41 protein-coding genes and 1 riboswitch are annotated in these 45,754 nt (G+C 71.4%); of the genes, 20 read left to right on the top strand and 21 right to left on the bottom strand.

What is annotated here, in order from left to right; translation table 11 throughout:
- Positions 1–604: 604 nt before the first annotated feature.
- The 4 genes from kdpF to I6A60_RS25810 are packed head-to-tail and all read left to right on the top strand — an operon-like array spanning position 605 to position 5,397.
- Positions 605–694 (top strand): K(+)-transporting ATPase subunit F, encoded by a 90-nt coding sequence (gene kdpF / locus I6A60_RS42950; RefSeq protein ID WP_203017159.1) that lies wholly within the window; start codon positions 605–607, stop codon positions 692–694.
- Positions 695–2,356 carry a potassium-transporting ATPase subunit KdpA gene (kdpA, locus tag I6A60_RS25820; RefSeq protein ID WP_203017158.1) on the top strand — a complete coding sequence of 554 codons (1,662 nt, stop codon included), beginning with the start codon at positions 695–697 and terminating at the stop codon, positions 2,354–2,356.
- Positions 2,357–4,498 (top strand): potassium-transporting ATPase subunit KdpB, encoded by a 2,142-nt coding sequence (gene kdpB / locus I6A60_RS25815; RefSeq protein WP_203055717.1) that lies wholly within the window; start codon positions 2,357–2,359, stop codon positions 4,496–4,498.
- Positions 4,499–4,500: 2 nt separating this feature from the next.
- Positions 4,501–5,397, top strand: a complete 897-nt coding sequence (locus tag I6A60_RS25810; RefSeq protein ID WP_203023392.1) for a potassium-transporting ATPase subunit C — start codon at positions 4,501–4,503, stop codon at positions 5,395–5,397.
- A gap of 85 nt (positions 5,398–5,482) precedes the next feature.
- Here I6A60_RS25810 and I6A60_RS25805 read toward each other — a convergent pair whose 3' ends face one another.
- The gene (locus tag I6A60_RS25805) at positions 5,483–5,680 is read right to left on the bottom strand and encodes a DUF397 domain-containing protein (protein WP_013424192.1); all 198 of its coding nucleotides are present in this window, start codon (positions 5,678–5,680) and stop codon (positions 5,483–5,485) included.
- 44 nt (positions 5,681–5,724) lie between these two features.
- Complete coding sequence (locus tag I6A60_RS25800; RefSeq protein WP_203023391.1) at positions 5,725–6,579, bottom strand: helix-turn-helix transcriptional regulator; 855 nt, start codon at positions 6,577–6,579, stop codon at positions 5,725–5,727.
- 168 nt (positions 6,580–6,747) lie between these two features.
- On the opposite strand from I6A60_RS25800, the gene I6A60_RS25795 reads away from it, so the two are divergent.
- Together I6A60_RS25795 and sigJ are read left to right on the top strand one after the other, a co-directional pair.
- Entirely contained in the window at positions 6,748–7,374 is a 627-nt protein-coding gene (locus I6A60_RS25795) for an ATP-binding protein (protein ID WP_203023390.1), read from the top strand.
- Between the two features lie 180 nt (positions 7,375–7,554).
- Complete coding sequence (gene sigJ, locus I6A60_RS25790) at positions 7,555–8,451, top strand: RNA polymerase sigma factor SigJ (RefSeq protein WP_203023389.1); 897 nt, start codon at positions 7,555–7,557, stop codon at positions 8,449–8,451.
- Between the two features lie 147 nt (positions 8,452–8,598).
- On the opposite strand, the gene I6A60_RS25785 is transcribed toward sigJ, so the two are convergent.
- Positions 8,599–9,561, bottom strand: coding sequence for a TauD/TfdA family dioxygenase (locus I6A60_RS25785; protein ID WP_203023388.1), 963 nt, complete (start codon positions 9,559–9,561; stop codon positions 8,599–8,601).
- Between the two features lie 531 nt (positions 9,562–10,092).
- Here I6A60_RS25785 and I6A60_RS25780 point away from each other — a divergent pair.
- Positions 10,093–10,581, top strand: a complete 489-nt coding sequence (locus I6A60_RS25780) for a carbonic anhydrase (protein WP_203023387.1) — start codon at positions 10,093–10,095, stop codon at positions 10,579–10,581.
- Positions 10,582–11,043: 462 nt separating this feature from the next.
- Here the strand turns inward: I6A60_RS25780 and I6A60_RS25775 are convergent, their stop codons facing one another.
- On the bottom strand, positions 11,044–11,622 hold the full coding sequence (locus tag I6A60_RS25775; RefSeq protein WP_374113439.1) for a cupin domain-containing protein: 579 nt from the start codon (positions 11,620–11,622) through the stop codon (positions 11,044–11,046).
- A gap of 388 nt (positions 11,623–12,010) precedes the next feature.
- Positions 12,011–12,865, bottom strand: coding sequence for a helix-turn-helix domain-containing protein (locus I6A60_RS25770; RefSeq protein ID WP_203023386.1), 855 nt, complete (start codon positions 12,863–12,865; stop codon positions 12,011–12,013).
- Positions 12,866–13,032: 167 nt separating this feature from the next.
- On the opposite strand from I6A60_RS25770, the gene I6A60_RS25765 reads away from it, so the two are divergent.
- Positions 13,033–14,130, top strand: a complete 1,098-nt coding sequence (locus tag I6A60_RS25765; protein WP_203023385.1) for an NAD(P)/FAD-dependent oxidoreductase — start codon at positions 13,033–13,035, stop codon at positions 14,128–14,130.
- Positions 14,131–14,248: 118 nt separating this feature from the next.
- Positions 14,249–15,151, top strand: a complete 903-nt coding sequence (locus I6A60_RS25760) for an LLM class flavin-dependent oxidoreductase (RefSeq protein WP_203023384.1) — start codon at positions 14,249–14,251, stop codon at positions 15,149–15,151.
- 445 nt (positions 15,152–15,596) lie between these two features.
- Here the strand turns inward: I6A60_RS25760 and I6A60_RS25755 are convergent, their stop codons facing one another.
- Positions 15,597–16,085: a hypothetical protein gene (locus I6A60_RS25755; RefSeq protein ID WP_203023383.1), complete on the bottom strand. Its 489-nt coding sequence runs from the start codon at positions 16,083–16,085 to the stop codon at positions 15,597–15,599.
- A gap of 200 nt (positions 16,086–16,285) precedes the next feature.
- Positions 16,286–17,191, bottom strand: a complete 906-nt coding sequence (locus tag I6A60_RS25750) for a DUF222 domain-containing protein (RefSeq protein WP_307873871.1) — start codon at positions 17,189–17,191, stop codon at positions 16,286–16,288.
- Between the two features lie 1,234 nt (positions 17,192–18,425).
- Here I6A60_RS25750 and I6A60_RS25745 point away from each other — a divergent pair.
- From I6A60_RS25745 to I6A60_RS25735, 3 genes are all read left to right on the top strand, one after another.
- Positions 18,426–19,364, top strand: coding sequence for a ribose-phosphate pyrophosphokinase (locus I6A60_RS25745; RefSeq protein WP_203023382.1), 939 nt, complete (start codon positions 18,426–18,428; stop codon positions 19,362–19,364).
- A 229-nt stretch (positions 19,365–19,593) separates the two neighbouring features.
- On the top strand, positions 19,594–20,094 hold the full coding sequence (locus tag I6A60_RS25740; protein WP_203023381.1) for an ATP-binding protein: 501 nt from the start codon (positions 19,594–19,596) through the stop codon (positions 20,092–20,094).
- Positions 20,095–20,175: 81 nt separating this feature from the next.
- On the top strand, positions 20,176–20,757 hold the full coding sequence (locus I6A60_RS25735) for a dihydrofolate reductase family protein (RefSeq protein ID WP_203023380.1): 582 nt from the start codon (positions 20,176–20,178) through the stop codon (positions 20,755–20,757).
- Between the two features lie 193 nt (positions 20,758–20,950).
- Here the strand turns inward: I6A60_RS25735 and I6A60_RS25730 are convergent, their stop codons facing one another.
- Complete coding sequence (locus I6A60_RS25730) at positions 20,951–21,808, bottom strand: helix-turn-helix transcriptional regulator (protein WP_203023379.1); 858 nt, start codon at positions 21,806–21,808, stop codon at positions 20,951–20,953.
- 149 nt (positions 21,809–21,957) lie between these two features.
- On the opposite strand from I6A60_RS25730, the gene I6A60_RS25725 reads away from it, so the two are divergent.
- On the top strand, positions 21,958–22,875 hold the full coding sequence (locus tag I6A60_RS25725) for an NADP-dependent oxidoreductase (RefSeq protein ID WP_203023378.1): 918 nt from the start codon (positions 21,958–21,960) through the stop codon (positions 22,873–22,875).
- Between the two features lie 294 nt (positions 22,876–23,169).
- Here the strand turns inward: I6A60_RS25725 and I6A60_RS25720 are convergent, their stop codons facing one another.
- Both I6A60_RS25720 and I6A60_RS25715 read right to left on the bottom strand, forming a co-directional pair.
- Positions 23,170–24,690: a sulfatase gene (locus tag I6A60_RS25720; protein WP_203023377.1), complete on the bottom strand. Its 1,521-nt coding sequence runs from the start codon at positions 24,688–24,690 to the stop codon at positions 23,170–23,172.
- Positions 24,691–24,720: 30 nt separating this feature from the next.
- The gene (locus I6A60_RS25715; protein WP_203023376.1) at positions 24,721–25,461 is read right to left on the bottom strand and encodes a TetR/AcrR family transcriptional regulator; all 741 of its coding nucleotides are present in this window, start codon (positions 25,459–25,461) and stop codon (positions 24,721–24,723) included.
- Positions 25,462–25,776: 315 nt separating this feature from the next.
- Positions 25,777–25,893: riboswitch (SAM riboswitch) on the top strand.
- Positions 25,894–25,926: 33 nt separating this feature from the next.
- Here I6A60_RS25715 and I6A60_RS25710 point away from each other — a divergent pair.
- Complete coding sequence (locus I6A60_RS25710; protein WP_203055716.1) at positions 25,927–27,696, top strand: aminotransferase class V-fold PLP-dependent enzyme; 1,770 nt, start codon at positions 25,927–25,929, stop codon at positions 27,694–27,696.
- Positions 27,697–27,747: 51 nt separating this feature from the next.
- Here I6A60_RS25710 and I6A60_RS25705 read toward each other — a convergent pair whose 3' ends face one another.
- The 9 genes from I6A60_RS25705 to I6A60_RS25665 form a co-directional block, all read right to left on the bottom strand.
- A complete protein-coding gene (locus tag I6A60_RS25705; RefSeq protein WP_307873870.1) occupies positions 27,748–28,506 on the bottom strand; it encodes an amino acid ABC transporter ATP-binding protein in 759 nt (252 codons plus the stop codon).
- Positions 28,499–29,347, bottom strand: coding sequence for an amino acid ABC transporter permease (locus I6A60_RS25700; RefSeq protein ID WP_307873869.1), 849 nt, complete (start codon positions 29,345–29,347; stop codon positions 28,499–28,501). The genes I6A60_RS25705 and I6A60_RS25700 overlap by 8 nt, the downstream gene beginning before the upstream one ends.
- A 129-nt stretch (positions 29,348–29,476) precedes the next feature.
- Positions 29,477–30,355 (bottom strand): ABC transporter substrate-binding protein, encoded by an 879-nt coding sequence (locus I6A60_RS25695; protein WP_203023373.1) that lies wholly within the window; start codon positions 30,353–30,355, stop codon positions 29,477–29,479.
- Positions 30,356–30,448: 93 nt separating this feature from the next.
- Positions 30,449–31,357 (bottom strand): TauD/TfdA family dioxygenase, encoded by a 909-nt coding sequence (locus I6A60_RS25690; RefSeq protein ID WP_203023372.1) that lies wholly within the window; start codon positions 31,355–31,357, stop codon positions 30,449–30,451.
- A gap of 65 nt (positions 31,358–31,422) precedes the next feature.
- Positions 31,423–32,238 carry an ABC transporter ATP-binding protein gene (locus tag I6A60_RS25685; protein WP_203023371.1) on the bottom strand — a complete coding sequence of 272 codons (816 nt, stop codon included), beginning with the start codon at positions 32,236–32,238 and terminating at the stop codon, positions 31,423–31,425.
- Positions 32,220–33,110: an ABC transporter permease gene (locus tag I6A60_RS25680; RefSeq protein ID WP_307873868.1), complete on the bottom strand. Its 891-nt coding sequence runs from the start codon at positions 33,108–33,110 to the stop codon at positions 32,220–32,222. The genes I6A60_RS25685 and I6A60_RS25680 overlap by 19 nt, the downstream gene beginning before the upstream one ends.
- A complete protein-coding gene (locus I6A60_RS25675) occupies positions 33,107–34,171 on the bottom strand; it encodes an ABC transporter substrate-binding protein (RefSeq protein ID WP_203023370.1) in 1,065 nt (354 codons plus the stop codon). The genes I6A60_RS25680 and I6A60_RS25675 overlap by 4 nt, the downstream gene beginning before the upstream one ends.
- Positions 34,172–34,480: 309 nt before the next feature.
- A complete protein-coding gene (locus I6A60_RS25670) occupies positions 34,481–35,080 on the bottom strand; it encodes a TetR/AcrR family transcriptional regulator (protein ID WP_203023369.1) in 600 nt (199 codons plus the stop codon).
- Positions 35,081–36,757, bottom strand: a complete 1,677-nt coding sequence (locus I6A60_RS25665) for an MFS transporter (protein ID WP_203023368.1) — start codon at positions 36,755–36,757, stop codon at positions 35,081–35,083.
- Between the two features lie 147 nt (positions 36,758–36,904).
- Here I6A60_RS25665 and I6A60_RS25660 point away from each other — a divergent pair, with 147 nt between their 5' ends.
- Both I6A60_RS25660 and I6A60_RS25655 read left to right on the top strand, forming a co-directional pair.
- A complete protein-coding gene (locus I6A60_RS25660; protein WP_238436237.1) occupies positions 36,905–37,330 on the top strand; it encodes a GNAT family N-acetyltransferase in 426 nt (141 codons plus the stop codon).
- A gap of 415 nt (positions 37,331–37,745) precedes the next feature.
- Entirely contained in the window at positions 37,746–37,976 is a 231-nt protein-coding gene (locus I6A60_RS25655) for a hypothetical protein (protein ID WP_203023367.1), read from the top strand.
- Positions 37,977–38,092: 116 nt separating this feature from the next.
- Here the strand turns inward: I6A60_RS25655 and I6A60_RS25650 are convergent, their stop codons facing one another.
- Positions 38,093–38,761, bottom strand: a complete 669-nt coding sequence (locus I6A60_RS25650; RefSeq protein ID WP_307873866.1) for a TetR/AcrR family transcriptional regulator — start codon at positions 38,759–38,761, stop codon at positions 38,093–38,095.
- Between the two features lie 123 nt (positions 38,762–38,884).
- Here I6A60_RS25650 and I6A60_RS25645 point away from each other — a divergent pair, with 123 nt between their 5' ends.
- The 3 genes from I6A60_RS25645 to I6A60_RS25635 all read left to right on the top strand — a co-directional run bounded on the left by I6A60_RS25645 (position 38,885) and on the right by I6A60_RS25635 (position 43,136).
- Complete coding sequence (locus I6A60_RS25645; RefSeq protein WP_203023366.1) at positions 38,885–39,808, top strand: zinc-binding dehydrogenase; 924 nt, start codon at positions 38,885–38,887, stop codon at positions 39,806–39,808.
- A 444-nt stretch (positions 39,809–40,252) separates the two neighbouring features.
- The gene (gene ccrA / locus I6A60_RS25640) at positions 40,253–41,602 is read left to right on the top strand and encodes a crotonyl-CoA carboxylase/reductase (protein ID WP_203042539.1); all 1,350 of its coding nucleotides are present in this window, start codon (positions 40,253–40,255) and stop codon (positions 41,600–41,602) included.
- Positions 41,603–41,669: 67 nt separating this feature from the next.
- Entirely contained in the window at positions 41,670–43,136 is a 1,467-nt protein-coding gene (locus I6A60_RS25635; protein WP_203042538.1) for an acyl-CoA carboxylase subunit beta, read from the top strand.
- 142 nt (positions 43,137–43,278) lie between these two features.
- Here I6A60_RS25635 and I6A60_RS25630 read toward each other — a convergent pair whose 3' ends face one another.
- A complete protein-coding gene (locus tag I6A60_RS25630) occupies positions 43,279–44,775 on the bottom strand; it encodes an MFS transporter (RefSeq protein WP_203017277.1) in 1,497 nt (498 codons plus the stop codon).
- An 88-nt stretch (positions 44,776–44,863) separates the two neighbouring features.
- Between I6A60_RS25630 and I6A60_RS25625 the strand changes: the two genes are divergently transcribed.
- Positions 44,864–45,754, top strand: an 891-nt coding sequence (locus I6A60_RS25625) for a TetR family transcriptional regulator (protein WP_203055715.1), incomplete at its 3' end; no start/stop codon positions are given.

Here is a 45,754-nt window from a genome sequence, read left to right as displayed (position 1 = left end):
GTTCGCGAGCGGAGTCGGGACGCGGCTCGACCGGTCTCTTCAGCGGACCGGGAGGCCTCGTCGACCGGCTGCGGGCCTCGCTGGCCGGGTTCGCGCTGTGCCTCGTTCGAGCGGCCACGTTGGATCTTTGCTTTGGCCCGGCTACGTCGGATCGCGACTCTGCCCGCGACCGGCGTGCCCGGGCGCGCCCGGACGGCAGGCGACAAGGAAGCCCGACGAGGCCGCCAGGTGTGTCCAAACCGACGCCCCGTCCTGCCCCGAAATGTGCTGGCGCAGCCGTTCCGTACGCGGCGCGTTGACGTTTGCCGGTGCGGCGTCAATACGGCGTCAACGACCCGGCCGATGCCGGACAACCACGCCGATACTGACCGTTGCCGCGCGGGGGCCGCGGCGGTGGACGTAAGACGGAGGTGGCGCGTGATTCAACCGGAAGGAGCGCCGCCGGTTCACGGCACCCACCCGCACGCGGCCTTGCGCGGACAAGTCGGTCGTGTCGAAAGATTGTGGAAAGGCAGGCGTTCGAGGTGCGAGACCTCGTTTTTGTGCTGCTCACCCTAGCGGTGTTCGCGGTGCTCGGGCTGGTTGTCAAGGCGGTCGAGAGGCTGTGAGCGCCGAGAACATCGTCGGCCTCGTCCTCGCGGTCGGCCTCACTCTCTTCCTCTTGGCCGCGATGCTTTTTCCGGAGCGTTTCTAGATGGGCGCGAACGGTGCGGGTGTCATATTCATCGGCATCCTGGTGGTGGCGCTCGTACTGACCTATCGGCCCTTCGGCGACTACATGGCGCGCGTCTACGCGAGTGACCGGCATCTGCGGGTCGAGCGGGGGATCTACCGACTGGTCGGTGTAGACCCCGACTCCGAACAACACTGGCCGGTCTACGCCCGCAGCGTCCTGGCGTTCTCGGCCGTCTCGGTGCTCTTCCTGTACCTGTTCCAGCGACTGCAGAACCACCTGTGGCTGGCACTGGGCTTCCCGGCCGTCAAGCCGGCGCTGGCGTGGAACACGTCGGTCAGCTTCGTCACCAACACGAACTGGCAGGCGTACTCCGGCGAGTCGACGATGGGCCACTCGGTCCAGATGGCCGGCCTGGCGGTGCAGAACTTCGCGTCGGCCGCAGTCGGGATCGCGGTGGCGGTCGCCCTCGTCCGCGGCCTCGCCCGCAAGAGGTCGGACACGCTCGGGAACTTCTGGGTCGACCTGGTCCGGACCGTCGTGCGGATCCTGCTGCCGATCAGCATCGTGGCGGCAGTCGTCCTGATCGCCGGCGGCGCGATCCAGAACCTCCATGGCACCCGGACCGTCGGGACGCTGGCCGGTGGCCAGCAGTCCATCACCGGTGGTCCGGTCGCCAGCCAGGAGGTCATCAAGGAGCTGGGGACGAACGGCGGTGGGTTCTACAACGTCAACTCGGCGCATCCGTTCGAGAACCCGACCGCGTGGACGAACTGGTTCGAGATCTACCTGATCCTCATGATCGGTATCTCGCTGCCGCGGACCTTCGGCAAGCTGGTCGGCAGTACCCGGCAGGGCCTGGCCATCGTCGCGGTGATGGCGGTGCTGGCACTCGGCAGCGTGACGCTCAACCTGGCGTTCCAGGGGATACACCACGGCACCGTGCCGATGGCCGTCGGCGCGGCCTCGGAGGGTACGGAGACACGGTTCGGCGTGCCCGATTCGGCGACATTCGCCAGTGCCACGACGCTGACGTCGACCGGCGCCGTCAACTCGTTCCACGACTCCTATACGAGCCTCGGCGGCGCCACCCTGCTGTTCAACATGATGCTCGGCGAGGTCGCGCCGGGCGGTACCGGCTCCGGGCTTTACGGCATGTTGGTACTCGCCGTGATCACGGTGTTCGTCGCCGGGTTGATGATCGGGCGAACACCGGAGTATCTGGGCAAGAAGATAGGCAGCCGGGAGATCAAGCTCGCGTCGCTGTACATCCTCACGACCCCGCTCGTCGTGCTGGTCGGGACCGCTGTGGCGATGGCCTTGCCCGGTGAACGCGCGGGGATGCTGAACACGGGCGCGCACGGCCTGTCCGAGGTGCTCTACGCGTTCACGTCCGCAGGCAACAACAACGGCTCGGCGTTCGCGGGTATCACGGTGAACACCGACTGGTACAACACCGCGCTCGGCCTCGCGATGGCGTTCGGTCGCTTCCTGCCGATGATTTTCGTCCTCGCGTTGGCCGGGTCGTTCGCCGCGCAGCAGCCGGTACCCGCGACCGCGGGCACGCTGCCGACGCATCGTCCGCAGTTCGTCGGGATGCTGGCCGCCGTCACCGTGATCGTCGTCGCGCTCACCTATTTCCCGGCGCTCGCGCTCGGGCCGCTCGCGGAGGGGCTGCACTAGATGTCCACCACCACGCTCGTGGAGACGCCGGCGCCGCCCACCGGCCCCCGGCGCATTCAGGGGGGCCTGCTCGACCCGGCGATGATGTGGCGCTCACTGCCCGGGGCGCTGCGCAAGCTCGACCCGCGCACCCTGTGGCGCAATCCGGTCATGTTCATCGTGGAGGTCGGCGCGGTCTACACGACCGTCCTCGCGGTCGCGCATCCCTCGGCGTTCAGCTGGCTGATCGTCGTCTGGCTGTGGTTGACGGTCCTGTTCGCCAACCTCGCCGAAGCCGTCGCCGAGGGCCGCGGCAAGGCCCAGGCCGACGCGCTGCGCCGCACGAAGACCGACACGATCGCCTACCGGCGGGGCGCCGGCGGCGCGATCGAGGAGGTGCCCGCGCCCCAGCTCCGTCAGGGTGACGTCGTCGTGGTCGAGGCCGGGCAGTTCATCCCCGGTGACGGCGACGTCATCGAGGGCATCGCCAGCGTCGACGAGTCCGCCATCACGGGCGAGTCGGCGCCGGTGATCCGCGAGTCCGGCGGTGACCGCAGCGCGGTCACCGGCGGTACCCGGGTGCTGTCCGACCGGATCGTCGTGCGGATCACCCAGAAGCCCGGCGAGAGCTTCATCGACCGGATGATCGCCCTGGTCGAGGGGGCGAACCGGCAGAAGACCCCGAACGAGATCGCGCTGAACATCCTGCTCGCGGCCCTCACGGTCATCTTCCTGCTGGCCGTGGCGACGCTGCAGCCACTGGCGATCTTCTCGAAGGCCCAGCTGCCAGGCGTCCCGAACACGAGCGCGCTGAACGGCCACGGCGTGACCGGCATCGTGCTGGCCTCGCTGGTGGTCTGCCTGATCCCGACGACGATCGGCGCCCTGCTGTCCGCCATCGGCATCGCCGGGATGGACCGGCTGGTCCAGCGCAACGTGCTGGCCATGTCCGGCCGGGCCGTCGAGGCCGCCGGCGACGTGAACACGCTGCTGCTGGACAAGACCGGCACGATCACGATCGGCAACCGGGAGGCGCGCGAGTTCCTCCCGGTCGGCGACACGGGCGCGGACGACCTCGCCAGCGCCGCGCAGCTGTCCTCACTCGCCGACGAGACGCCCGAGGGGCGCTCCATCGTCGTCCACGCGAAGACGGCCTACGGCCTGCGCGAGCGCGGCCCCGGTGAGCTGCTGCATGCCCGGTTCGTGCCATTCACCGCGCAGACCCGCATGTCGGGCGTCGACCTGGACGCCGTGGGGTCCGCGCCGGCCCGGCGGGTCCGCAAGGGCGCGGCCGCCGCCGTCATCACCTGGGTCCGCGAACAGGGCGGCACCGTCCCGGCGCAGACCGGGGAGATCGTGGACGGCATCTCCGCCGCCGGCGGGACCCCGCTGCTCGTGGCGGAAGCCGTCGACGGGACCGCCCGCGTCCTGGGTGTCGTCCAGCTCAAGGACGTCGTCAAGCAGGGCATGCGCGAGCGGTTCGACGAGATGCGCCGGATGGGCATCCGGACGGTCATGATCACCGGGGACAACCCGTTGACCGCGAAGGCCATCGCGGACGAGGCCGGTGTGGACGACTTCCTCGCCGAGGCCACGCCCGAGGACAAGATGGCCTTGATCAAACGGGAGCAGGCCGGCGGGAAGCTCGTCGCGATGACCGGCGACGGGACCAACGACGCCCCCGCGCTGGCCCAGGCCGACGTCGGCGTCGCGATGAACACCGGCACCTCGGCCGCCAAGGAGGCCGGGAACATGGTCGACCTCGACTCGAACCCGACGAAACTCATCGAGATCGTCGAAATCGGCAAACAGCTGCTCATCACCCGCGGAGCCCTGACCACGTTCTCGATCGCCAACGACGTCGCGAAGTACTTCGCGATCATCCCGGCGATGTTCGCGGCCATCTATCCGGGCCTCGACAAGCTCAACATCATGCGGCTGCACAGCCCGCAGTCCGCGATCCTGTCCGCCGTCATCTTCAACGCGCTGATCATCGTCGCGCTCATCCCGTTGGCGCTGCGCGGCGTGCGCTACACCCCCGGCGGCGCCTCGAAGATGCTCAGCCGCAACCTGTGCGTCTACGGCCTCGGCGGCCTGGTGGTCCCGTTCGTCGGAATCAAAATCATCGACCTCGTCATCCAGTTCATCCCAGGAGCGCGGTGACCATGGCCGCAAGCCGACTGCCCTCGTTCGTCCGACAGCACCTCGCCGCACTGCGCGTCCTGCTCGTCCTGACTGTCCTGACCGGCATCGCCTACCCGCTGGCCGTCATCGGGATCGCGCAGCTCCCGGGCCTGCGGGACAAGGCCGACGGCTCACTCGTGAAGAACGCCGCCGGCCAGGTGGTCGGCTCGGCCGAGCTCGGCCAGCTGTTCACCGACTCGGCCGGCAACCCGATCCCGAAGTACTTCCAGCCCCGACCCTCGGCGGCCGGCGCCGGCTACGACCCGACGTCGACGTCCGCGTCCAACCTCGGCCCCGAAAGCCTGGTCGACACCTTCGACGACCCGGCCACCAAGGACGTCGACGAGTCCAAGCAGAGCCTGCTCACCCAGGTCTGCTCCCGGAGCAAGGCGGTCGGTGACCTCGACGGTGTCGACGGGCGCCGCCCCTACTGCACCGCGGGCGGCGTCGGCGCTGTCCTGTCGGTGTTCCGAACCGCCGGGACGACGGGGACGATCACCAGGGTCGTGAGCATCAACGAGGAATGCCCCGCGGCCCCGTTCGTCGTGACCTACCAGGGGGTCAAGGTCGACTGCGCCACGTTCGGCGCGGACTACTCGGCCGGCATCCTCGTGCCGGTCAAGGGCCCAGGCAAGGGCACCGGCAACCCGGTCCCGCCGGACGCCGTGACCGCCTCGGGCAGTGGTCTCGACCCGGACATCTCACCCGCCTACGCCTACCTGCAGGTCAACAGGATCGCCAAGGCCCGCGGCCTCGACCCGGCCGCCGTCCGGCGGCTGGTGGCGGAACACGTCGACGGCCGCGCGCTGGGATTCATGGGGGAGCCCACGGTCAACGTGCTCGACCTGAACCTGGCCCTCGACAAGGCGGCTCGTTAGCCTCCGCGAGGCGTACTGAGAGACCACTGCGAGAATGTTCGGCCGGGCGGCCGACGAAGTCCGACGGGCGCCCGGCCGGAGACCACTATCTGTCGAACTCGCCGTCCCGGGCACCTGCCACAAACGCCGTCCACTCGGCCGGCGTGAATTGCAGGACCGGTCCGGCGGGATCCTTGGAATCGCGGACCGCGCGACCGCCGTCTGGGAGGGCGGCTACCTCGACACAGGCGCCATTACCGCTGCTGTGGCTGCTCTTGCGCCACACCAGATGCGGATGAGTCATTTCGTCCTTCCTTCCGGTGCCCCCCAACCTGTTCCGTCTACAGCCTATCGGCCCAGGTCAGTCAGCAGTTGTCGACTGTCGGCCGGGGCGAGAGCGATGGCGCGTAGACTATCGAAGATTGCGCGATATCGACGGATCTCGGCGTCCGCCTCAAGGAACAGGTCGCCGGCCATCGAGTCGATGTAGACCACTGCGGGATCCGCCGGGTCGGGAAAGTCGAGCAGGATGAACGACCCCGGCATGCCGGGGTGCGCGCCCGCGGAGAACGCGATGACCTGGACCGTGATGTTCGGTTTCGCCGCCGCCTCGGCCAGACGGGCCAGTTGGACGCTCATCACCTTGGCGCCGCCGACTGCGCGGCGCAGCGCGGCCTCGTCGACCACCGCCCAGAAGCGCGGCGGGTCCGCCGTGTTCAGCAGGGCCTGGCGGTCGATCCTGGCCCGCACCCGCTGTTCGACCTCCTCCGCGCTCGCTGTCGTCATCACGCCGGACACGACCGCGCGGGCGTAGTCCTCGGTCTGCAGGAGACCGGGGACGAACAGCGACTCGTACGTCGCGATCGACCGCGCCTCGCCCTCGAAGCCGATGTAGGTGGCGTACTCCTCGGGAAGCTCGTCGTGGTAGGGCAGGAGCATGCCCTGGCGGTCGGCCTCGCGAGACAGGGCCAGCAGCTCCTCCTGGGCCTGCTCGTCAACGCCGTAGGAGGCGAGGATCGCCAGCAGGGTCCGCTTCTGGGGCCGGCGCGCACGAGCGGTCTCGATCCGGTAGAGCGTGGCCGGGTCGATGTTGGTGCGGGAGGAGACCTCCTCGCGGGTCAGGCCCGCGTCCGTGCGCAGGCGGCGCAGCTCGGCGGCGAGGCGGCGCAGTCGGACCGTGGGAGCAGGACGGCGCGGTGGCATCGTGTGGTCTCCTCCTTCGCGGCCGCCCGACATGAAGGTGCATAGCTTGCATCTTCCTGTCGGGCAGAAGGATGATGTGGCCTGCGCCACCCTGGCACAACATCAATGCTGCTGCGGTGTCGGGGTGTGCGCCGCAAGTCTCGCCAGACCAGGGGAGGGCGGTGCAGCGTGACCAGTGGCCAGACCGGCCCGCAGGCCGCGCCCCACGTCGCCGTCTTCCGCTTCCCCGCCGACCCGGCCGCGTGCCCGCTGGCCCGCCACTTCGTCCGTGGAGTCCTCGGGGAGTGGCGGTTGGCGCAGGCGGCAGACGTGGCTGAGCTGCTCACCTCGGAACTGGTCGGCAACGCCATCGACGCCTGCGCGGGTGCCGAACGCCTTGACGGCGGGCTGGTCGGCTGCGTGGAGGTCGGCGTGACCGCCGACCGCGGGCGGCTGCTCATCGAGGTGGCCGACGCCGACCCGCGCCCGCCGAGGCCACGCGACCCGAGCCCCGACGACGAGAGCGGCCGTGGCCTGATGCTCGTCGAGGGCCTCGCCGAACGGTGGGGCCACCATGTGGCCACCACCAATGGCGGCCGGCCGCACGGCAAGGTCGTCTGGTTCGAGATCGCCCTCGCGTCGGCGGCGGCGCCGGTCGGCCTCCCGATCCGGCTGCCCACGCCCCGGGTCGGGCCCGAGCAGGCCGAGCCGGGCGCGTCGCCCGCTCGTGCGCGGCCCGGTCGCGCCCTACCGGATCTCGCCCTTCCGGATCTTGCCCTGCTGGGGCGGGTCCGCCGCCGCCTGGACCTCGTCTGACGCCCTCGTCCCAGCCGTCCGGCCGGTCCGGGTGTCACATCTGGTCGGTCTGTCTCGTCCCAGTCAGGGGCAGCGATCTCGGGCCAGGATGGTGGCGATGAGGGTGGTAGTCGGCAGGCAGGACGCGACGGGCGCGGCGACCGTCCGGGCGACGAACGTGCGGAAATCCGGGCCGGCGTCGTGAGCGCCGACCAGGAGGCGCTGGCCGTCGCCTTCCAGGCCGCGCGGCCGCGGCTGGTGCGCGTCGCCTATGCGATCCTCGGCTCCCGCGGTGACGCCGAGGACGTCGTCGCCGACTGCTGGCTGCGCCTGGTCGCGCACCACGTCGAGGAACCGATCCGCGACCCGGAGGCCTGGGCCGTCGTCACCGTGTCGCGGATGGCCGTCGACGTCCTGCGCTCGGCCCGGGTGCGCCGCGAGCGGTATGTCGGCCCGTGGCTGCCCGAGCCCGTCCTCACCACCGCGGCCCCCGAGCAGGGCGACCCCGCGGACAGGGTCACCCTCGACGACGAGGTCAGCTACGCGCTGCTCGTCGTGCTGGAGACCCTGACACCCGCCGAGCGGACCGCGTTCGTGCTGCACGACCTGTTCGGTCTGCCGTTCCCCGAGGTCGCCGACATCGTCGGGCGTACCCCCGCCTCCGTGCGCCAGCTCGCCTCGCGGGCCCGTCGGCACATTCGCGACCGGGCCGGGCGCCCGGTGGTCGATCCCGCCGAGCACCGCCGTGTCGTGGAGGCGTTCGCGGCGGCGGCCGGCTCGGGCGACCTCGGCACACTGATCGCCGTTCTGGACCCCGAGGTCGTGCTCGTCAGCGATGGTGGCGGATTCGTCACGGCGGCCCGCCGGCCGATCCAAGGGGCCGACAAGGTCGCGCGCTTCGTCCTCGGCGTCCTCGCGAAGGGGCAGCTGGGCAGTCAGATCGAGCTGGTGCGGGTCAACGGGGCGCCCGGCTTCGCGGTACACGAGGCGGGGCGCCTCGCCGCCGTCGTCGCGTTCACCGTCGCCGCCGGCCGGGTCGCTCGCCTCGACCTCGTGGTGGCCCCGGACAAGCTGCCCCGCGAGCCGCGCGACGCCTGAGGGCGGTCCGACCCCTCGCGAGGAGGGCGCGGGCGTTCGCCCGGAGGCCGTCCCAACCGGCGAGGCGGGTCGAGGCACAGGTCCACGACCCGCCTGGCCGGCGGCCTTGCACTGGTCGGGGCCGCCTTCCCGGCGGCCCTGTGCAGGTCAGACGGCTGGCGTGGGGACTGTGCCGATCGGGGAGTACTCGCTCGCGTCGCCGGCGCGGGAGACGCTCGGGCGCCCGTCCCTGCCGACCGGGATGGTGCCGGCGACGGTGACCCGGTGCACGATCCGCGGGCTGTCGGCGTAGTCGTTGATCGCGTAGTGCTGGGTCGCGCGGTTGTCCCAGATGGCGACGTCGCCGGTCCGCCAGTGCCACCGGACGGTGTTCTCCGGCTTGGCTACCGCGTCGGCGAACGTGCGCAGCAGGTCGAACGACTGCTCCTGGCTCACTCCGGTCAGCTGCTTGACGAACCCGCCGAGCAGCAGCGACGGTTCGCCCGTCTCGGGGTGGACGCGCACCACCGGGTGCTCGGCCTCGAACTCCTTGGAGCGGAACTCGAAGAACCGCTCCTTGAACACCTCGGGCAGGCCGTCGAGGTCCTGGAGGCGCAGGCCGTAGTCGTGCTGGTTGGTGTGGTAGACCCGCAGCGCGTCCGCGACCTGCTGCAGCGGGGCCGGCAGGTCCCAGTAGGCCGCCACGGTGTTCGCCCAGATCGTGTCGCCGCCGACCGGCGGGATCTCGACGGCCCGCAGCACCGAGAACGCCGGCGGCCGGTCCGTGAAGCTGACGTCCGTGTGCCAGGCGCCGGCCCGGCCGCCCTTGGACGCGTCGAGCTCGTGCACCAGCGGGTAGCCGTCGAGCGGAGCCTGCGACGGGTGGGCCTGGGTGAGCTCGCCGAGCAGCCGGGCGAACGCGATCTGGATCTCCGGGGTCAGGTGGTGCTGGTCGCGGAAGAACACCACCCGGTTCCGCACGATCGCCGTCCGCACGGCCGCGACGGTCGCGGCGTCCAGGTCGCCGTCGATCCGGACACCGCTGATCTCGGCGCCGATCCGGACGGTCAGCGGCCGGATGTCGAGCTCGACGGCGGGCGTCACGGGAGCCGGCGCGGTGTCGACGGTCATTGTTCACTCCTTCTCGGCGGGTTGATCAGTGTGCGGACGGGCATCGGCAGCCCCCCGGGTCAGCCGGAGGCGCCGGGGGAGCGGTCGGACGACGGGTACGCCGACGCGTGCGGTCGGCACGGGTTCGGCGGCCTCGCGGGTCCGGGGTGCGGGGTGCGGGGTGCTAGGTGCTAGGTGCTAGGTGCGACCCACCGTTGCGCGACAGTAGGCCGCGGATCAGCGATATGTCCATTAATTCGATAGAGAAAGATGAATGTTGCACGAATGCGACTCGGGGTCGGGCGGCCGGCCGCGGCCGATGTTCGGCTGTGATCCTTCCGGCCGTCGCCGAGTCGGCCTCGAACCGGGCCAGTTCACGCCCGGCCGAAGGGCGGTGGACGCCGCGGGGGCCGCTGACGTGCGGCTGGGCTGGCACGGCGAGGTCTGGCTCAGGAGTGCCGGGTCGCCCGCGGCGGGTTGACATCGGACGGAGAGATAACTTCACTTCACCGATGTAAAAGATGATGAAATGCGCTCGCTACTGGGGGAACCGTGTCCGTTACGGACGAGTACCTGGCCAACAACGCCGCCTACGCCCAGAGCTTCGTCGGGCCGCTTCCGTTGCCGCCCGCCCGCAACATCGCCGTCGTCGCCTGCATGGACGCGAGGCTGAACGTCTACGGGATCCTCGGCCTCGCCGAGGGGGAGGCGCACGTCATCCGCAACGCGGGCGGGGTGGTGACCGACGACGAGATCCGGTCCCTCGCGATCAGCCAGCGGCTGCTCGGCACGACCGAGATCATCCTGATCCACCACACCGACTGCGGCATGCTGACCTTCACCGACGACGACTTCAAGCGCTCGATCCAGGACGAGACCGGGATCAAGCCGGAGTGGGCCGCCGAGGCGTTCCCCGATCTGGATGAGGACGTCCGGCAGTCCATCGCGCGGATCAAGGCGAGCCCCTTCGTCCCGCACCGGGACGCGATTCGGGGCTTCGTCTTCGACGTGGCGACCGGCCTGCTCAAGGAGGTCTCCTGACCGACCCGACCCGCGGGGCCTCGACGCGGGGTCAGTGGAGCGCTCGTGGAGCCGGCGGCGGTGTCGCGGCATGGTGCCCGGGTCGGCGGCGCAGGCAAGGGCAAACGGCGCGGCCATCCGTCGGCGGGCTTCCGGCCGCCGCCACCTTGGTGTCGGTGATCGTCGTTTGAGCCCTCTGGTGGTCGCGGAAAAGCCCTGATCACAGCCACGGGAGGGCCAAAACAGCGATCAACGGCCGGCGGCGCCGCAGCGGACCGTGCCGACGTCTGGTGGGCCGACGTCTGGGGGGGCGACGTCTCGCGGGCCTGCGCCTTGCTGCCGGCCGCGCTCAGTCGGTGTGCCGGGTGCGGCCGCCGTCCGGCGTGGCCACGGGTGAACGCGCCGGCCCCTGATGTGGACCTTCCTGGCCCGGCCACCTGCCCGCAGGGATCACGGCGGCTCGGCCTGCTTCGGCGGACCCACTCAGTCGGTGTGCCAGGTGCGGCCGCCGTCCGAGGTCTTCGCCGGTCCGCGCCAGCGCAGATCGGCGAGGTTGACGACGATCGCCTCCTGGGTGGTGCGGGCGATGACGACCACCGCCTCGGCCTCCGGGTCCGGGTTCTCCTCCCGGTGCGGCACCCACGGCGGCACGTAGATGTAGTCGCCGGGCGAGGTCTCCAGCCGGATCTCCTCTTCCTCCCGCAGGAAGACGAACGCCGGATGCCCGGAGACGACGTAGATCCCGGTCTCGGACACCCCGTGGTGATGGTTGGCCGACCGGGTGGCCGGCGCCACGTGGGTCTGGCCCATCCACAGCCGCTCGGTACCGACGGTCGTGCCGGACAGCGCCTCGACCCGGCGCATCCCCTCGGTCTGCGCGGTGTGCGCCGACAGGCCGGCGGGGCGGATCTGGTGGAGCCGGCGGTGGAACGCGTCGAACTCCTGCGGGGTCGGCTCGTCCGGCCCGGTCGCCGTCCCCTCGGCTGCGGACGGCCCCTTGGCGACGGGCGCCCTATCGGCGGTGCCCGTCGGGTCGGGCGAGGCCGCTGCTTGATCAGGCACGGTGAGCCTCCTCAGCGTGTTTCGGGGACCGGTCCCGTTCGGCAGCACCCGGACGGGTCGGCCGCACGTTCGTTCCTACGTGGTGGTGACGGAATCCAAGCATCCGCGACCACCATGTAGGAACGATCGCGTGGTGGTGAGGTATCTCCCGAGTGTGGCGGGACGCGAGCACGCCCGCGTTCGGTCACAGCAATCGACCGCGTCGTGAGGTATCTCCCGAGTGTGGCGGGACGCGAGCACGCCCGCGTTCGGTCACAGCAATCGACCGCGTCGTGGGGTGCCTCTCCAATGTGGCGAGACGCCAGAACGCGTGCGGTCGGTCGTAGCGATCGACCGCGTCGTGAGGTGCCTTTCATGTGTGGCGCGAAGCGAGATCACCTGCGGTCGGTCACCGGCCGACGAGGCGTAGCGGCTGGGGTCGGTCGCGGTTGAGCTCGTCGAGCGCAGCGGCCGTCGCCGCGTCGGCGGGCAGGTAGACGACGAGACGCTGGTCGTCGTCGACGGAGAGCTCAAGGGTCTCGTAGGCGAGCCGAAGCGCCCCGGCGCCGGGGTGGGCCAGGCGAAGGACGCCGGTGGCCTTAGGCAGGCCGGGAACCGTGTCGACCCGGTGGGTGAAGGCCTCGCCGACGGTGACCGTCAGCTCATCCGCCAGCGCCGCCATATCCGGGCGAGCCCGGAACGGGCCCTGTTTGAGGGCCGCGACCTGTTCGTCGGCGACATGGTCCCAGTCGAGGTACGCCTCGCGGGCTCGGACGTCGGTGAAGAGGAACCGGGCGAGGTTGGGCTGCGCGGCCTCCAACAGCCCCATGGGTCCGACGAGCCGCTCATAGCCTGCGGTGTGCGCGAGGACGTCGCTGAGCAGGTTCAGCAACACCGCGGCGGTCGGCTCAAGGCGGTCGAGCAGGGCCTGGACAGTCGGGCGGACGGTGCCGGCCGGATCGCCGAGGCCCCGGCACCTGAATCCCGGGTCGGCGGCTTTCGTCAGCCGGTGCAGGTGAACGCGCTCCCGGGTGGTCAGCCGCAGTGCCTCGGCGAGGGCGGAGAGCACCTGTGGCGACGGCCGGCGGTCGCGTCCCTGCTCGAGCCTGATCACGTACTCGACGCTGACGCCGGCGAGGGTCGCCACCTCGGAGCGGCGCAGTCCGGTGGCGCGGCGACGCGGACCGGCGGGCAGGCCGACGTCGGCCGGGCTGAGCGCCTCACGGTGCGTGCGCAGAAAAAGCCCGAGCTCGTTGTCGCTCACTGCCTGACCGTAACAACCTCCCGAGCCGTCGTGGTGTCCCTGTCACTACCACCCTCAGCCACTACCACCCTCAGCGCGGCCTTCCTGGGCGTCCGTCCGCTGGCCAGAGTCGCCGAAAGAGCCCGACGACGTCGAGGCCGAATCTCTGGCAAAGAGAGCTGGGAATCATGAGCGGTACGGTTGTGGTCGTCGGCGGCGGCTATGGCGGCGCGGCGGTCGCGAAGGCGCTGGAAACGCAGGCCGAGGTCGTCCTGATCGACCCACGGGACTCCTTCGTCAACGCGGCCGGGTCGCTGCGGGCGCTAGCCCAGCCGTCCTGGGCCGCCAACATCTTCTTTCCTTTCAACACCCTTCTCACCGCGGGGACGGTGATTCGCGACCGGGCGATCTCGGTGGACCCCGGCGGCGTCACCCTTTCCTCGGGCCGGCGGGTACCCGCGGACTACCTGGTCCTCGCCACCGGGTCCAGCTACGCCTACCCGGCCAAGCCCAGGTCCGAGGGCACCGAAGACGGTCTGGCGGACCTGCGCCGTACCCACAAGGAGCTGGCCGACGCCGAACGGGTACTGATCGTCGGCGCGGGGCCGGTCGGCCTGGAGCTTGCCGGCGAGATCAAGGACGTCTGGCCGAACAAGTCGGTGACCATCGTCGACCCCGCCGAGACGCTGTTGCCGACCTTCGAGCCTGGCCTGCGCGAGGACCTCCACCGCCAGCTCGATGACCTGGACATCGAGCTGCGCCTGGGAACCAGCCTGACGGCGCTGCCCGCGACCGAGGCGGGCCGGGCCGGACCCTTCGTCGTGACCACGACCGAAGGCGTCGAGCTCGCCGCGGACATCTGGTTCCAGGCCTTCGGCGCGCGTCCCAACAGCGGCTACCTGGGCGACGGCCGGCTGACCACGCTCAGCGCGCGGGGCGAGGTCTCCGTTACCGACGCGCTGAATGTCACCGGGCACGACCGCGTCTATGCGGTCGGGGACCTGACCGATATCGCCGAGGACAAGCTGGCCGCCTACGCCCTGCGCCACGCGGAGGTCGTCGTGGAGAACATCACCGCGCAACTGCGGGGCGAACGGCCCACGGCCACCTATCAGCCGTTGTCGCACCCGATCATTCTGCTGCCGCTCGGACCGCGCGGCGGCGTCGGCCAGATGCCCACGCCCGAGGGCCCGGCGGTCGTCCCGGCTGCCACGGTGGCCGACTACAAGGGCGTCGACCTGTTCACCGGCCGCTTCACCGAACAGTTCGGCCCTACTGCCGCCTAACCGCACCTTTCTTTCAAGGTTCGGCTGCCGGACGGAAGGAAAGACAGTGGCTTCAGACGACACAGTGGTTTCAGACAAGACCGTGGCTTCAGACGACACAGACGCTTCGGACAACACAGTGGCTTCAGACGACGTCGTCTTCGGTTTCGGGGCGCACAGCGGTTTCGATACCGGGCCCGAGTTGCTGAGGCTGGCGCGACAGGCCGATCGCGACGGTCTCGATCTCTTCTCGCTCTCGGATCATCCGTACCTCGGCGAGCGTCTGGACGCCTACGCCTCCCTCGGCTTCATCCTCGGGCGCACCCAACGCCTCGCGGGCTTCGCCAACGTCACCAACCTGCCGACCCGGCCCGCCGCCCTGCTGGCCAGGACCGTGACCGCGCTGTCCGCGCTCTCCGATGGCCGCCTCGTCCTCGGCATCGGCGCCGGCGGCCGGTGGGACCGGATCGCCGACCTGGGGGTTCCGAGGCTCTCACCGGCGGACGCCGTGGTGGCGTTCGAGGAGGCGATCGTGCTGGTCAGACTGCTGTCGGGTGGCGGCCCGCCGGTGACCTACCACGGCCGCCACTACCGGGTCGATCAGATCACGCCGGCTCCCGTCCCCGCACCCCCCGTGTGGACGGGCTCCGTCGGCCCGAGATCCCTCGCCGTGACGGGGCGGGTCGCCGACGGCTGGATTCCCGGCCACGCGGCGGACTGGCTCAGCGAGCGGTACCGGACCTCGCGCCCGGTCATCGACGAGGCAGCGGCGGCCGTGGGCCGGGACCCGCGTCAGATCCGTACCGTCTTCAACCTGCCCGGCCGGATCACGGACCGGCCGCTGCCCAGTACCCGTGACCGCGACGGTCGCTGGGTCGGCGGCTCGGTCGGCCAGTGGGTCGACGAACTGACCGGCGCCGTGCGGGAACATGACGCCGCGGGCTTTCTGCTCTTCTCGCCGGGCGGCGGGACGCCGGACCCCACATCCCTGAGCAGCTGGGCCACGGAGATCGTCCCGCAAGTCCGCGCCGCGATCGCCTAGGACGATCCATCAGCCGAGGCCAGAACTCGCTGTGGGCGCATGTGCTCGTCGGCCGGTCGGCCGCCTTCCTCGTTGCTGGAGCTGTCGACCCGGTAGGTGCGACCGGTCGGGCTCGTCCAGGTGAAGACGCCAGGGTGGTTTTGGTCGAGGTGCCAACCGTCTCGGCGATGGTCAAGCCCCACATTTGTGACGTCGTGCAGACGACCGTGACCTGCGCGTTCCCAGTCGCTGGCCCGGGCCAGCTGGCGGCGGCCTGCCGTCGGTGCCCTCGGATGCCGTACCTGGCTGGTCTGCGTCACCGCCGTCGAGGGTCGAGCGCCCAGACTCGTGTGGGCATCCGCGCCAACCCACGCTGGCACCCATCGCGTCCGAACGGGCAGACCTACGCTGCTGACCTTCGCGAGAGGTCTGGTGCGTTGAAGGGCGACTGCCGAGGCCCCCGTGCCTATCCGAGGGATAAAGATACGACGAACTCGGAGAGCGTAGGAGTGACAATCCGCCATGAACATTGATTGGGATCGGTCCAGAAATCGCTGCCGACGACTCGCGGATTAGACGGGTCGGTTCGATAATCCAGCGCAAGGGCGACGTCGTCGCCAGCGTTCCTATTTACAGCTACCAGGACCGCCTTTTCAACGTCGAGCCACGGCAGATCAATAAGGTCTGCTTGTCGACTTCCGCGTAGCTGGCGGAAAATCCACGAAGAGCGTTCGTCGTCAGTCAGGAAGTCGAGCGACCTATTTTCGCGGCGCATGGAGCCGATGCTGGTCAGAAAAGACAGCGGATCCTTGAACCACGGCATGAGGTCGCGTAGAGCCGACTCGCTTGGGTCGCACCATCGGCCGACCTCTAACAACGAGATCAGGCGAGCGGGAAGCCGGAGACCACGCACGGTCCGCTGCCGTTCACCCTGCCCGTCGTCGACCACGGCCACAGAACCCTCGAGGTTAGCTGTTCGGTACAAGCCTCCGGCCGGCCGGATCCTCTGGCAAGGATAGGCTGACACAGGCCCCACACCTTAGCCGCGGTGTCATGCCGCGCAGCGCCGCCCGGGCATCGATACACGGCCACATGACCTGAGTCCCTGCACCGCCGGACAGAGCGTCACCTGCACGACTGCTCGAAACGCACTCCTCAAGGGTGGCCGAGGTCGAGGACGGTGCCGGTTTCGGGGTCGGTCAGGGCGCGACGCCAGTGGGCGTCGGCGGCCAGCGCGCGACCGACAGTCGCGGGAATGGGGCCGTATCCGACGAGTTCCGTTGGATTCTCGTCCAAGCCGGCGAGGGTGCCGACGGCGGCGACGACCTGCAGTTCGACGGTGACATGTTCACGCCGGTTACCCAGGAGCAGAGCGGTGAGGACGTCTGCGCGGCGTGCGTCGATCGAGCGGGTATCGCCGTCGGTACGAGCGTCGGTACGGGCGATCTGATTGATTCGATCGTAGATCGCTCGGGCGTCTTCGGCGCTGAGGACCGCTGTCAGGCAGGCCATGCCGTCGTCGAGCGAATCGATGGCGACCCGGCGTTCGGCGTGGGCGCGACGCCGGCGCTTCGCGGCGCCCTGTGGGTCGAGCCGGCTGATGATCCGGTGGATCTTGCGGCGCCACTGGGGCGGGGAGGCAAGTCTGCTGCCGGCGAGCATCGTCGCCTCGACGAGGGCGCGTTGCCCGGTCGTGAGGCAGATGGTGAGCCCGTGCAGCGCCGCGAGCCGGGTGTGGTTGAGCAGGCCCGCGGTCAGGTCGGCCAGCGCGGCGGGGAGATCATGAGCGATGTCCCAGGCGGTCGCCAGCCGGCTGGACATCGTGCGGGGTGACTGTCCCAGCTCCGCGGCCAGCTCGTCGGCGGCGACGGTCGAGTACGGCTCGCCTGCCTCCCCTTCAGCGGGGTCGGGTGGACGTTGGCGGGCGAGGTGAACGTGGGTGTGGACCGTCAGCCCTTCCAGCCTGGCGGTCAGCCGCGCCAGCCTGGCCGCGAGCGCCAAGGTCGCCGACGCGTCACACCCCACCAGCCCAGCCAGCACCTCGTCGAACACAGCGTCCACCGACGACAGCCTCCCGAGAAGCCCCTCGGCGGGCGGGCTATCCGATGGAAGGACAGCGGTATCGGCAAATGGACGGTCGGCAACGTCGCCGTCGATGGGCGGGCGGCCAGTGGCAGGTCGGCCCTGCGTCGTCTGTGGCGGCGGGCCAAAGAATGGTCGATCGAGGAGCTGGCAAGCTGATTCCCCATGGGGCGGCGGGTCACGGCCGTCGAGCGAATCGAACATACGTCAATGGTAGCTCGATGCGAAAAAAGAGCAAGCGGCAGAAATGTCGATCAATGATCATTCTTTGAAATACTTCGCATTCTCGCGAGCTGTTCATTTCAATGGGTATCGTTGCGGATTGGCGGGCACCGGTGCTGTTCAGAAGATTGCGGCTGTAAAAGCGAGGTCGGGCCAGATCTCTGGGTTGGCAGTGTCAACCGGCCGGGGCCGGCCTCAGGGCCCCGGTAAGTCTGGTGAGGTGGCGGGGGCTGACGATGACCGGGGTTTCGTGGGTGCGGGCGCGACCCCCGGAGACCGTGGAGGTTCCTGCACCCTCATGATCAACCCGAGGTGTCAGGCCCGCCGCGGCAGTCACCGCCTGCCCCTGCTCTCGATCGGTCGGCGACGGCTGCATCCGGCGGCCACAACTGCGCCGTCGTCGGCACCGGCCACGGCCGTCTCGAACGGCGCGCCGTGACGGCCGTCGAGGCTCACGCCGGGCTGCTCCTCCCGCGCGCCACGCAGGCGGCGCAGCTTAACCGCCGCGGACCGCCGCCCACCGGTCGGCCGGCCGAGACCGACGGCGACTTTCTGGTTACCAGCCTGCCGACACATCAGACCAGCCCTGTTCGCCGCGCACGTCCGAGCACGGGCTGGCGGAGAACCGGCCGCGCCGAATCCGCGACGTCACCTCCGGCGAGGACGTCGGCGAGGTTTGGACCGGCAGCGCACCCGAGGTCACGGCCAGGCTGTGTAACCCGGCGATCGCGGTCCTACACCTGACCGGCACCACGAACGCCGCCGCAGGGATCCAGCGCCACGCCCGCGGCCCCGGCCGCCCCTGGGGGCGATCATGAACCTCGCTTGCTAACCGACAACGTGGCCGGGGCCCTCGCCCACTACCGCCTGCGTCACGCTACCCGCGTATGGCGAGCCCGCATCGTGATCGCGGTCTGGCTTTGTCGGGCGACAAGGTTTCGCCTGTAGGATGGGGACGTCCGTAACGTCCGCACTAACGTCGGGTCGGTTTGTGCGAGAGATTGTCGTCTTCAGCGGAAGCGCGCATCGGCAACTAGCCGAGGAGGTGTGCCACCATCTCGAGACGCCATTGTCGCCGGTTCGCATCGAACGCTTCGCGAACGACTGCCTGGAAGTTCAGCTGCAGGCGAACTGCCGCGAACGGGACATCTTCATCATCCAGCCGCTCGTAAGGCCCGTCCAGGAGAACCTCGTCGAGCTGCTGCTCATGCTGGACGCGGCCAAGGGCGCATCGGCGTTGCGGACGACGGTCGTGATGCCGCACTATTCGTACGCGCGCTCGGACAAGAAGGACGCACCGCGGATTTCGATCGGCGGACGGCTGGTCGCCGACCTGATGGCCACCGCCGGGGCCAACCGGATCCTCGCCATGACCCTGCACGCACCGCAGGTGCACGGCTTCTTCAGCGTCCCGGTCGACCACCTGCACGCGCTACGCGAACTGGCCCAGCACTTTCGCCAGTACGACCTGTCGAACACCACCGTGGTCTCGCCCGACCTCGGCAACGCCAAGGAGGCCGCGCATTTCGCCCGGCGGCTGGGCGTTCAGGTCGCGGCCGGTGCCAAGCAGCGGTTCGCCGACGACCGGGTCGCCATCAGCGCGGTCATCGGTGATGTCGCCGGCCGCGACATCATCATTCTCGACGACGAGATCGCCAAGGGCAGTACCGTCCTCGAGCTCCTGAACAGGCTCCGCGACATCGGCGTCCGGTCGATCCGCATCGCCTGCACCCACGGACTGTTCGCCAGCGGCGCCCTCAAGCGCATCGGCGACCAGCCCGACGTCCTCGAGATCGTCTGCACCAACACCGTTCCCATCCCGAGTGAGGAACACATTCCCAAACTGAAGATTCTCTCCGTCGCGCCCGCGCTGGCCGAGGCCATGCGCCGCATCCACAACGGCGAATCGGTCAGCGCTCTGTTCGACTGAGCGGCAGTGATCGGGTCGCGACTCGGCTTGCGTGGACGATGGCGGGCCCTCTAATACGCCTCCCAGCGCTCGCGGCCGGGAACGTCGGGACCGCGCCTCCATGGTCAACCTTGGTCCACCAACCTCGATCGGCGCTTCGTCCGCTACCGCCGAACGACGTCGGCATGCTCGTCGTTGTTCGTCGAGATATGTTCCTGCCGGGACCCCCGATCCCAACGAGGAAACAGCTATGAACCCGAAGTCGTCCGCCCGGCTTGTTCTGATAGCTGGCCTTCCGGCGTCAGGCAAGTCGACGCTTGCTCGCCGGCTCGCCCCCAGGATTCCCGCGATCAGGCTGGACAAAGACCAGTGGACGACAGAACTGGGTCACGACCCGTGGGACGACCAGTTTCGCGTTCTTATCGAAGGGCAACTGTGGACGCTCACCCGGGAACTCCTCGCCCAAGGTCAGAGCGTCATCCTGGAGTGGGGTCACTGGGCACGAGTGGAACGGGATGAGAAACGACTCGGAGCCCGGGCCCTGGGGGTGGCGGTCGAGTTGCGTTACCTCGACGCGCCCTTGGAGGTTCTGATCGACCGTGCTCGGCGACGCAACGAGTCGGGCGAATGGAGCGCCTCACCGATGACGCGGGCTCACTTTGAACAGTGGGCAACGATTTTTCAGCCTCCGAGCGACGAAGAGCTCCGCCTGTATGACGAGCCTGTCCCCGAGGTCTGCCGGCGGGGTTGATCGCGAACACGGTGGCGGCTTACAAGTGCGACAGCTCACGACACGCTAATTTTGGGGGCACCCAAAGCAGAGGAGAGGCCCGTGGGCAAGGTGGTCATGTACGGCTCGGTGTCGGTGGACGGCTTCGTCGCGGACGAGAATGACCAGCCCGGACCGCTGTTCGACTGGTTGTCCAGCGGTGACGTCCCGTTGGACGAGAGCGGCTACGTGAAGGTGTCGCAGACGTCCTACGACTACACCCGGCCGTACTGGGACCAGATCGGGGCGACAGTCGTCGGCCGCCACGTCTTCGATATGACGGACGGCTGGGACGGGAAGCCTCCGAGCGGGATCGACCACGTGGTCGTCGTGACGCACCGGCCGCAGCCCGAGGGCTGGGACCCCGAGGCGCCGTTTCACTTCGTCGACGGCGTCGAGGCAGCCGTGGCCAAGGCGCAGGAGCTTGCGGGTGACCGCCTGGTCGAGGTCGCCGCTGGCGACGTCGGTGGCCAGGTGCTTGCCGCGGGCCTGGTCGACGAGGTGCGCATGGACGTCGTACCCGTCGTGTTCGGGTCCGGCAAGCGCTACTTCGGGTCGGTCCACGCGCAGCACCTGTTGGAGGATCCCGACGTGGTGATTCAGGCCAACCGGGTGCTTCACCTGCGCTATCGGGTGCGCCGTTGACCGATCTGCGCGGGTACGCGAAGAAGTCGTGGTCTGCCGAACGCGGCGGCGGCAGTCGTTGCGGGCGTCGCCGGCAAGGCGCACCACCAGATTGCCTCGGAGAACGACCCGAGCGGGGCCGCGAGATCGACAACGAACCGGCTTGCGGCGGAACACAGGCGGTCAAGGTGCCTCTGGCCCGCCGGCGCAGTGCCTACTCGTCCGCAGCGAACTGCTCGGAGCCGACGACCCGTAGGAGTTCCAGGTGGTCGAGGTCGGCGGTGCCGGGCGGGGCGGTGTAGATGAGAAGGCGCTGGTCCTCGCTCGGGGTCAGCAGGATCTCGCGGTCGAGGACGATCGGCCCGATCGTCGGATGGAGCACCCGCATCCGGCTGTGCCGGGGGACGGCCACCTCGTGCAGCTGCCAGAGGGCGACGAACTCCGCGCTGGTCGCGCTGAGCCTGGCGACGAGCGCGGTGGAATCGGCGTCGTACCGGCGGCGCGAGACCGCCGCGCGCAGGTCCGCGACCAGGCGGTGGCCCTGGTCGTCCTGCTCGTCGGCCGGATAGGCGTGGCGCACCGCGGGGTCGTTGAACCACTGCCACACGATGTTGTGGTCCTGGGTGCAGTCGTGCCGGCGCACCGAGCAGGGGCCGCCGAACAGGGCGAAGGCCATGGCGTTCTGCGCGAGGACGTCGCCGAGGTCGGTCAGGATCTGGGCCGGCGTCGCGTTCAGCTGGTCGAGCAGGTACAGCAGGCCGGGGCGGACGTGGTTGCCGGCCAGGCGCCCGGCCGGCGGCCGGTGGCCGGCCAGGACATACAGGTGGGCCCGCTCGTCCTCGGTCAGTCGCAGCGCGCGGGCTAGCGCTGTGAGCACCTGCGTCGACGGCTGGGGGCTGCGCCGCTGTTCCAGGCGCATCAGGTAGTCGGCGGAGATGCCGGCGAGCTGAGAGACCTCCTCGCGGCGAAGCCCCGGGGTGCGCCGGCGCGGTCCGCCCGGCAGCCCGACCTCGTGCGGGCGCAGCCGCTCGCGCGATCGGCGCAGGAAGTCGGCCAGCTCGGGACGGTCCATGACACCAAGGATGGCGGCGCCGGCGGTGGTCAGCCAAGGATCGCTGATCCTAGGGAAAGCCGTCCGCTGCCCGCCTCCGCCGAGCGATGCCAGCGTGGGCCGTGCCCAGCGACGACACGTAACGACACGTTCGGAAGAGGTGCGGTGCCATGCAGGCGGTGCGGTTCAACGAGTACGGCGACGTCGAGGTGCTCGAGGTCGTCGAGGTGGCCCGGCCGGTCCCCGGGGCCGGCCAGGTCCTGGTCGAGGTGAAGGCCGCGGGCATCAACCCGGGCGAGGCGGCCATTCGGACGGGCGCCTTCGCGCAGCGCTGGCCCGCGACGTTCCCCTCGGGTCAGGGCAGCGACCTCGCCGGCATCGTGACGGAGGTCGGCCCGGGGGTGACCAACGCCGCTCCTGGCGACGAGGTGATCGGGTTCACCGACGACCGGGCCAGCCAGGCTCAGTTTGTCCTCGTAGAGGAAGGCAACCTCACGCGCCGCCCGTCGGGGGTTTCCTGGGAGGTGGCCGGTTCGCTCTTCGTGGCTGGCACGACGGCGTACGCGGCCGTTCGCGCCGTTTCGTTGGTGCCCGGCGACACCGTCGTGGTGTCGGGCGCGGCGGGCGGGGTCGGCTCCATCGCCGTGCAGCTCGCCACCGCTGCCGGTGCGCGGGTCATCGGCCTGGCCAGCCCGGCGAACCACGGCTGGCTCGCCGACCACGGCGTGATCCCCGTTGTGTACGGCGACGGGGTCGCCGACCGGATCCGGGAGGCCTCGGGCGGCCGGGTCGACGCCTTCGTCGACACCTTCGGCGGCGGCTACGTCGACCTCGCGGTCGACCTCGGGATCCGCCCGGACCGGATCGACACGGTCATCGACCCCGTGGCGGCGGAGAAGTACGGCGCCAAGACGGACGGCAACGCCGTCGCCGCGACCGCGGAGGTGATCGCGGAGCTGGCCGCGCTAGTCGACAAGGGCGCCCTCGACGTCCCGATCGCGAGGACCTACCCACTGGCCGAGGTACGCGACGCCTACCGCGAGCTGGCCCACCGCCACACTCGCGGCAAGATCGTGCTGATCCCCTGACCAGGCGCCGGACCCGCGACCGGCACGGCGGCCTCGCGGTAGGAGCGCGTCAGATGGGTCCCGGTGGCGCGACGGCGGCGGCGCCGGTCTGGCGGCGTCCCATGATCGCGGTCTGGGCCCTCCCGTGGTCGTTCGTCGGGCCATTTCGTAGCCACCGGAGGGCCCAGACGGCGATCATGGGCGCGCTTCAGAGGCCGAAGCCGCGATCGGGGACGGGCTGGAGTGGTCGACGCCGCGATCTGGGACGCGCTGGAGTGGCGCCCGGACCGGCGGCGTCGCCGCGGGAAGAGCGCGTCAGACGGGGGCCTCGACGGTGAGTTTCGGGTCGTGGGCCGGTGGGAGGTTGTCGCGCAGGTCGGTGACGAGGTCGTCGCGCAGTGAGCGGGTCGCGGGGTCGTCCCAGCGGTTGTGCCACTGCAGCGGGTCCTCGGCCAGGTTGTACAGCTCGCCCTCGGTCCCGTCGTAGCCGCCGCCGGGCTGGTACGCGGTGACCAGCCAGCCGTCCCGGAACATCGAGCGCAGGTGCAGGTCCTCGGTGGGGAACTGGCTGTCCCACTCGGTGATGACGCGTTCCCGGCCGGTCCCGTCGGTCTTCGGCAGTGCCTTGCCCTGCACCCACTCGGGCACCGGGAGCCCCGCGATCTCGCAGAAGGTCGGGGCGAGGTCGAGCTGGCCGACCGGGTCCTCGACGACGTTCGGGGTGACGCCGGCCGACGGGGCCGGCCGCCACACCAGGGGCAGCCGCATCAGCGCGTCGCAGTGGAACGGGCCCTTGAACAGCAGGCCGAAGTCGCCCTGCAGCTCGCCGTGGTCGGTGGTGAACAGGACGTCGGTGTCGTTCGTCCAGCCGCGCTCGTCGATCCGGCGCAGCACCCGCCCGACGGCCTCGTCGATGAGCTCGTTCTCGACGTGGGTGAAGGCGTTGACCTCGCGGACCTGGTCGTGGGTCATCAGCGCCGGGACGAACTCGGTGGGACCGCCCTCCAGGTTCGGGTGCGAGCCGTCGTAGAAGGCCAGCCAGTGCGCGGGCTTGCCTTCGAGGATCTTCCGGGCGGCCTCGGGGCAGCCGGGGTGGCCGGCGGGCAGGTCGAGGTCGCGCCAGTTGACCCGGCCCAGCTCCGAGGCGGGCGGGTCCCAGGGGTGGTGCGGGTCGGGGAAGCTGATCCAGCAGAACCAGTCCTCGTCGGCGTCGAGGCTGTCGAGCCAGGCGATCGCGCGTTCGGCCACCCAGTCGGTGTGGTACAGCTCGCGCGGCACCGGGTTGACCTTCAGCTGGGGCGCTCCGGTGTCGCCGCCGCCGGCGGAGTTGAGGCCGCCGTTGTCGAAGAGCTGGTAGAAGTCCTGGACGTGGTTGCCGGGATGCTCGTGGATCATCTTCCCGTAGTGCCACAGGGGGAGAGGCCCGTGCATCGCGAGCTCAAGGTGCTCGAAGCCGCGGTGCGGACCGGTCGAGCCGTCCCGGGCCAGCCGGTTCTCCGGCCAGCGGCCCTCCAGGTCGAAGCCGGGCTCGAAGTGCGCCTTGCCCAGCAGGGCGGTGCGGTACCCGTTCGCGTTCAGGTACGCCGCGATGCTGGGCGCGTCGGCCGGTAGCGGGACGCCGTTGGCGTAGACGCCGTGCGTGCGCACGTACTGGCCGGTGATCATCGTGCTGCGGGCGGGCATGCAGACGACGTTCTGGTTCATCGCGCGGCGGTAGTTGAGCCCTGCGGCGGCGAGCCCGTCGACGACGGGCGTGCGGGCGACGGCGCCACCGTTGCAGCCCAGCGCGTCGTAGCGCTGCTGGTCGGTGGTTATGAAGAGGATCTTGCGTCCCATGTCAGTGTTCCTTCGACGCTGGTGCCCGGCTCACGCGTGACCCGGACGGCAGGGTGCTGGACTGCTCGGTGTGCTGGACGGCTCGGTGCTGGACGGCGGGGCGGCGTCCGGCTGGGTGCTGGGCGGCTGGGTGCTGGACGGCAGGGCGGCGTCCGGCAGGAAGCTGGACGGCGGGGCGTTGGATGGCGCGGTGCTGGACGGCGCGGTGCCAGATGCCCGGGTCAGGAGTGGCTCGATCAACGCCGTCATCGCGGCGCGGGCTGCGTCGACCGGCAGGTCGCGGCGCAGCAGGTCCCACATCTCCCAGCTGGCGGCGGCCTCGATGCCCGCGGCGGCGGCCTGGCCGACGGCGGAGAGCTCCGGGTTCAGCGCGCGGCGCAGGTGCCGGCGCAGCACGCCGCGGCTGTCGTCGAGAAGCTCGGCGAGCAACGGCGAGCTCGACTCGAGACGCACCGCGACCCGGCGGACCTCGCTGATCTGTTCGAAGAGCTCGGCGCGCTGCCCGAGGGCGGCGGCCAGCCGCCCGGCGAGCGAACGACCCGGTTCAGGTGGCGTCAGCAGCGAGCGCCACAGGTCGGCCCGGGACCGCGCCGCCTCGGCCAGCAGGGCCTCCAGGCTGGGGAAATGGTGGAACACCGAGCGGGGCGCGAGACCGGCCCGCTGCGCGATCTCGTGGGCGGTGGGCAGCGCGCCCCGCTCCGCGACGAGCGCGAGCGTCGCGTCCACGATCGCCTCGCGGTTGCGCGCCCCCCGCGCGTTGCGGCCGTCCATGTCGACCATCCTGAACCTAGTTGCACTCAAAGTGCAACTAGAGGCGCGGGGGCGGTCCACCGGAGACGCTGGCGCCGAGTCGGCCCTCGCGCCGGTCATGATCGCGGTTTCGGCCCTGGGGTGGTTGTGGAAACGCGCAGATCACGACCACGCCAGGGCCGAAACGGCGATCAAGGCCAGCCGGATCGGCGCTAATTCCCACCAGCCAGGTGGGAAATCTGCTAGCGTCATGGAACCGCCACGGCGAGCGGAATCGTCCGCCGCGGTGGACCTGCCAGCACGGCGGGTACAGCAGATTAGCTACCGTTCGAACCAGGTCAAGAGCGCCAGCGCCAAGCCCGAGCTTGCTGGCCGGCAACCCTCCTCCGCGGTGGGGTGCCCCTCGGGTAGAGACCAGGCCGCGCCGGGATGTCCGGCCGGCAAGCGCGGACCCTTCCAGGGTCCCGGGACCCAAGGAGTATGGCTGTGGCGCGCCCTCAGTCCGTTCTCGATCGATCCTTCACTCCGGCCGCCACGGGTGGCACGGCCAGCACAAGTGGCACGGGTGGCACAGCTGGCACGGGTGGCACAGCCGCCGGCGCGGGCGATGCGGCCGGCTGCGCGGGCGACACAGCCGCCGGCACGGGCCACGCGACCGCCGGTACGGGCAACACCGCCGCTGGCGCGGCCGATGCCGGAGCCGACGCTGCCGGCCGCGCGGGCGACACGGCCGCCCCCGCCGCCCCCGGCGACACGGCCGACCTTGCCACCGGCGCGGGAGTCGCGCCGCTGCTGCCGGTCGTCGGCGGTGACCTCGACATCCCGCTGGTCGGCGGCGGCCGGACCCGGCACGTCAATCTCGACTACGCGGCGAGCGCCCCGAGCCTGACCTCCGCCGCCGACGAGGTGGCCAGGCTGCTGCCGTACTCGGCGAGCGTCCACCGGGGCGCTGGCTTCGCCTCCCAGGTCTGCACCGCCGTCTACGAGGACGCCCGCGCGGAGGTGGCGCGGTTTCTGGGCGCTCGCCAGGACGACACGGTGATCTTCACGCGCAACACCACCGACGCGGTGAACCTGCTGGCCCGCGCCGTCGCGCACCTGCCCGAGGGGCCCGGGCGGGTGGTGGTGCTCGACCTGGAGCACCACGCGAACCTGCTGCCCTGGTCGTCTGCGCACCGGGTGGTGGTGCCGGTCCGCCCGACCCTGACCGGGACGCTCGACGCGCTCGCCGAGGCGCTGCGCGCCGAGCCGACGGCGCTCGTCGCCGTGACCGGCGCCTCCAACGTCACCGGCGAGCGGCTGCCCCTCGCCGACGTCGTCCGGCTCGCCCGGGCCCACGGCGCGCGGGTGTTCGTCGACGCCGCCCAGCTCGCCCCGCACCGCCGGATCGACCTGGCCGCGCTCGGTGTCGACTACCTGGCGCTGTCCGGGCACAAGCTCTACGCGCCGTTCGGGGCCGGCGCGCTCGTCGGGCGGGCCGACTGGCTGCGGCTCGCGCCGCCGTACCTGGCCGGCGGCGGCGCCGTCCGCGACGTCAGCCTGCGCCCGCCGACCGCCGCGCCGGCGCCAGCCGAGAACGGGCCGCCGCCGTCGCCCGAGGTGACCTGGGCGGACGTTCCCGCGCGGCACGAGGCAGGCACTCCGAACCTGCCCGGCGCGGCGGCGCTGGCCGCCGCCTGCCGGGCGCTCGCCGCCCTGCCGGCCGGTGCGCTCGCCGCTCACGACGACGCCCTGCGGGCCCGCCTCGAAGGTGGCCTCGCCGGCCTGCCCGGGGTCCGGGTGCTGCGGCTCTGGACCGATGCCGACGGCGGCGACGCCAGGGACGGCGACACCCGGGACGGCGACGGCGACGACACCCGAGACGACACCACCAGGGACGGCGACAACAGGGACACCGCCCCGGTAGGGGTGGTCGCGTTCACCGTCGAGGGCCGCGACCCGGACGCGCTCGCCGCGTTCCTGTCCGCGGAGCACGGGATCAGCCTGCGCGCCGGCCGGTTCTGCGCGCACCCGCTGCTGGGCCGCCTCGGCGCGTCCGGCGGAGCGCTGCGGGCCAGCGTCGGCGTCGGCACCACGGCCGCCGACGTCGACCGGCTGCTCACCGCGGTGCGCGAGTACCTGACGACCGGCCCGCGCGGCCGGTACGTCCACGGGCCGGGCGGCTGGGCACCGGACCATGACGACCGGCTGCTGCCCGGCTGGGCCAGCCAGGCACCAACCGCGCCCACGCCGACGCCCGCACCCTGCGACACCTGACCCGGGACGATGCTCGGCGGGCCAGGGCCAGGGCCAGGGCCAGGGCCCGGGTCAGTGGGCGGGGAGGCGGGCGAGGAACTGCTGGGTCCGGGCCTCACGGGGGTTGTCGAGTACCTGGGTCGGCGTGCCGCGTTCGACGATGCTGCCCGCGTCGAGGAAGAGGACCTCGTCGGCGATCTCGTGCGCGAAGGCCATCTCGTGGGTGGCGACGACCATGGGGAGGCCTTCGCGCTTGAGCATGCCGACGAGGGTGAGCACCTCGCCGACGAGCTCCGGGTCGAGCGCCGAGGTGATCTCGTCGAGGAGCAGCAGCGCCGGGCCGGCGGCGAGGGCGCGCACGATGGCGAGGCGCTGCTGCTGGCCGCCCGACAGGCGGTCGGGGTAGACGTCGAGCTTGTCCGCGAGGCCGATCCGGGTGAGCAGCTCGCGGGCCCGGTCGCGTGCCTCGGCCCGCGGCCGGCGGTGCACCCGGATCGGAGCGAGGGTGACGTTCTGCAGCACGGTCATGTGCGGGAAGAGGTTGTAGGCCTGGAAGACCACGCCGATCCGGCGGCGCACCTCGTCGGCGTCCACCCGCGGGTCGGTGATCTCCCGGCCGTCCAGGTGGATGTCGCCGTCGTCGACGGTCTCCAACAGGTTGAGGCAACGCAGCAGTGTCGACTTCCCGGAGCCGCTGCCGCCGATGAGCACGACCGCCTGGCCCGGGAGCACGTCGAAGTCGATGTCGCGCAGCACGACCGTGTCGCCGAACACCTTGCGCAGCCCGCGCACGGACAGCACCGGTGTGGGCGCGTCGGCGAGGTCAGCCACGGTGGTCCGCCCCTCGGCGGCGGGCGGTGCGGGCTCCCAGATAGTCGGTAATCCGCGTCAGCGGAATGGTGATCGCCAGGAACAGCAGGCCGGCGAGCACGTAGGGCGAGTAGTTGAAGTGCGCGGACGTGGCGATCTGCGCCGCGCGAACCGCGTCGACGACGCCGAGCACGGACACGAGACCGGAGTCCTTCTGCAGGCTGATCGCGTCGTTGAGCAGGGGCGGTACGACCCGGCGCAGCGCCTGCGGCAGCACGACGAACCGCATCGTCTTCGCATAGGACAGGCCGAGTGAACGGGCGGCGGCCACCTGACTGGGGTGCACCGACTCGATGCCGGCGCGGATCACCTCGGCGACATAGGCCGTGTACGTCAGGGTGAGCGCGATGCCGCCGAGGACCACCGGGTCGCGCGGCGTGCCCTGCAGCCGCAGCGCGGGCAGCCCGAAGCCGACCAGATAGAGCCCGAGGATGACCGGCAGCCCACGGAACAGGTCGGTGTAGGCCGCCGCGAGCACCCGCAGCGGGAACAGCACTGGCCCGGGAACCGTGCGCAGCAGGGCCAGCAGGAGCCCACACACCCCCGCGGCGGCCGAGCAGACCACGAAGAGCCGGAGGTTGACGAGCAGCCCGTGCGAGACAGCCGGCCAGGCGTCGGCCATCTCGCTGCCGGAGAAGAACCGGGCGCGGACCAGCGGCCACCCCGAGCTGGTCCCGACTCCGAGCACGAGCACCGCCGCGAGGACCAGGGTGCTGACGGCCGCGATCACCACCGAGCGCCGGCGGGCCCGCAGCCGATAGCGGTCCCGCGCCTGCTGGCGCTCACTCGCGACCCAGGCCACCCTCCTTGGCGTATCGGTCCCGACGGCTGCCGCTCCGCCCGGCCGCGTCCCGGCCCCCTGCTTCGGGGGTTCCTGGGCCGCGGCCGGGCTCGCTCCTGCGCTCACCCGACGATGTCTACTAGATGCCGGCTACTTGAGCACCGGCGCTCCGGCGCTGGCCAGGTAGCGGTTCTGCAGGGTGTCCAGGTCGCCGTTGGCCGTCAGTTTCGCGAGGGCCGTGTCGACGTTCTTGACCAGCGGGTTTCCCTTCTCGAACAGCAGGCCGAACTGCTCCGGCGTGCCGGTCGACGGGAACTGGCCGACGATCACGGAGTTGTCGATCTCCGCCGCGGTCAGGTAGAAGCCGGTCGGCAGGTCCACGACGATGCCGTCGATCTGGCCGTTCTCCAGCGCGCTCTTGGCGTCGTTGACGTCGTTGAACACGGCGGCCGGCGTCGTCGGCTTCACCTTCTCGGTGATGGCATCGAGGCTGGTCGTGCCGACCGGGGCGCCGAGCTTCGCGTCCTTGAGGTCGGCGAGCGACTTCGCCCCGGCGATCTTGCTGGACTTCAGCGCGACAATCGCCTGGGCGACGTCGTAGTAGCCGGTGCTGAAGTCGACGGCCTGCTTGCGGTCGGCGGTGATGGAGATCTGGTTGACGTCGAAGTCAAAGTTCTTGGCGCCGGGCGCGAACGACTTGTCGAACGGCTCGCTCACCCACTTCACCTGGTCCTTGGTGAAACCGAGCTGGCCGGCGACCGCGTAGGCGACGGCGCTCTCGTAGCCCAGCCCGTTGGCCGGGTCGTTGTTGGAGAACCACGGGTCATAGGCCGGCGAGTCCGTCGCGACGGTCAGCTGCCCCGGGTGTACCAGGTGCAGCGCGGCGATCCCGGTCGCGCCGGGCGACGGCGCGGCGGCCGTCGGCGAGGCGTCGGAGGCGCACGCGGCGAGCGCGAGAACCGCCGCCGCGGTGGCAGTGGCGGCGACGACGGCGAACGACCGCGATCGGCGCGGACGAGGGCGAAGCATGAGAACCCTTTCAGGGAACGAGACGAAGGAGACGACGTGCGCGCCGGAGAACAGCCCGGCAACTCCGCCCGGGAATGGCCGCGTGTTCGAGCGTTAGCGGGGTTCGTCGCCGCGCAGGGTGACGCGCTGGATCACGCGGCGGTGGTCACCATAGTCGCCGACGACGGCGTGCTGGGTGGCCCGGTTGTCCCAGAAGGCGATGGTCCCCGGCTGCCAGTGGTAGCGCACCGTGAACTCCGGGCGCACCGAATGCTGGAAGAGGTACGCGAGCAGCGCGTCGCTCTCGGTGCGCTTCAGCTCCTTGATGCGCGAGGTGAAGCCCGGGTTCACGAAAAGCGACCGCTTTCCGGTCTCCGGGTGGGTACGCACGACCGGGTGCTCGACCGGCTCCAGCTTCGTGAAGGTCTTGCCTTCCCAGGTGCCCTCGCCGATCAGGTCGAGGATGACCTTGAACTGGTCCTGGCCGTCGTGCACGGCGGTCAGCGTGCTCAGGAACTCCTGGAGCGCCGGGCTGAGGTCGTCGAAGGCCGCCTCCTGGTTGGAGAACAGCGTGTCGCCGCCGGCCCGGGGAACCTCGACGGCCCGCAGGATGGAGCCGAGCGGCGGGCGCCGTACGAAGGTCACGTCGGTGTGCCAGTGCAGTCCGCGCGAGACGTCGCTGACGTCGCCGTAGGCCGCCGCCAGCTCCCTGGCCTGGGTGTAGTCGATCTGGAACACCTCGGGCTGGTCGGGCAGGCCCGGGATGACCGGATGGCCCTCCGTCGGCTCGCCGAAGCGGCGGGCGAAGGCGAGGTGGTCCTGCGGGGTCAGGTCCTGGCCCGGGAAGAAGACCACCTTGTAATGCAGCCAGGCGGCGCGGACCGCCGCGATCGTGTCGTCGTCGAGGGCACGGAGGTCGAGGCCGGGGATCTCGGCCCCGAGGTTGCCGGAGAGCGGGATGACCTCGAAGGGGACGTCGAGTGCCGGGGCGGCGGCTGGGGCTTCTGGCGCGGTGATGGTCATGGCAGGTCTCCTTGCGAAGGTGGGTCGAGGGTGGGACGCCGCTGGCGGGCAGGCGGCCGCTCGGTTCAGCCGGAGTGCGGTACCTGCGCGGACGGCGCGTGGGCGCCGGCGGCGCTCTCGTCGATGCCGAGCTCGCGCAGCAGCCGTGAACGCAACGCGGTGAAGGCCCCGTCGCCGCGCAGCCGAGGGCTGGGCAGCTCGACCGGGACGTCGAGCGAGATGTGCCCGTCGGTGAGGACCAGCACCCGGTCGGCCAGCAGGACCGCTTCGTCGACGTCGTGGGTCACGAGCAGGACGGTCGGCCGGTGCCGGCTGCACAGCTCCTGCACCAGCGCGTGCATCCTGATCCGGGTGAGGGCGTCGAGCGCGCCGAAGGGCTCGTCGAGCAGGAGCAGCGCGGGCTCGCGGACGAGGGCCCGCGCGAGCGCCGCCCGCTGCGCCTCGCCGCCGGAGAGGGTCTTCGGCCAGTCCCGCTCGTGGCCGGTGAGCCCGACCTCGTCCAGCGCCGCGCGACCGCGTTCGGCCGCCGCCGCGCCGCGCTGACCAAGGGTCACGTTGTCCAGCACGCTCTTCCACGGCAGCAGCCGCGGGTCCTGGAAGACGACGGCCCGGCGCTCCGGAACGAGGATCTCGCCTCCGGCCTCGGAGTCGAGACCGGCCAGGGCGCGCAGCAGCGTGCTCTTGCCGGAGCCGCTGCGGCCGAGCAACGCCACGAACTGGCCGGGCGCGGCTTCGAGGTCGATGCCGCGCAGTACCTGGCGCGGCCCGAACGACCGGGTGAGGTTCCGCGTGACGAAGCCGGCGTCAGCGGCCGCCGACGTCGTGCCCGCCGCGTCCTGGGCCGCTCCCGTGGTGCGTGCAATCAGCGTCCCGGCTGCCACCGCAGGACCCTCCTGTCGAGAAGTCGGATCAGCCCGTCCGTGATCAGGCCGAGCAGGGCGTAGATGACGAGACAGAGCACGATCACGTCCGACTGGAAGAACGTCTGCGCGCGGATCATGAGATAGCCGATCCCGCTGTGGGCGTTCAGCTGCTCGGCGAACACCAGCAGCAGCCAGGCCACGGCCGCCGCGAGCCGAAGTCCGACAAGGAAGCTGGGCAGCGCGCCCGGGATGACCACGTGACGGATCAGCCCGGCGCGGCCGAGCCCGGCGACGTCCGCGAGCTCCCGATAGCCCGGGTGCAGCGACTTGATGGCCACCGAGGTGTTCACGTAGATCGGGAACGCCACACCCATCACGATCAGGCTGATCTTCGCGGTCTCGCCGAGACCGAGCCACAGGATGAGCAGCGGCTGGATGCCGATGATCGGCACGAAGCGCAGCATCTGGATGTTCGCGTCGACCAGGTCGTCGCCGACCCGGGTCAGCCCGGACGCGAGCGCGAGGACCACGCCGATCGGGACGCCCAGGCCGAGTCCCCAGAGCACCCGCCACAGCGACGCCTGGAGGGCCGCCCACAGCGTGCCGTCCCTGGCGAGGTCCCAGCCCACGGTGACCACCGCGGACGGGCCGGCGAGCACCCGCGGGCTGAGCCAGCCGGCGCTCGACGCCAGCTGCCAGCCCGCGAACAGCAGCACCACCCCCGCCAGCCGCTCGACGCCACGGGGAACCCGCCAGCGCGAGCCGGCTGCCTCGTCGGGCCGGCGCGTCGGCAGCCGGACCAGGCCGCGCGCTGGTGCGGCGGCCGCGAGGACCGGCTTGGCGGTCACGGGCTCGGCGCTCAGCGCCTGGCCGGTCTCGGTGACCGTCACTGGCCCTGGGCCTTCGCGACGACCTGGTTGAACCGGGAGTCGAACTCCTCGGAGACGTCGACCTTCGCCGGGATCTCGCCCGCGCTCTGGAAGAGGTCGGCCAGCCGCTGCTGCGGAGCGACGATCCCACCGGGGAGCTGGAAGAAGGTAGGCGTGCCGGTGTCGGCGACGATCTCGTTCGCGCGCTGCGGGGTCAGGCCGTACAGCTTCACGTAGATGGCGTTCGTGTAGACGCCCGGGTGCTCGCCGAGGTACGCCCACGCCTTCACCAGCCGGGTGATGTAGTCGGCCTCGGCGGCGGTCTTGGCCGGGCTCGCGAGCGTGGCGTCGTTGGCGATGACGAAGTTCGACCGGTCAGGCAGCGCCGTCGTCGTCGCCACGTTCTTCGCGGTGGGGTTCTTGGCGAGGAACGCACTGGTCAGCGGCTCGATCGACAGGCCGGCGTCGACGGAGCCGCTCTGCAGCGCCGCGGCGACCTGGGTCTGCGGGATGTCGACCGAGGTGACGTCGGACAGCTTCAGCCCGGCGCTGTCGAGGGCCTGGAGCAGCACGGCCTCGCCCGCGGTGCCCTTCTGGTAGGCGACCTTCTTGCCCTTCAGCGACGCCCAGCCGGTGATGTCGGTGTGGCCGGGCGCGCTGACGAGCTGGTAGCTGCCCGTCTTGTACTGGAAGCCGGCCACCGCGTGCAGCCCCTGCTTCCCGGCCTGCGCGAAGATCAGCGGAGTGCTGCCGACGAAGCCGGTGTCGAGCGCTCCGGCCTCGAAGGCCTGCAGCATCGGCGGGCCGCCGATGAAGGTCGAGTACTCGACCTTGTAGGGAAAGTTGGTGTCCTGGCCGGACAGCTGCAGCAGGTTCTTCAGGAAGTCCAGCTGGTCACCCACCCGCAGGGTCGTACCGGCCGGGATGGTCGTGCTCAGGGCCACCTGGGTGGCCGTGGCGGAGGCGGGTGCGCTGTCACCGGAACGGGTCGACGCACCGCTCTTGCAGGCCGTGGCGCCCACGGTCAGCGAGGCGGCGACGACGAAAGCGCAGGCGGCGCGAAAAGCGAGGCGTGAACGCACGGAGATCCATTTCAGGCAGCAGGACAGGCGCCGACCACGACGGGGCTAGGGCGTGGGGTACGGCAGGTGGACATGCGAGAAGGGGGCACGCGGCACAACGGCCAGCTGCCTTAGGGGCCTTGGTTGGCCCAGGGGTCAGAGTGTCGGGGCGAGGTCGGTCGTCAGCCCGAACACAGCGCGCTGCTGACGCGCTCGAAGTCGACGCAACGGCGCAGGGTCAGGCCCGCGCGGCACTCAATCGTCGACACGATGCCGATAGTCAACCAACTCGGTTGGGTTTGTCAACAAACAGATCCGTGCGCGTCCTGGTCAGAGGGCGCCGAATCCTTGCTGTAGCCGGGCCAGGGCATCGTCGAGCACCGTGGCCGGGTCCGGATCCGGCGAGGATCGCTCGACCGCGGGGAGCTGACTGATCATCAGGATGCCGATGATGGCGCCGCTCACCGCCACGACGTCGCCGTCGTCCGGCGTCCGTCCGGCCCGCTCGGCCACGGCCAGGGTGAACTCGCGCAGGGCCGAGGTGAGGTGATCCAGGTGCGCCGCGCGGACCTCGGGTATCGCGGCGATGAGCTTGGTGCGGTGCTGCTCCAGGTCACGCTGCTCGGAGCTCAGGGTGGCGTAGCCGGCGCGCAGGGCCGCGCGGAAGGCCGTCAGGACGCCCTCGCCGGCGGGGCGGGCGCGGAAATGAGCAAGCAGGTCGTAGTCGGCCGCGTCCCACAGGACGAGGTCGGGCTTGGTCGGGAAGTGCCGGAAGCAGGTCCGCGACGCGATCCCGACCTCGTCCGCGATCATGCCGACCGTGGTCTCGGCGTAGCCGCGTTCGGCGAACAGGCGCAGCGCGGTCGCCTGGATCGCCTGCTTGAGCGCGATCGTCTGCGTCTGGCGCCACGACGGCCGATCCTGCGACAACTACGCGCTCCCATCGCCAACGGCGTCACCACGTGCTGGTTCGATCGTCGCCGCGGCGCCCGGCTGGGCGACACCCGACTGCCGCGGTACCAGCGACGACGCCAGCGGCTCGTCGGCGTGGCTTTCAACGGCGGGGGCCGCTGACGAGGCGATGGTCGCCCGTCGCGGGAACACCAGCAACGCGAGCAGCGCCCCGGCGAACGCTATCCCACCGCAGAGCAGCAGAGCGGTGTCGACGCCGTTCACGAACGCCGAACGGACGCCGGCCAGCAGGGCGGGGGAGCGGACCTGGTCGGCCAGCGCCGCGCCGTCGAAGACCCCGCCACGCGCGACCCGGGCCTGAGCCGCGGTCAGTCCGGTGGTGTCGAGGTGCCCGCGGTAGCTGGCCAGCGCGGCGGTGCCGAGCACGGCGGCGCCGAACGGGCTGCCGGCGTCCTGCAACGCCTGGATGAGGGCCGACGCCGTGCCGGCCCGGGCGACAGGGATGCGCCCGAGAGCCGCGGCGGTCGCTGTGGCGATCACTAGGCCGATCCCGACGCCGGTGATCGGGGTCCAGAGGGACAGGAACCCGAGGCCGCTGGACATGTCCGTGGCCGCCCCGACCATCAGGCCCGCGCCCATCACGGCGAAGCCGCCGGCGAGCACCGCCTTCGCGCTGATCGCCTTCGCGAGTGGTTCGGCTCCGGCCGCGCCGACGGCGAGCCCGCCGAGCAGCGGGAGCAGGCGCAGGCCCGAGCCGATCGAGTCGACCCCGAGCACGGCCTGGAAGTACTGCGGCAGCGTGAACAGCAGCCCGATCATCGCCAGCGAGCACAGGAAGGCCAGGACCGTGCCCCAGACGTACTCGGGGATGCGGAACAGGCTGACGTCGACCAGCGGCTCCCGCACCCGGACCGAGGCCGGTGTCGTGGTCGTCGCCGCTGTCGTGGCCGGGCCGGGGGTCGACGGGCGCTGCCGGACCGCGAAGGCCGTCAGGAGGACCGTGCCGGCGGCGAGCGCGGCGATCACGACCGCCGAGGCCCAGCCACGGGTGCCGGCCTCGGCGAACCCGTAGACCAGTCCGGCCAGTCCCGCGCCGAACAGCACCATGCCGACGAGGTCGAGCCGGCCCTGCCTCGGGGCGCGGGACTCGGGTACCAGCATGACCACGGCAACCAGGGCGATAACGACGACCGGCACGTTGATCAGGAACACCCAGCCCCACCAGAACCGGTCGAGCAGCCAGCCGCCCAGGATCGGCCCGGTCGGCAGCGCCAGGAAGTTCACCCCGGCCCACACCCCGACCGCCCGCGGGCGCTCCTCCTCGGTGAACATGACCGTGACCGCCGACATCGCCATCACCACGATGCCGGCCCCGGCGATCCCGCCCACGGCGCGTGCGGCGATGAACATCCCCGCCGATCCCGACCAGGCCGCCCAGGCCGAGGTCGCCCCGAAGGCGGCGAGCGACCCGATCATCACCCGGCGCCGCCCGTACCGGTCGCCGAGCGAGCCCAGCGGCAGCATCGCGGCGGCCCAGGTCAGCAGGTACGCCGAGGAGAACCACACCAGATCCGTGGCCGAGCCGTGCAGCCTCGGCGCGAGCACCGGCAGCGCCACCGACAGCACCGTCCCGTCCAGGCCGACCACGAACACCGCCACCGCGACCCCGCCGAGCGCCCACCACTTCCGACCCATCGCGACCGCCTCCTGTCACTCGACGTCGATCTGTCAGTGAGTGACTCTAATGCAGTCAATGACGATCGTCGAGGGGTGCTCGGCGGCCGGAATGGCGAGCCGCCGGGCTGGCTGGTGGCTGGGCATCCAACCGGCGCGGCACGTGGCATGCTGCGCTGCGTGGCGCCCGGTGATCCGACTCAGGCCGGCGGCACGGTGCTGCTCGTGCGGCCCGATCTCTCGGACGCCGAGCTCAACGAACTGTTTGGCGCGGCGTGGGCGGACCGTCAGCCAACGTCGTTCGCGCCGATCCTGGCCCGCAGCCTGACGTGGATCGCGGCACGTCGCGGTGGGCGGCTCGTCGGATTCGTCAACGTCGTGGGTGACGGTGGTGTGCACGCTTTCCTTCTGGACACCACCGTGCACCCGGACGAACGCCGCCAGGGGCTCGGGATTCGGCTGGTTCGAGCAGCCGCGGCCGAGGCCCAGGCTCACGGTGCCGAATGGCTGCACGTCGACTACGAACCCCAGCTGGATCTCTTCTACGCGCGATGCGGGTTCCGGCCGACTGCCGCGGGTCTGTTGCGGCTCTGACCGGACGACGGCTGGCCCTGGCCCGTCGGCGGTGCACGCCCGGATCTCGGAGCGCGGCGTCCGCGAGGCTCGGTGGTCCGACCGGCCCGTCAGGTGGCCGATTGGGATGATCGCCGTATGGGAGACGAGCCGCCGGCCCGGCCCGGATGATCGCCGTTTGAGCCCTCCAGTGGTTGTGTTCCGGGCTCGATCGCAACCACCGGAGGGCCAAAACGGCGATCATGCGGGAGGAACCGGGACGCGCCCGGTGGTACGGGGACCTGCATAGCGCCCAGGAAACTTTCATCGTGTTCCCCAACCGGGTCATCCGTTGCCGGCGGGGCGACCGCGATGGGCGGGCCGAGGCCGAGGAGTATGCCCGCGTACACGGCATCCCGGAATCGCAATTCGACTGGCCAACCTGAGCGAGACGATCGTGCTCGATGACTTCATCCCGGCCGGCCAACCTGGCTCGTCGGAGCATGGCGCCGCCCGTCACCATTGGCTGAGTCATCCGCTTCTCAAAGCGGCCGAAATACGCCTGACGCCATCTCTGGCCACGCTCGCCGCGGTGTCAGAGCGCCCGAGCGCGACTGACCTCTGGTGCCGTGACCGCCAAGGTCTGTCCGTCACCTTGATCGCCGTTTTCACCCTCTGGTGGCTATGAAACAGACCCGGTAACAGCCACTGGAGGGCCGAAACGCCGATCATGGGGACGCCGGGAACGGGCGAACCTTGCCGGAGGCGGCACTAGCGCTGGCCGCGGCTTGGGTCTGGTGTGCTTCAGCTGGCCGGGGCGGTGCCGAAGGCGCGCAGGAAGGTGTCGACGCCCGCGGTGATGACCGCGTCGAGCTGGTCGCGCGGGGCCGGCCGGGTGCCCAGGGCGGTGAGGGCCGGGAGCTCGTCGCCGATCAGCGCGATGAACTGGTTGGCCGCCCGGACCGGGTCGGTCAGCCGCAGCTGGCCGGCGGTCGCGAGCCGGGCCAGCCGGCCCGCGAGCGCGTCGATGACCGGGGTCGCGGCGCCCGCGCGCACGTCGTCGAGCAGGTCGGGGAAACGGACGATCTCGGCGTGCAGCAGCCGGCGCAGGCTGGTTGCCACGGGGTCGGTGAAGCAGGTGGTGAGCCGGTTGGCGAGCAGCGTCAGCTCGGCGCGCAGGTCGACGGGCTCGGACGGGAAGTCGTCGAGCGTGCCGAGCGTCGCCGCGATGGCCCGGCGCCCGACCTCGGCCATCACCGCGCGAAACAGGTTCTCCTTCGCGCCGAAGTGGTTGTAGATGGTCGGCTTCGCCACGCCGGCGGCCGCCGCGATGGCGTCGACGCTGGCCTGGGCGTAGCCGTCCCGCGCGAAGACGTCGAACGCGGCCCGCACGATCGCCTGGCGCTTGTCGATGCGCCCGCGCGCGAAGGCCTCCCCGCCAATGCCTTCAGAACTGCCCTCAGGACTGCCCACGCCGGGGATGCTACCGTTCGGGCCATGAAGTTGAACTGACTAGTTCAGTCAACAGAACTGGTCGGGAACGAGGATGGTGGCGCGACGTCTGGCGCCGCCGGGTTCACCAGCTGAGGAGCCTTGATGAGATCGCTTGTTGTCGACCCGGCCGCGCCCGCCGGGCTGCGCGTCGAGCAGCGCCCGGAGCCCACGGCCGGGCCTGGTCAGGTCCTGATCCAGGTCGACGCGGTCTCGCTCGTCGATCGTGACCTCGAGTACGCGCCGCGGATGCTCGGTGCCGGTGGGGTGTGGGGCTTCGACGCGGCCGGCACCGTGGTCGCGACCGGGCCCGGCCGGCCCGGCTCGGCGCTCACGCCGGGGACCCGCGTCGCCACCCTGTTGTCCGCGCCGGGAGCCTGGTCCGAGCTGGTCGTGAGTGACGCGGCCGACGTCGCCGCACTGCCAGCCGGCGTCGACGCGGCGACCGCCACGGCGGCGGCTCTGCCTGGCGTGTCCGCCGTGCAGGCCATCCGAGCGGGCGCCCCGCGGCCGGACCAGCACGTCCTCGTCACCGGGGCCTCCGGCGGCGTCGGCTGGTACGCCGTCCAGCTCGCCGCGCTCGCGGGGGCACGGGTCACCGCGCTCGTACGGGATCCCGGCGACGCGGCGGCGCTGCGCGGGATCGGTGCCGCGTCCGTCGTCACCGACGCGGCCGACGTCGCCGGTCCGGTGGACCTGGCGATCGACATCGTCGGCGGCGCGGTGCTGGCGGCTGCCGTGGCGCTGCTCGGCGAGGGCGGGGTCGCGCTCGCCGTCGGCGCGATCTCCGGCGAGGCGACGCTCCTCGCGCCGGACCTGCTGGCGAGTCCCGCGCGCCGGCGGGTGCAGGGCTTCTGGGGGCAGTGGCCGCTCGGCGGCGACCTCCGGCAGCTGGCCGAGCTGATCGCGGGCGGACGGCTACGCCCAGCCGAACAGCCGAGCGTGAGCTGGCACGAGGTCGGCGAGCTGGCCGCCGGCTACCGGGCTGGCACGATCCGACGCCGGCGAGTCGTGCTCAGGGTCGACTGAGGTCCGGGCGCTCCTGGACACCACGTCCGCACGCGCGCTGCTTGGCTGGACACCGCGTTTCCGGTGGCGCGGGGCGACGGGCGGTTGACGCGTCTCCGTTGTTCGCCATCATTCCCGCGGAGAGCGAGGAGGGTGGCGTCGGCGCGAGACCAGGCGATCCAGGATTCGATCAGCGGGTTTTCCTGGGATGCGGCTGCTCGTTGTCGTGTCATTCCGCTCTCGCGGGTCACTCTTGAGAAACATTTCCGCAGCATCTGGGCAGTGAATTGCCTGGACGGCTGACCCGCGGGCCTGGGCATCCGCCGCCCGCCCGGCCCCGAATGATCACGCCGCCGACTTAGGGGTCGGTAGGGGTAGGGCATTCATCCTACGCCGGCTAACGTCAATTCTCGACCATCGGCGAACCGATTTCCCGCGTGCGCGGAATGGGAGGGTGGATAGGCCATGGACCCGCTTTCTGAGGCGTTGGTGTCCGGTCTGGACGGGGCCGAGCTCGCGCGCTTCGCCCCGCCGAGCGAGTACCTCGCGGCGCACCTGCGTGCCGAGGACACCGAGATGTTCACGGACGTGTTCGACAAGGATGTCCGGAAGTCGCTGCGGGTCGGCCGGGTGCCGATGCCGGAGCTCGCGCCGGACGAGGTGCTGATCGGGGTGATGGCCAGCTCGATCAACTACAACACGGTCTGGTCGGCCATGTTCGAGCCGATCCCGACGTTCCGCTTCCTGCGCCAGCTCGGCGCCAAGGGCGGCTGGGAGGCCCGGCACGACCTGCCCTACCACGTCGTCGGCTCGGACGCGGCGGGCGTGATCGTCGGCGTCGGGGCCGGGGTGCGCCGCTGGCGGGTCGGTGACCACGTGGTCACCAGCCCCATGCACGTCGACAGCGAGGAGCCGGCGACCCAGAGCGACGGACTGCTCGGGGACGAGCAGCGTGCCTGGGGGTTCGAGACCAACTTCGGCGGCCTGGCCCACTACGCGGTCGTGCGGGCCACCCAGCTCCTCCCGAAGCCGGCCCACCTGACCTGGGAGGAGGCGGCCAGCAGCCCGCTGTGCGCCGGCACCGCCTACCGGATGCTGATCAGCGAGCGCGGCGCCCGGATGAAGCAGGGCGACGTGGTGCTGATCTGGGGCGCGGCCGGTGGCCTGGGTGCCTACGCGGTCCAGCTCGTGAAGGCCGGCGGCGGCATCGCCGTCGGCGTCGTCGGTTCCGACGGCAAGGCGGACCTCGTCCGCGCGCTCGGCGCCGAGGTCGTCATCGACCGCCGTGAGCTGGGCATGCCCGAGGGTGCTCCCACCCCGGCCGACACCCTGGCGGTCGGGCGCCGGCTCGGCGGCATCATCCGGCGCGAGGTGGGGGAGGACCCCCACATCGCCTTCGACTACGTCGGCCAGGCCACCTTCGGCACCTCGGTGTTCGTCGTCCGCAAGGGCGGCACGGTGGTGACCTGCGGCTCCAGCACCGGATACCAGCACACCTTCGACAACCGCTACCTGTGGATGCGCCTCAAGCGCATCATCGGCAGCCACGCCGCGAACCTCCAGGAGCTGGCCGAGTGCAACCGGCTGCTGTCGCTGGGCCGGCTGCAGCCGGCGCTCAGCGCCACCTACCCGCTGGCCGAGGTCGGCGAGGCCGCGCGGCTCGTCCAGAACAACGGCCACATCGGCAAGGTCGGCGTGCTCTGCCTGGCCCCGCGGGAGGGCCTCGGCGTGACCGACCCGGCCCGCCGGGCCCAGATCGGCGCCGACCGCATCACCCCGCTGCGGCAGCCCGGGCTGGTCCGCGCCGTGGCCTAGCGCCGGCCAGCCAGGCGATGCCAGTCGTGCCCGCCACCGATTTCGAGCGTGAGAAGACGGTGCTTCGATGCCCCCTACCCATCTTCCGGAACAGCGGGCCCGGACCGAGGACCAGCGCGACGCGCGGTCCCGGCTCGGCCACCTTCTCGACCCGGGCTCACTGACCCCGCTCGGCCCATGGGACGACAGCGGCGTCCTGGCCGCCCGAGGCCGGATCCACGGCGTGCCGGTGACGGCCTACTGCACCGACGCGACCCGCATGGGCGGGGCGCTGGGCGCCGCCGGGGCGGACCGGATCGTCGAGGCGATCAACACCGCGTGCGTCGAGGGCTGCCCGGTCGTCGGCCTCTGGCATTCCGGCGGCGCCCGGCTCGCCGACGGCGTGGCCTCGCTGGACGGTGCCGGCCGGATGTTCGCCGCGATGACCAGGGCGTCCGGGGTCGTCCCGCAGATCTCGGTCATCCTCGGCCCGGCGGCGGGAGCGGCCGCCTACGGTCCGGCACTGACCGACCTCGTGATCATGGCCGACGAGGGCCGCCTGTTCGTGACCGGTCCCGACATCGTGCGCCGGGTCACCGGCGAGGACGTCGACATGCTCCAGCTCGGTGGTCCGGACACGCACAGCCGAGGGTCGGGGGTCGCGCATCTGACGGCCTCGTCCGAGCGCGAGGCGCTGAGCCGGGCCCGGCGACTGGTGGACCTGCTGGGCCGGCAAGGCGTCTTCGGCCCGGCCGCCGGTACCGGCTCGGCTGCCGAGCCGGCGCGGGATCCGTCCGCCCGTCTGCCGGACAACCGCCGCCGGGCCTATGACGTCCGCCCGGTCGTCCGCGACCTGCTCGACCCGCCGGCCAACCCGCCGCCCGGCGGCACCGCCGACGGCGAGCTGGTCGAGCTGCAGGCGCGCTGGGCGGCCAACGTCATGATCGGGCTGGGCCGGCTGCGCGGCCGGACGGTCGGTGTCATCGCGAACAACCCGCTGCGCCGCGGTGGCTGCCTCGACTCGGCCAGCGCCGAGAAGGCGGCACGCTTCGTGCGCCTGTGCGACGCGTTCGGGGTTCCGCTGGTGGTGCTGGTCGACGTCCCCGGCTATCTGCCCGGCGCCCGGCAGGAGTGGGACGGCGTGCTGCGCCGCGGCGCGAAACTGCTGCACGCGTTCGCCGGCGCCGTCGTGCCCCGGGCGACGATCATCCTGCGCAAGTCCTACGGCGGCGCCTACATCGCGATGAACTCACGGTCGCTGGGCGCGAACGCCGTCTTCGCGTGGCCGGACGCCGAGGTCGCGGTCATGAGCGCCTCGGCCGCCGTGGAGGTCATCCGCCGGCGCGAGCTGGCGGCGGTCGGCGCCGAGGAACGGCCGGCGCTGCTCGCCCGGCTGGCCGGCGAGCACGAACGCGAGGCGGGCGGGCTGGAGCGGGCGGTCACGGCCGGGTTCGTCGACGAGGTGATCGAGCCGGTCCGCAGCCGGGACAAGCTGGTCGCCGCCCTGGCCGCGGCGCCCGCGCGCCGAGGACGCCATCCGAACATCCCGCTGTGACGAGCTGACGCCTTCTCGGTCGAAAGCCGCGGCGACCGGAGCGGGTACCGGCGGAACGGCAGAAAGAAGGAGGCCGTCCGCGGCCGTGGCGAGTCCTTGGACTCGGCGGCAGCGGACGGCCTCCTGAACCGCCCGGGGTCAGTCAGGCGGTCGCCTTGACGGCCTCGCCGGCCGTGTCATCCGCCACCGGGACGGCCGGCGCGGACGGGTCGCGGATCGCGACCGCGGCGATCAGCGCCCCGACCACCAGCAGCGCCGCGATCAGCCCGAACCCCCAGGCCCACGCGCTCGTCTGGGCGGACAGCAGCCCCGCCCGGCTCGTGGTCGGCGAGGTGATGGCGTCGAAACGGGCGTTGGCCACGGCGGTCAGCGCCGCGATACCGAGCGACGCGCCGATCGGCTGGACCGCGTTGACCAGCCCGGAGGCGATGCCGGCGTCCTCCGGGGCCGCGCCGGCCACGCCGGCCGACATCACGCTGACGAAGGCGATCCCGGTGCCGACCCCGGAGATGAGGAACGCCGGCAGGACCACCCCCAGGTAGCTGCTGTCCGGCGTGATCCGGGCGAACAGCGCGATGCCCACCGCGGTCAGCAGCAGGCCGAGAACGGTCAGGGTCCTGGCGCCGACCCGCGCGAGCAGCCCGGAGGCGATCTGCGCCGAGAAGGCGATGGTGAACGACAGCGGCAGGAACGCGAAGCCGGTCCGCAGCGGCGAGTACCCGTGGATGGTCTGCAGGACGAGGCTGATGACGAACACGGTGCCGACGGAGGCGGCCGAGACGAACAGCATCGACAGGTCGGCCCCGGCGACGCTGCCCCGCCTGATCACCGAGAGCGGCACGAGCGGGTTGCGCGCCTGGGCCTGGCGGACCCAGAACGCGACGAGCAGCACGACCGCGCCGGCCAGCAGGCCGATGGTCTGGACGCTGGCCCACCCGGCCTCGTTCGCCCGGACCAGGGCGAAGACCAGCGCGCCCAGGCCGGCCGTGACCGTCACGGCCCCCAGCGCGTCGAAGCCGCCGGCCGCCTCGTCCCGGCTCTCCTGGAGCACCCGGGGGGTCAGGGCCAGCACGAACACCGCGATCGGCGCGTTGATGAACAGCACCCAGCGCCAGGACGCCTCGTCCGTGAGCACGCCGCCGAGGACCAGCCCGAACGCTCCGCCGGTGCCGGACACGGCGGCGAAGATACCCAGGGCCTTGTTGCGGGCCTCTCCCTCGGCGAAGGCCAGCGCGAGCAGGCTGAGGGCCGCCGGGGCCATGAGCGCTCCGCCGACGCCCTGGACGGCCCGGGCGCCGATCAGCAGGCCGGGCGTGCTGGCGAAGCCACCGATCAGGCTGGCCAGGCCGAACAGCCCGACGCCGATCGAGAACAGCCGCCGGCGGCCGAACCGGTCGGCCACCTTGCCGCCCAGCAGCAGGAACCCGCCGAAGGTCAGCGCGTAGCCGTTGACGACCCACTGCAGGTCGGACTGGTTGGCGAAGCCCAGGCTGGACCCGATGTCCGGCAGCGCCACGTTGACGATGGTCACGTCCAGGACGACCATGGCCTGGCTGGCGGCGATGACGGCGAGGACGAGCCAGGCGGGCGGTGCCGGGCGGCCGCGGGGCTCGGGCGCGTTCGGCGTCGCGTGGGTCATGAGCGCTCCCAGATTTCACTCAACATGTGGTAAGCAGATGTCCGGGCGACCGTACGGCCTGCCGGGCACCTTGGTCAACGAACGTAGAGTGAGTAAAACTGTGACGCCGAGCACACTTGTGACCGAAGCCGAGAACGCCGGGAGCCGGGCGGACCGGCGGCGCAGGACCCGGGCCGCCATCCTCGCCGCGGCCAGGTCGCTGTTCGGGGAGCGCGGCTTCGAGCGGACGACGATCCGGGCGGTGGCCGCCAGGGCCGAGGTCGACCCAGCCCTCGTCATGCAGCACTTCGGCACGAAGGAGGCGCTGTTCGACGCCGCCTCCGACATCGGCCTCGGCCTGGCCGACGTGGTCGACGGCCCGATCGAGGAGCTCGGCGAGCGGGCGGTCCGGCACGTGGTCGGCCAGGTCGAGGCGGCGCCCGAGGCCACACTGTCCATGCTGCGCTCGATGCTCACCCACACCCGGGCCGCCGAGGCGGTGCGCTGCGCCTTCACCCCGGAGGACGCGCCGCCGCCGCTGGCCGAGGCCCTGACCGGGAGCGAGACCGAGCTGCGGGCCGGCCTGGTCGGCAGCGTGCTCATCGGCCTGCTCGTCGGCCGTTTCCTGCTGCCCTTCCCGCCCGTCGACACGGCGTCGATGGACCGGATCGTCGCCCTGCTCACCCCGGCCCTGGCCGCGCTGATCGTCGACTCACCGGACGGCCGCCCCGGCGCCGAGCGGCCGGCCGTCGACCTGGCCGCCGGAGCTGACGTCGCCGGCCGGGCTGACGTGGCCGGCTCTGCTGGCGTGGCCGGTTCGGCCGGCGTGGCCGGAGGGGATGGCGTGGCGGGCGGGGCTCGCGCGACCGCGCGGGAGGCTGGCGACCCGCTCGACGTGGTCGACCCACTCGACGCGCTTGCCCGGGCCGGCGGCGAGCGGCGCCGCGCGGACGCGGCGCGCGCCGACGCGGCCCGGTCTCTTTTACACATCTCCGAGCCC

Source organism: Frankia sp. AgB1.9 (assembly GCF_016786355.1).
In the GTDB taxonomy this organism is placed as follows: Bacteria; Actinomycetota; Actinomycetes; order Frankiales; family Frankiaceae; genus Pseudofrankia.
This window is presented reverse-complemented; position numbering and strand designations above follow the sequence as displayed.

What these genes read in the sequence shown, in the direction of transcription:
- kdpA (WP_203017158.1), top strand. Translation starts at nt 695, where the DNA reads ATGGGCGCGAACGGTGCGGGTGTCATATTCATCGGCATCCTGGTGGTG.
- kdpB (WP_203055717.1), top strand. Translation starts at nt 2,357, where the DNA reads ATGTCCACCACCACGCTCGTGGAGACGCCGGCGCCGCCCACCGGCCCC.
- I6A60_RS25810 (WP_203023392.1), top strand. Translation starts at nt 4,501, where the DNA reads ATGGCCGCAAGCCGACTGCCCTCGTTCGTCCGACAGCACCTCGCCGCA.
- I6A60_RS25805 (WP_013424192.1), bottom strand. Translation starts at nt 5,680, where the DNA reads ATGACTCATCCGCATCTGGTGTGGCGCAAGAGCAGCCACAGCAGCGGT.
- I6A60_RS25800 (WP_203023391.1), bottom strand. Translation starts at nt 6,579, where the DNA reads ATGCCACCGCGCCGTCCTGCTCCCACGGTCCGACTGCGCCGCCTCGCC.
- I6A60_RS25785 (WP_203023388.1), bottom strand. Translation starts at nt 9,561, where the DNA reads ATGACCGTCGACACCGCGCCGGCTCCCGTGACGCCCGCCGTCGAGCTC.
- I6A60_RS25765 (WP_203023385.1), top strand. Translation starts at nt 13,033, where the DNA reads ATGAGCGGTACGGTTGTGGTCGTCGGCGGCGGCTATGGCGGCGCGGCG.
- I6A60_RS25740 (WP_203023381.1), top strand. Translation starts at nt 19,594, where the DNA reads ATGAACCCGAAGTCGTCCGCCCGGCTTGTTCTGATAGCTGGCCTTCCG.
- I6A60_RS25730 (WP_203023379.1), bottom strand. Translation starts at nt 21,808, where the DNA reads ATGGACCGTCCCGAGCTGGCCGACTTCCTGCGCCGATCGCGCGAGCGG.
- I6A60_RS25725 (WP_203023378.1), top strand. Translation starts at nt 21,958, where the DNA reads ATGCAGGCGGTGCGGTTCAACGAGTACGGCGACGTCGAGGTGCTCGAG.
- I6A60_RS25720 (WP_203023377.1), bottom strand. Translation starts at nt 24,690, where the DNA reads ATGGGACGCAAGATCCTCTTCATAACCACCGACCAGCAGCGCTACGAC.
- I6A60_RS25715 (WP_203023376.1), bottom strand. Translation starts at nt 25,461, where the DNA reads ATGGACGGCCGCAACGCGCGGGGGGCGCGCAACCGCGAGGCGATCGTG.
- I6A60_RS25695 (WP_203023373.1), bottom strand. Translation starts at nt 30,355, where the DNA reads ATGCTTCGCCCTCGTCCGCGCCGATCGCGGTCGTTCGCCGTCGTCGCC.
- I6A60_RS25690 (WP_203023372.1), bottom strand. Translation starts at nt 31,357, where the DNA reads ATGACCATCACCGCGCCAGAAGCCCCAGCCGCCGCCCCGGCACTCGAC.
- I6A60_RS25665 (WP_203023368.1), bottom strand. Translation starts at nt 36,757, where the DNA reads ATGGGTCGGAAGTGGTGGGCGCTCGGCGGGGTCGCGGTGGCGGTGTTC.
- I6A60_RS25660 (WP_238436237.1), top strand. Translation starts at nt 36,905, where the DNA reads ATGCTGCGCTGCGTGGCGCCCGGTGATCCGACTCAGGCCGGCGGCACG.
- I6A60_RS25645 (WP_203023366.1), top strand. Translation starts at nt 38,885, where the DNA reads ATGAGATCGCTTGTTGTCGACCCGGCCGCGCCCGCCGGGCTGCGCGTC.
- ccrA (WP_203042539.1), top strand. Translation starts at nt 40,253, where the DNA reads ATGGACCCGCTTTCTGAGGCGTTGGTGTCCGGTCTGGACGGGGCCGAG.
- I6A60_RS25635 (WP_203042538.1), top strand. Translation starts at nt 41,670, where the DNA reads ATGCCCCCTACCCATCTTCCGGAACAGCGGGCCCGGACCGAGGACCAG.
- I6A60_RS25630 (WP_203017277.1), bottom strand. Translation starts at nt 44,775, where the DNA reads ATGACCCACGCGACGCCGAACGCGCCCGAGCCCCGCGGCCGCCCGGCA.